Annotated in this window: 37 protein-coding genes; 19 read left to right on the forward strand and 18 right to left on the reverse strand. The window is 63.6% G+C overall.

Annotation, left to right across the window (positions count from 1 at the left end; all coding sequences use genetic code 11):
* On the reverse strand, window positions 1-664 hold a 664-nt coding region (locus F4Z81_04115; GenBank protein ID MXW04239.1), incomplete at its 3' end, for an ABC transporter permease.
* A 170-nt stretch (window positions 665-834) separates the two neighbouring features.
* Here F4Z81_04115 and F4Z81_04120 point away from each other — a divergent pair.
* Window positions 835-1842: a cobalamin-independent methionine synthase II family protein gene (locus F4Z81_04120; protein ID MXW04240.1), complete on the forward strand. Its 1008-nt coding sequence runs from the start codon at window positions 835-837 to the stop codon at window positions 1840-1842.
* A gap of 7 nt (window positions 1843-1849) precedes the next feature.
* On the opposite strand, the gene F4Z81_04125 is transcribed toward F4Z81_04120, so the two are convergent.
* The 3 genes from F4Z81_04125 to F4Z81_04135 are packed head-to-tail and all read right to left on the reverse strand — an operon-like array spanning window position 1850 to window position 5791.
* Complete coding sequence (locus tag F4Z81_04125) at window positions 1850-3613, reverse strand: FtsX-like permease family protein (protein ID MXW04241.1); 1764 nt, start codon at window positions 3611-3613, stop codon at window positions 1850-1852.
* Window positions 3614-3640: 27 nt separating this feature from the next.
* Window positions 3641-4264 (reverse strand): ABC transporter permease, encoded by a 624-nt coding sequence (locus F4Z81_04130; protein ID MXW04242.1) that lies wholly within the window; start codon window positions 4262-4264, stop codon window positions 3641-3643.
* 3 nt (window positions 4265-4267) lie between these two features.
* Window positions 4268-5791 (reverse strand): SLC13 family permease, encoded by a 1524-nt coding sequence (locus tag F4Z81_04135; protein MXW04243.1) that lies wholly within the window; start codon window positions 5789-5791, stop codon window positions 4268-4270.
* 244 nt (window positions 5792-6035) lie between these two features.
* Between F4Z81_04135 and F4Z81_04140 the strand changes: the two genes are divergently transcribed.
* Window positions 6036-6431: a rhodanese-like domain-containing protein gene (locus tag F4Z81_04140; protein ID MXW04244.1), complete on the forward strand. Its 396-nt coding sequence runs from the start codon at window positions 6036-6038 to the stop codon at window positions 6429-6431.
* Window positions 6432-6615: 184 nt separating this feature from the next.
* Here the strand turns inward: F4Z81_04140 and F4Z81_04145 are convergent, their stop codons facing one another.
* A complete protein-coding gene (locus F4Z81_04145; GenBank protein MXW04245.1) occupies window positions 6616-8211 on the reverse strand; it encodes a sodium:solute symporter family protein in 1596 nt (531 codons plus the stop codon).
* Between the two features lie 82 nt (window positions 8212-8293).
* The gene (gene purB / locus F4Z81_04150) at window positions 8294-9730 is read right to left on the reverse strand and encodes an adenylosuccinate lyase (GenBank protein MXW04246.1); all 1437 of its coding nucleotides are present in this window, start codon (window positions 9728-9730) and stop codon (window positions 8294-8296) included.
* A gap of 342 nt (window positions 9731-10072) precedes the next feature.
* On the opposite strand from purB, the gene solA reads away from it, so the two are divergent.
* Window positions 10073-11161: an N-methyl-L-tryptophan oxidase gene (solA, locus tag F4Z81_04155; GenBank protein MXW04247.1), complete on the forward strand. Its 1089-nt coding sequence runs from the start codon at window positions 10073-10075 to the stop codon at window positions 11159-11161.
* 65 nt (window positions 11162-11226) lie between these two features.
* On the opposite strand, the gene F4Z81_04160 is transcribed toward solA, so the two are convergent.
* The 4 genes from F4Z81_04160 to F4Z81_04175 all read right to left on the reverse strand — a co-directional run bounded on the left by F4Z81_04160 (window position 11227) and on the right by F4Z81_04175 (window position 15753).
* Complete coding sequence (locus tag F4Z81_04160) at window positions 11227-11649, reverse strand: PaaI family thioesterase (GenBank protein ID MXW04248.1); 423 nt, start codon at window positions 11647-11649, stop codon at window positions 11227-11229.
* A gap of 94 nt (window positions 11650-11743) precedes the next feature.
* Window positions 11744-12601, reverse strand: a complete 858-nt coding sequence (locus tag F4Z81_04165) for a radical SAM protein (GenBank protein ID MXW04249.1) — start codon at window positions 12599-12601, stop codon at window positions 11744-11746.
* A 66-nt stretch (window positions 12602-12667) separates the two neighbouring features.
* The gene (gene priA, locus F4Z81_04170) at window positions 12668-15127 is read right to left on the reverse strand and encodes a primosomal protein N' (GenBank protein ID MXW04250.1); all 2460 of its coding nucleotides are present in this window, start codon (window positions 15125-15127) and stop codon (window positions 12668-12670) included.
* A gap of 17 nt (window positions 15128-15144) precedes the next feature.
* Window positions 15145-15753 carry a GWxTD domain-containing protein gene (locus F4Z81_04175; GenBank protein ID MXW04251.1) on the reverse strand — a complete coding sequence of 203 codons (609 nt, stop codon included), beginning with the start codon at window positions 15751-15753 and terminating at the stop codon, window positions 15145-15147.
* A gap of 1059 nt (window positions 15754-16812) precedes the next feature.
* On the opposite strand from F4Z81_04175, the gene F4Z81_04180 reads away from it, so the two are divergent.
* Together F4Z81_04180 and F4Z81_04185 are read left to right on the forward strand one after the other, a co-directional pair.
* The gene (locus F4Z81_04180) at window positions 16813-17862 is read left to right on the forward strand and encodes a Gfo/Idh/MocA family oxidoreductase (protein MXW04252.1); all 1050 of its coding nucleotides are present in this window, start codon (window positions 16813-16815) and stop codon (window positions 17860-17862) included.
* A 28-nt stretch (window positions 17863-17890) separates the two neighbouring features.
* A complete protein-coding gene (locus F4Z81_04185; GenBank protein MXW04253.1) occupies window positions 17891-18712 on the forward strand; it encodes a phytanoyl-CoA dioxygenase family protein in 822 nt (273 codons plus the stop codon).
* A 12-nt stretch (window positions 18713-18724) separates the two neighbouring features.
* On the opposite strand, the gene F4Z81_04190 is transcribed toward F4Z81_04185, so the two are convergent.
* The 3 genes from F4Z81_04190 to F4Z81_04200 all read right to left on the reverse strand — a co-directional run bounded on the left by F4Z81_04190 (window position 18725) and on the right by F4Z81_04200 (window position 22387).
* Complete coding sequence (locus F4Z81_04190) at window positions 18725-19747, reverse strand: LacI family transcriptional regulator (protein ID MXW04254.1); 1023 nt, start codon at window positions 19745-19747, stop codon at window positions 18725-18727.
* 381 nt (window positions 19748-20128) lie between these two features.
* On the reverse strand, window positions 20129-21172 hold the full coding sequence (locus tag F4Z81_04195; GenBank protein ID MXW04255.1) for a LacI family transcriptional regulator: 1044 nt from the start codon (window positions 21170-21172) through the stop codon (window positions 20129-20131).
* Between the two features lie 171 nt (window positions 21173-21343).
* Complete coding sequence (locus F4Z81_04200) at window positions 21344-22387, reverse strand: LacI family transcriptional regulator (GenBank protein ID MXW04256.1); 1044 nt, start codon at window positions 22385-22387, stop codon at window positions 21344-21346.
* A gap of 287 nt (window positions 22388-22674) precedes the next feature.
* Here F4Z81_04200 and F4Z81_04205 point away from each other — a divergent pair, with 287 nt between their 5' ends.
* Window positions 22675-24072 carry an amino acid permease gene (locus F4Z81_04205; protein ID MXW04257.1) on the forward strand — a complete coding sequence of 466 codons (1398 nt, stop codon included), beginning with the start codon at window positions 22675-22677 and terminating at the stop codon, window positions 24070-24072.
* A 69-nt stretch (window positions 24073-24141) separates the two neighbouring features.
* On the opposite strand, the gene F4Z81_04210 is transcribed toward F4Z81_04205, so the two are convergent.
* The 3 genes from F4Z81_04210 to F4Z81_04220 all read right to left on the reverse strand — a co-directional run bounded on the left by F4Z81_04210 (window position 24142) and on the right by F4Z81_04220 (window position 26917).
* Complete coding sequence (locus F4Z81_04210; GenBank protein MXW04258.1) at window positions 24142-25356, reverse strand: nucleoside permease; 1215 nt, start codon at window positions 25354-25356, stop codon at window positions 24142-24144.
* A 98-nt stretch (window positions 25357-25454) separates the two neighbouring features.
* Window positions 25455-26366 (reverse strand): hypothetical protein, encoded by a 912-nt coding sequence (locus F4Z81_04215; GenBank protein MXW04259.1) that lies wholly within the window; start codon window positions 26364-26366, stop codon window positions 25455-25457.
* Window positions 26367-26677: 311 nt separating this feature from the next.
* Window positions 26678-26917: a hypothetical protein gene (locus F4Z81_04220; protein MXW04260.1), complete on the reverse strand. Its 240-nt coding sequence runs from the start codon at window positions 26915-26917 to the stop codon at window positions 26678-26680.
* Here F4Z81_04220 and F4Z81_04225 point away from each other — a divergent pair.
* From F4Z81_04225 to F4Z81_04285, 13 genes are all read left to right on the forward strand, one after another.
* Window positions 26895-27416: a peptidylprolyl isomerase gene (locus tag F4Z81_04225; protein ID MXW04261.1), complete on the forward strand. Its 522-nt coding sequence runs from the start codon at window positions 26895-26897 to the stop codon at window positions 27414-27416. The genes F4Z81_04220 and F4Z81_04225 overlap by 23 nt on opposite strands.
* 55 nt (window positions 27417-27471) lie before the next feature.
* Window positions 27472-30027 carry a peptidase M14 family protein gene (locus F4Z81_04230; protein MXW04262.1) on the forward strand — a complete coding sequence of 852 codons (2556 nt, stop codon included), beginning with the start codon at window positions 27472-27474 and terminating at the stop codon, window positions 30025-30027.
* 33 nt (window positions 30028-30060) lie between these two features.
* Window positions 30061-31044, forward strand: a complete 984-nt coding sequence (locus F4Z81_04235) for an amidohydrolase (GenBank protein MXW04263.1) — start codon at window positions 30061-30063, stop codon at window positions 31042-31044.
* Between the two features lie 61 nt (window positions 31045-31105).
* Window positions 31106-31894 carry an SDR family oxidoreductase gene (locus F4Z81_04240; protein ID MXW04264.1) on the forward strand — a complete coding sequence of 263 codons (789 nt, stop codon included), beginning with the start codon at window positions 31106-31108 and terminating at the stop codon, window positions 31892-31894.
* Between the two features lie 56 nt (window positions 31895-31950).
* Window positions 31951-32337, forward strand: coding sequence for a cupin (locus tag F4Z81_04245; GenBank protein ID MXW04265.1), 387 nt, complete (start codon window positions 31951-31953; stop codon window positions 32335-32337).
* 8 nt (window positions 32338-32345) lie between these two features.
* Complete coding sequence (locus F4Z81_04250) at window positions 32346-33233, forward strand: NAD(P)-dependent oxidoreductase (GenBank protein MXW04266.1); 888 nt, start codon at window positions 32346-32348, stop codon at window positions 33231-33233.
* Window positions 33234-33261: 28 nt separating this feature from the next.
* Complete coding sequence (locus F4Z81_04255; GenBank protein MXW04267.1) at window positions 33262-33804, forward strand: hypothetical protein; 543 nt, start codon at window positions 33262-33264, stop codon at window positions 33802-33804.
* A 222-nt stretch (window positions 33805-34026) separates the two neighbouring features.
* Entirely contained in the window at window positions 34027-34749 is a 723-nt protein-coding gene (gene rpiA, locus F4Z81_04260; GenBank protein MXW04268.1) for a ribose-5-phosphate isomerase RpiA, read from the forward strand.
* Window positions 34746-36713: a heme lyase CcmF/NrfE family subunit gene (locus tag F4Z81_04265; protein ID MXW04269.1), complete on the forward strand. Its 1968-nt coding sequence runs from the start codon at window positions 34746-34748 to the stop codon at window positions 36711-36713. Before rpiA ends, F4Z81_04265 begins: the two co-directional genes overlap by 4 nt.
* 555 nt (window positions 36714-37268) lie before the next feature.
* Window positions 37269-38948, forward strand: a complete 1680-nt coding sequence (gene rny, locus F4Z81_04270) for a ribonuclease Y (GenBank protein ID MXW04270.1) — start codon at window positions 37269-37271, stop codon at window positions 38946-38948.
* 16 nt (window positions 38949-38964) lie between these two features.
* Window positions 38965-40119 (forward strand): tRNA epoxyqueuosine(34) reductase QueG, encoded by a 1155-nt coding sequence (queG, locus tag F4Z81_04275; protein MXW04271.1) that lies wholly within the window; start codon window positions 38965-38967, stop codon window positions 40117-40119.
* A gap of 156 nt (window positions 40120-40275) precedes the next feature.
* Window positions 40276-42006, forward strand: a complete 1731-nt coding sequence (locus tag F4Z81_04280) for a LysM peptidoglycan-binding domain-containing protein (protein MXW04272.1) — start codon at window positions 40276-40278, stop codon at window positions 42004-42006.
* Between the two features lie 17 nt (window positions 42007-42023).
* On the forward strand, window positions 42024-42329 hold the full coding sequence (locus tag F4Z81_04285) for a non-heme iron oxygenase ferredoxin subunit (protein MXW04273.1): 306 nt from the start codon (window positions 42024-42026) through the stop codon (window positions 42327-42329).
* A gap of 75 nt (window positions 42330-42404) precedes the next feature.
* On the opposite strand, the gene thiL is transcribed toward F4Z81_04285, so the two are convergent.
* Together thiL and F4Z81_04295 are read right to left on the reverse strand one after the other, a co-directional pair.
* Window positions 42405-43451, reverse strand: a complete 1047-nt coding sequence (gene thiL, locus F4Z81_04290) for a thiamine-phosphate kinase (protein ID MXW04274.1) — start codon at window positions 43449-43451, stop codon at window positions 42405-42407.
* Window positions 43438-46215: a hypothetical protein gene (locus F4Z81_04295; protein MXW04275.1), complete on the reverse strand. Its 2778-nt coding sequence runs from the start codon at window positions 46213-46215 to the stop codon at window positions 43438-43440. The genes thiL and F4Z81_04295 overlap by 14 nt, the downstream gene beginning before the upstream one ends.
* Between the last annotated feature and the right edge of the window lie 57 nt (window positions 46216-46272).

A 46272-nucleotide genomic window follows, 5' to 3' on the forward strand; every position in this document is an offset into this window, starting at 1 on the left:
CCCGGGAATGACCTTCAGTCATCACGATGTAGGTGTAGAAATTGATCCACGACCAGTAACGCAGATCACTCGCCGACGACGAGGACAGCGAAATGAAGAAGTCGGCCTGAAAGTGGGTGTTTTCCGGCGTGTTTTCCATGACCCCGGTAACGGTCAGCATCATGAAACCGTTGTCGGCGTTGATCGTCTTGCCCATCGGATCTACTTCACCGAAGTATTTTCGGGCCGTATCTTCGCTGATCACCACAGAGTAGGGCGCTTCCAGGGCCGTTCGGGAGTCGCCGCGGATCAGCGGAAAGGTAAAGATGTCGAATAGCGCATTGTCGGCCCAGTAGACCCGGTTTTCATAGTAGATCTTTTCTTCGTGTTTCATGAGCCATGTACCGGTTGTCGGGAGCAGCCGGACATAACCCAGGATCTCGGGGAAATCATCCTGAAGCGCCGGGCCCACGGGCGGAGGCGTCCGGGCATCGTTGTTGACCGCCACCCTGTATATGCGATCCGCCTTCTCATGATAGCGGTCGTAACTGAGTTCGAAGCGGACATAGAGGAAGATCAGCATGGCGCAGACCATCCCGACGGCCAGACCGAGGACGTTGATGGCCGTGTAGCCTTTCTGCCTTGTCCAATGGCGGATCGCTATGGTTATGTAGCTCTTGAGCACTCGAAGACCCTGTTGACAGGGTAGTGGTTGGATGTCAATTGAGTCGGTTAATGATACCTAATTCGAGATGCACAATGTATATTCCATTTCGCCTTTGATCTATTTGATTTAATCTCGTGAACGAAATGAAGGTGTATCAGCCAATCGGCACGCAACAGGGAGTACTCGTAATGTCAGAACCCGCAATAAAGACCACCGTGGTCGGCAGCTATCCCATCCCGGACTGGCTGGCGGCCTATCCCACCACACCCAACCTGATCGACGCGGCCAAGGTGATCCTGAAGACCCAGGAACTGGCCGGGATCGACGTACTCACCGACGGGGAACTGTCCCGCTTCGACGTCGGCCACCCGGAGACCAACGGGATGATCGAGTACTTCATCCGGCCCATGTCCGGGATTACGACGGAGGTTTCGCGCGAAATCCTCGCCGATTTCCGGAAGCGGGAGGGCATGGCTTTCCGCAGCACACCCGGCGGTATCGTACGTGGCAAAATCGGGGAAGGCGCGCTCAACCTGCCGGCCGCCTGGCAGTCGATGCGATCGCTCACGGACCGCACGCTCAAGTTCACCGTCACCTCTCCCTACATGCTGGCCAAGACGCTCCTGGACGAGCACTACGGCGATCTGCGTGCCATGACGATGGACATCGCCGAGGTGCTGCGCAGGCAGGTCGCCGAAATCGACGCGCCGATCCTGCAGGTGGACGAGGCCAACCTGACCGGCCATCCCGAGGACGCGGGCTGGGCCCACGAACCCGTCAACCACGTGCTCGGCGCGGTGAAGGGCGAGAAGGGACTGCACCTCTGCTTCGGCAACTACGGCGGCCAGAGCATCCAGGCCGGCCTGTGGAACGACCTGATGGGATTCCTGAACAACCTGGACGTCGACCATCTCGTCCTGGAGTTCGCGAGGCGGGGTTACGACGAACTGCCCATGTTCAGGGATCTGCGCGCGGACATCGCGCTGGGCGTGGGCGTGGTCGACATCAAGGACAACGGCGTGGAATCGCCTGACGAGGTCGCCCGCCGCATCGAACACTCCATCGACGTGCTCGGAGCTGAGCGCGTGCGCTGGGTGCACCCCGACTGTGGCTTCTGGATGCTGCCCCGGAGCGTGGCGGACCGCAAGATGGCCAGCCTGGTGGCCGGGCGGGATCTCGTGCTGGGCCGGGCGTAGTCCGTCCTCACTCGCCCCGCAACACTTCGGCCGGATTGGCCAGCGCAGTCCGGGTCACATGGTAACCGATGGTCAGCACTGTGATCAGCAGGGCCACACCCCCGGCGGCGAGGAAGATCTCCCACCCCAGCTCGATCCGGTAGGCGAAGGACTCGAGCCAGCGGCTCATGATCAGCCAGGCGGCCGGCCAGGCAATGGCATTGGCGAGGAGCACGAGGCCCACGAACTCGGCGGACAGCAGAGCGAGCACGCGGCGCACGGAAGCGCCCAGCGCCTTGCGGATGCCGATCTCCCGCGTCCTGCGCCCGACCGTGTAGGAGACCAGCGCGAAGAGGCCCATGCAGGCGAGCAGCACCCCGACCACCGCGAAGACCGCGAAAACGTTCCCTATGCGCTGTTCGGCCCGGTACAACCTGTCGATATCCTCGTCGATGAAAGAGAAGGCAAAGGGGAAATCGGGAAAATGACGCGTCCATGCCTGTTCTATGAACGCCAGCGTTGATTTCGTATCCCCGGGTTGGATCCTGACCGCGATGAGTTGTCCACGGCCGTTAAGGATCACGAGGGGTTCGATGGGCAGGTGCAATGAACGAAGGTGATAGTCCCGCACCACGCCGATGACGGTCTGCGTCATGCCGATGCCGAACTGGACCCGTTCTCCCAGGGCCTCTTCCGGGGTATCCCAACCCAGCAGGCGCATAGCGGTCTCGTTGAGCAGGATCTTGTCGGATTCGGTCTGGCTGTCCAACGGACCGCCGAACGACCTGCCCGCCAACATTTCCAAGCCCAGTGTCTCCACGTAACCCGCCGCGACGATAACGCCCTGGAGGTCGTGCTTGACCTGGTCCGGATCTTCAACGCGCCAGGCCGTTTCGGAGGTCACCCACCCGATGTTTCCCTCCAATCCGGGCAGGTAGCCCCCCTGGCTCGCGTCCACCACTCCGCTGTGCCTGAGTAGTTCGTCCTTCCAGGACTGGTATTGGTACGCCACCGCGGCGATTGAGGGAATGGCGATCACCTGCTCCTTGTCGAATCCCAGGTGCTTGTTCTGAATGTAGCTGATCTGGCCGAACAGGACGCCCGTGCCGATGATCAACGCGATGGAAATGGCGAACTGGATAACTACGAGAACCTTCCTCGTAAGCACGCTGTCCGTTCCGGTCGACCAGCCAGGCCAGACTGGCCGGCCTGACTGACCCTCCTTCAGCCCGGGAACCGCCCCGAAGGCAGAGAGCCGGATGGCCGGATAGCCTCCGGACAACAGGCCGATGAAGACCGCTGCGGCCGGCAAGGCCACCCACCAGAGCGCATGCCCCATGAACCCCGCGGATGCCGGCATGCCCGTCAGCGCGTCGAACCACGGAGATACGAGCCAAACCGCCACCAGGGCGATGAGCAGGGCCGCAAAGGCCAGCAGGACGGACTCTCCCAGGTACTGCCGGACCAGGTGCAGGCGGGACGCACCGAGGACCTTGCGCATGCCGATCTCCCGCACCCGGTGGGCGAACTGCGCGGTGGACAGGTTCACGTAGTTGATGCATACGATCACCAGGATGAAGAGCCCCATGGCCGACAGGATATAGACATAGCTGACGTCGGTGTTGACGCCGGGTTCGTTCTCGAGATGGGAATACAGGTGAATATCGGTGACCGGCTGAAGCGAAAACGCGTAACGGCCGCCGCGCACCTGGAGCTGCTCGCCCACGTGCCGGTCCACGAACCGGGGAAACTTCACCGCCAGATCCGCCGGCGAAACGCCTTCTGCCAGCATGATGTACGTGTAGAAGAAGAACGAATCTCAGTTCTCCCGGGACCAGCGACCGTACTCCTCGTACCCCGATGCCAGCGAAATGAAGAAATCGGCCTGGAAATGGGTATTCGCCGGCATGTTTTCCAAGATCCCGGTGACCGTCAGCAGCATGAAGCCGTTGTCGGCATCGATCGTCTTGCCCATCGGATCTTCGTCGCCGAAATACCTGCGGGCCGTATCCTCGCTGATGACCACAGTGTACGGCGCTTCGAGCGCGCTTTCCGGATCGCCCTGGACCAGGGGCAGCGCGAAGAAGTCGAACAGCGAGCTTTCCGCCCAGTAAACCCCTCTTTCGTAGTAAATCCGGTCTTCGTACTTCATGACCCAGGTGCCGGTCGTGGGGTGCAAACGCAGCAGGTCCTGTACTTCAGGGAAGTCGGCCTGCAGCGCGGGCCCAACGCTGCGAGGCGTCTTGGCATTGTCGTTGAACACGACCCGGTATATCCGGTCGGCCTGCTCGTGGTAGCGGTCGTAGCTCAGTTCGTGCCCGACGTACAGGAAGATCAGGCTCGCACAGGTCATGCCGACCGCCAGGCCCAGGACGTTGACCAGGGTGTAACCCTTGTTGCGACCAAGGTGCCGCAATGCTATGGTCAAGTCACTATTGAGCATGTGTCAAACGCCCAGCATCCGCATCATCACCGTATATGCGAGCACGGTGATCAGGATCACGCCCAGCAGGTTCAGCCAGAACCCGGCCCGGATCATCTGCTGGATCGTGACGTGCCCGGACCCGAATACGATGGCGTTGGGCGGGGTGGCGACCGGCAGCATGAAGGCGCAGCTGGCTGCGATGGCGGCCGGCACGATCAGCATGAAGGGGTGCAGGTCGAATACCGGCGCCAGGGCGGCCAGGATAGGGATAAACGTGGCCGTGGTGGCCGTGTTGCTGGTCAGTTCCGTGAGGAAGATCACCAGCGCGATGACGGCCATGACCAGCAGCAAAACCGGGATGCCGGACAGGATTCCCAGTTGGTGCCCGATGTATTCCCCCACGCCGTTGATACGGATCGCCGCCGCCAGGCTGAGCCCGCCTCCGAAGAGCAGCAGGATTCCCCAGGGGAGCTTCAGGGCCGTTTCCCAGTTCATCACGAACACCCGCCGTTTCACGTCCACCGGCACCACGAAGAGGACCAGGGCCGCGACCATGGCGATGACCGGATCGGACAGGCCCGCCAGTGGGTGCATGTCTCCGATCTGGACGCGCACCAGCAGCGGCCTCGCAATCCAAGACAGGGCCGCGAGCAGGAACACCACAAGGACGACCCTTTCCCCACTCGACATCACGCCCAACTCCCGGTATGCCCTTTCCGTCACTTCCCTGCTCCCCTCAATGCGCTCACCCCGCAGGGGATAGAGGACCCGGGTCAGCATCAGCCAGGCAATCGGCAGGAAGACCGCCACCAGGGGAAGCCCCACGCCCATCCAACGGACGAAGCTGATCTCCTGGCCGAGGCTGGACTGGATAAAGGAGGCGAGGAAGACGTTGGGGGGCGTACCGATGATCGTGCCGATGCCGCCGATGGACGCCGCGTAGGCGATGCCCAGGAGGAGGCACAGGGCGAAATGAGGGCGCGCCTTTGTTCCGGGTTCCACCTGCTCCACCAGGCTGATGATGCTTAGCGCGATGGGCAGCATCATGACCGCGGTGGCCGTGTTGGACACCCACATGCTGAAAAAGGCCGTCACGCCCATGAAGCACGCCACGATGCCCGCCGGATGATCGCCGGCCGCGCGCAGCGCCCTGAGGGCAAGACGTCGATGGAGCCCCCAGCGCTGCATGGCCAGGGCAATGAGAAAGCCGCCCATGAAGAGGAAGATCAACTCGTGGGCGTAAGGCGCGGCCGCCGCACGCACCGATGCCGCGCCGGTCATGGGAAGGGCGACCAGCGGCAGGAGCGCCGTGGCGTAAAGCTCCACGGCCTCTGTCATCCACCAGACCGCCATCCACGCCGCCAGGGCCATCGTGGCCCGGCCCGCGTTCGAGAATTCGACCGTCTCGCCCGCGCTGTTCGGGTACGCGTGGGGCAGCAGGCCGTAGAGCAGGAGTGCCAGCGCGGGACCGGCGATCAGGCCGATCCACTGGATGGTGGTTTTGAGTTGGAGGGATCTCACTGGTGTATCAGCCCGCCTGCCGATGGCGAATCTGGAACTAAACTCCGGTCAGACCTATGTGTCCAAACACAAGATTAAGAAGTTACTTAAGAAAAGGGCGGCCGGGGTATTCAAGGCAACAAGAATCATCGGGGATTCGATGGTTTGGATTGCTGATCTTGCGGGATTTCCGATTGATTTCCAGGTACAAGCCCGGTATATTCACCCGACTTGCATGGAGAGCATTACAGGTACGAAACCGAGACCATCCAAACATAGTGGAGGCCCCATGAAAAACCAGATCGCACACTATGAGAACAAGCTGAAATATGAGACCGATTCCTATGACCTCTGGGAATCCATCACGCTGGGCAAGGACGTCGTCGTGGTAGACGCGCGGTCCGAGGAAGCCTACGCGGAACGCCATATCCCCGGCGCCGTCAATATCCCTCACCGGACCATGGACGCAGAAACCACGGGCCATCTGGACAAAAACACTCTTTATGTGACCTATTGCGATGGGATCGGCTGCAATGCGTCGACCAAGGGCGCGCTTAACATGGCCAGGCTTGGTTTCAACGTGAAGGAACTAATGGGCGGCCTGGACTGGTGGATGAGAGACGGCTACGAGACCGAAGGCCTGCAGGCCACCGAAGGCAAAGCACTGGTCTGCGGTTGCGGTTAAAACGAGTTACTTCGTTAACTACCAGCCTGGCGGGATGACTACACCTCCCCATCCCGCTTCCCCATCCTCCGAAACAGCGCCCTTATATCGCCCAGGGCGCCCACACTGACATACACTGCCACAACCGCAAACAGTAGCAGGCAAAGCACAAAAACCACCGCCCAGAACGTGCTCCAGAATTCCATCACGACTCCTCCCTCCGAACCGGGCGAGCCGGACGCTCCGAACGGTCCGTGCGCTCAAGACCATCCGCACGGGCCAGGCGCTCCACACGGTCCGGGAACAGTATCGACCCGGCAAACATGAGGACCAGGGCCAGCGCGGTGATGGCCAGTCCGATCTCGTCGCTTTTATACATGCCCAGTCCCAGCGCCTGGTTCACGGGTCCCAGGCCCGCCAAGGCGCCGATGCCCGCGGTGAGCGCAAGGTAGGCCCCCACGGTGCTCGCCCGCTTCCAGTACAGTCCGGCCAGCAGCAGTGTGAAGGCGCCGGTGAAGTAGATGGCGCCGCTCACGGCCATGTAGTCCCACAGGTCCTGCCCCAGGTCGTACCAGAGCCCCCATACCAACAGGAACAGTCCGATCACGAGGATGAAGACGCGCGACAGCGCCAGGCGCCAACGGGTGGTGAGCCGCTCGTTCGTGGCCGGGGCCACGACGTCGTGGGTCAGCACCGACGCCCAGCAGAGCAGGTAGCTGTCGTGGGTCGACATGAAGGCGGCGAGGAGCCCCGCGCCGACGAGCCCGATGATGCCGGTTGGCAGGATCTGGGACAGGAAGAGGGGCATGGCCTGCAGCGTCACCGTGGGGTCGGCGGTGGGCGACCCGGTTTCATCGAAGAAGAACCCGCGGAACTCGGGGTTGTTGAAGAAAAACGTGAGCGCGCAAATGCCGAGGAACTGCGGGATCATGAACCGGATCAGGAAGCCGATGGAGGACCACCGGTACAGCCTGCGCACCACTTCCACGCTTTCGGCGGCGCAGGCGCGCATGACCGAGGTCTGCCACACGGCACAGGACACGAGGCCCGCCGTGAAGATCATCCACATGATGTAGGAGGGTCCGAAGCCGCTGCCCTCCAGGAAGGGGTTAAAGCCGGACTCACCGTGAACGGCCGCCACGGTTTCGACGATGGTCGGCCAGCCGAGAGCGTACACCGCCATGCCACAGGTGAGGATCATGCCGAAGGAGAGGACCACGAACTGGATATAGTCGGTTATCACCACCGAGACCATGCCGCCCATGATGGTGTAGGCGATCACCAGCGCGAGCATGACGGTCATGACCACGGCGACAGCGTTGGGATCGGTCAGGCCCGTCAGGCCCGTCACGAACAGGGCGCCCGCTTTCAGGAACAGGCCCATGTTCAGGATGCCGGCGAAGGCGAGGAGCAAGCCGCCGAAGACGCGCACGCCGCGGCTGAACCGTTTCTCGTAGAACTCGGGGATCGTCATCACGCCGAGGCGGCGCAGGGGCACCACGATGAAGCCCGTCATGCCCACGATGAAGGTCACGACGCCGGCGATGACCGCGATGTGGAAGGCCGCGAACCCGCCCGTGAACCCCTTTTGGGCCGAGTACATGACCGTCACCAGCCCGAGCTCGCTCCCGATCATGGTCGCCACGGCCAGGCGCGACTTGAGCGACCGGCCTGCCACGATGTAGTCCCCCATGTCCCGGATGTACCGGTTCATGTACAGGCCCACGCCGACGGTGGCCGCCATGTACACGGCGACGATCAGCCAGTCCAGGGTACCAAAATTCGTGGGGAGAGACGGCATGGATTGGTGGAGCCGAGTTGGGTGCTGGATTACCTGGAGGAACCGTCTTCGCAGGCGCGCGTCACGCAGGCGCGCAACGGGATCAGGCGTCTTCCTCGTCAGCGCCCGGCGAATCCTGTTTATCTGCCGCGCCTTCCGGTCCGATGTCCTCGCCCTCCCGGGCGATGTGCCTGGCAAGTACCGGCGCGAGACCGACGTAGTCCGGGGGCGTCAGGGCGAGCAGGCGAAGCTTGTCGTCGTCCGGCAGGTCCAGGTCGCGGATCAGGTCCTCCATGATCTCCTGCGTAATGACCTGTCCCCGGGTCAGCGTCTTCATCCGCTCGTAGGGGTTCTCGTGGCCGGCCTTGCGCATGACCATCTGCACCGCTTCCGCCAGCACCTCCCAGGCCCCGTCGAGGTCGGCGCTCACCGCGTCCCGGTCCACTTCCACGCGGCCCATGCCCTGGATGGCCGAATGGATCGCCAGCAGCGAGTGGCCGATGGCCACGCCGACGTTCCGCAGGGCGGAGGAGTCGCTCAGGTCGCGCTGCTGCCGCGAGATCTGCAGCTTTCCGGCCAGGTGTTCGAGCAGTGCGTTGCTGACGCCCACGTTGGCCTCGGAATTCTCGAAATCGATGGGGTTCACCTTGTGTGGCATGACCGAGGAACCCGTCTCGGTCCCCACCACCTTCTGGCGAAAGTAGCCAAGGGAAATGTACGACCACATGTCCCGGTCGAAATCGAGCAGCACGGTATTAAACCGCATCAGCCGGTGGAAGAGCTCCGCCAGGTAGTCGTGGGGCTCGATCTGTATGGTGATCGGATTGAAGGTCAGTCCAAGGCGGTCCTCGACGAAGTGCCGGGCGACGGCCTCCCACGGCACATCGGGATACACGACGATATGGGCGTTGTAGTTGCCCACCGCCCCGTTGAACTTGCCGAGGTACTCACTGTGGGCGACCTGGTCGAGCTGGCGCCGCCAGCGGGCGACGAACACGGCGAGCTCCTTGCCGACGGTGGTGGGCGTGGCGGATTGCCCGTGGGTGTGGCTGAGCATCGGGATGTCCGCCGTTTCGCCGGCGAGGTCGGCCGCGGCGGAGATCAGGTCCTGGCTTCCAGGCAGCCACTCCTGCAGGATCCCGTCCCTGAGCATGAGGGCGTAGGCAAGGTTGTTGATGTCTTCGGAAGTACAGCAGAAATGGACCGATTCGGTGACGTCCGCCACGGAGGTCCCGGCGATGGCTTCCCGTACGTAGTACTCCACCGCCTTGACGTCATGGCGGGTCTCCTGCTCGATTTCCTTGATCCGCAGCGCCTGCGCGTCGGTGAAATCAAGGACCAGCGCCCGGAGGAAAGCGGTCTCTTCCTCGGAGAAGGCGCGCACGTGTTCGATTTCGGGCCGCTCCGCCATGGTGATCAGCCACTCGATCTCCACGTGCAGCCGGTACTTGATAAGCGCCCATTCGGAGAAATAGGAGGAAAGGCCCTGCAGCCGGTCGCCGTAACGGCCGTCCAGGGGAGATAGTGATCGCAATGACATGAGTCGCCCCGAATCCCGAATCTGCCTGTTATCGCGTTCCCTTCGCGCTCCCTTCGCGCTCCCGCGATTCCAGTATACCTTCCGACCACGGGAATCGGCAAGGTTCTTTATCCCGGCGGCAGGTGATACCGTCGTTTCGTGGACCTTGATCTGCTTGATTCGGCACGCACTGCCGTCTATATTCAGCCCCACGTTTGCGACTCCGTACGTGTATACTTTGTGACACCGCGCGTGTACTCTGGCACCTCATGTACGCTGGGCTCCGCGCATGTTCCCTGGAGCGTCTGATCCGTGAACCGTCCATCCCCCTCATACGACGTCATCGTAATCGGCGTGGGCGGCATGGGCAGCGCCTCGGCCTGGCACCTTGCCCGGCGCGGCTGCCGCGTACTGGGCCTCGAACAGTTCAACATCCCCCACGACCTCGGGTCTTCCCACGGCCAGACGCGGATCATCCGCCTGGCATATTCCGAACACCCGTCCTACGTGCCGCTGCTTCGGCGTGCGTATGCGCTGTGGCGTGAAATCGAGGAAAGGACGGGCGAACAGTTGCTGCATGTCACTGGGGCCCTCGATGCGGGCCCCGCGGACGACTGGGTCTTCCAGGGTTCGAAGACGTCCTGCGAGGAGCACGGCCTTCCCCACGAGATCCTCACGGGCGCGGAAGTGAACCGGCGGTTTCCGGGCTACCGGTTGCCCGACGACATTATGGCCGTGTTTCAAACGGACGGCGGCTATCTGTTGCCCGAGCGGTGCATCGTTGCACACGTGGAGGCGGCCCAGGAGGCGGGCGCCGAGATCCATGGATGCGAACCGGTGCTGGAGTGGACGTCCGACGGGCGCGGCATCACGGTAAAGACCACAAAATCGACATACACGGCCGGGCGGCTCGTGATCACCGCGGGCGCCTGGATCGGCAAGGTGGTGAAACCCCTGGATGGGCTGGTACAGCCGGAACGCCAGGTGCTGGGCTGGTTTCAGCCGAAGCGACTGGAACTTTTCCAGCCGGACCGGTTCCCGGTGTTCAATCTCCAGGTCGCCGAGGGCCGATACTACGGGCTTCCGGTGCACGGGGTGCCGGGGTTCAAGATCGGGCGGTACCATCACCTGGACGAGCAGATCGACATGGACCGGATAGACCGGTCCGCCTATCCCCGGGACGAGGCCGTGCTCCGGTCATTCGCCGAACGCTACTTCCCCGAAGGGTCGGGCCCCACCACGAGCCTGCAGGTCTGCGCCTTCACCAACACTTCCGACGGCCACTTCATCCTGGACGCCCATCCGGAGTATGCGAATGTATTCGTCGCCTCCCCCTGCTCCGGCCACGGGTTCAAGTTCTGCAGTGTCATCGGAGAGGTCATGGCCGACCTGGCCACCACGGGGGAAACTCCGCACGACATCGCCCTGCACGGGCTGGCCCGGTTCGCGTAAGGCGTTGGTGCCTGTCCGACGCGGCAACTGCCCCCGCGGCTCGTGGTTCAGCCGGACGGCGGTGCCTACCCCCGCGGTTGGTAGTCCAGCCTGAGATAGGTGACCGTGGCGTGGGCGACCCGGGTACCGGCGTCGTTGGTGATCACCACCTCGCCGTAAAGGACCTTGCGGCCATTCTTGATGACCCGGGCCTCGGCGTTGAGGGCTTCCTCGCTGGCGGCATAGAGGTAGGTGACCGTCAGGTTGGTGGTCACCGTGTCCCGCGTGATCCCGTTCAGCGTGGCGTGGGCCATGTACGCCATGGTATCGGCCAGGGAGGCTGTCACCCCGCCGTGCACGAGGTTGTAGGACTGGGCGAACCTGGGCTGATACGGCAGCCGGCCGCGGCAGACCCCGTCCTCCACCTCGACGATCCGCAGTCCGAGATCATGGACAAAGGGCACGCCATCTATGAAGTCCTGCAATTCGGCTACGGTTACCTTGGGCATATGAAGGTGTGGCCTGCTTTAGCTTCCTGCGGGAACCCGACGAGGTCGAAATTGCACGTCGGATGATAACCAGAACGCCCTCGCCTGTCCATCACTATATGAATCGGCCGGCGGCCCGGACAGTGCGGGCCGGCCGGTTGAACCCTTCCTTGCTGTACGCAACGCGTTCGGCGCCGAGGGAAGCCGTCAGCGCGTCCACCAGGGCGCGATGGGCGCCGAGCCGGTACCACTCCCCGTAACCGAACCGCTCGTACATCTCCCGAACCTGGAGGCGTTCGGTCCGCATGCCGCCCGATCCGTCCCCGTCGAAATAGGTATCCACGACCACGGAGTGGCAGCGGTCCCGGAGCGTTTCCACGAAGGTGTCCGGGTCGTTGGGCAGCATGGGACTGATCGTGACGCGGACCGGAAGGCCGGTTTCCATGGCGGCGTCGAGGGTCTTGATCCGGGAGGCCACGGAAGGGGCGTGGGGCGTTAGATTGCGGCGGACGGTCTCGTCGTGGGTTTCGAGCGTCAGGTTCAATTCGACCCCTTCGATGCGCTTCAGCACGTCGAAGTCCCGACGGACCATGGGGCTGCGGGTCTGCACGACCAGCCGGTCCGGTTGCAGGCCGGCGAAGACCTCCAGGCACTGGCGCGTGATCCGGTATTTCGACTCGGCGCCCTGGTAGGGGTCCGTGGCGGAACTCAGGAACACCCGCACCGGCCTGTCCCGCTTCTTCAGACGGGCCATCTCGGCCTCGAGCCGTTCGGGCGCGTTAATCTTGACGTCCACGTAGTCGCCCCACGCCCCGCCGTGGTAGAGGTGGACGGGCAGGGCCTGCACGTAGCAGTAGGGGCACCGGTACACGCAGCCGACATAGGGCTGCAGGGTATGGGTGTAGCCTTCCAGGAACCCGCCCGTGCGCGTCAGGATCGTCCTGCAGGTTATTTCACGAATACTGGTTGCCATTAGCCCTTCATCCTCCGGCGGCCGGGGCTTCCCGATATGCCAGTACTTCCCGCCGGTCCTTTCCCGTCACACCAGCCCCACGGGATCCACGTCGACTTTCAAGTGAACACGCCGACTGTCGGCGGCGCGCTCCCAGTGCAGCCGGGCTTGCCGCACGGCGTCGCGCAGGCGCCCGGAATGGCTGCTCCGCGCGATGATCTGCCAGCGGTACTGGTTGCGCACCCGTGCAATCACAGGCGGCGCAGGCCCCAGTATATGCAACCCTCCCGACTGCTTCCGCAGGAGCTCGGCGAACCGCCGCGCCTCCCGCATCACGTATTCGTCCCGTTCTCCCTGGAACAGGATCCCCACCATGCGCCCGAAGGGTGGATAGCCCAGCGCCTTGCGGTCGCTGGTTTCCCGGGCGTAAAAGGACTCGTAGTCGTGCGCCTGCGCGCTGGCGACGCTGTGATGGCCCTGCGCATAGGTCTGGACGATCACCTCGCCGCCCAGCTCTCCCCGCCCGGTCCGTCCGGCCACCTGCGTCAGCAACTGAAAGGTCCGCTCGCTGGCCCTGAAATCCGGAAGGTTGAGGGAAGTGTCGGCCGAGATGACGCCCACGAGCGTCACGTTCGGGAAGTCGAACCCCTTGGCCACCATCTGCGTACCGAGCAGGATGTCCGCTTCGCGGTTCAGCACGCGGTGGAAGATATCCTGGTGGGAACCCTTACGCGACGTCGTGTCCATGTCCATGCGGACGATCCGTGCGTCCGGAAACCGCTCCTTCAGCTCCTCCTCGACGCGCTGGGTGCCGACGCCCCGGTATCCGATCGACCTGGAACGGCACTTGGGGCAGACCTCCGGCGCCTCGTCTCTATGGTCGCAGTAGTGGCACCGCATGAACAGGCTGTCGGCGTGGTAGGTCATCGTCACGCTGCAGTGGGGACAGGACACGGACAGTCCGCAGTCGTAGCACTGGACGAAGGGAGAGAATCCGCGCCGGTTCAGGAAGAGGATGATCTGCTCCTGCCGGGCGAGGCGGTCCTTGATCCGGTCGGCCAGGGGAGCGGAGAAAATCGAAAAGCGGCCCAGCCTCCGCTCTTCCCGCATGTCCACGATCCGCACGCCCGGCAGGGGGCGCCGGTCCACCCGCTCGGTCAGGCGGCAGCATTCGAATTTGCCGGTCTGCGTATTGGCGTAGGTCTCCAGGGAAGGCGTTGCGCTGCCCATGACCGTCACGGCATTTACCGTGCGCGCCCGGACGACCGCCACGTCCCGCGCATGATAGAGCGGGGGGTCGTCGAACTGCTTGTAGGACGGTTCGTGCTCCTCGTCGATGACGATCAGGCCGAGATCGGACAGCGGCGCGAACACGGCGGACCGTGCGCCGACGACGATGCGGTAGTCCCCGGCGCGGGTCCGCCGCCAGGAGTCGTATCGCTCCCCCGGGGACAGGCCGCTGTGCAGGACGGTCACGAGATCGCCGAAATGGGTGCGGAACTGCCGCACGGCCTGCGGGGTCAGGGCGAGTTCCGGCACGAGCACGATGGCCGACCGGCCCGCTTCAAGGGTCTTTTCTATGGATTTTACGTAGACGTGCGTCTTCCCGCTGCCGGTGACGCCGTAGAGCAGCAGGGACTTGAACGCGCCCTGGCCGATGGCGCCGTGGATCGCCCGAAGTGCTTCGGCCTGCTCCGCCGTAGGATCGACCTTTACCGGGGAGGGCAGCTCGGCGTCCCGGTAGGGGTCGCGTATGGCCTCCACCTCCCGGAGCGACACCAGGCCCTTTTTCTCCAATCTCCGCACCACGGCCCGTTCGATCCGGCCCAGGTGGCGGAGCTGCTCCGTGGTCAACCGTCCGCCGTGCCGCGCCAGGAGATTGATGCAGCTGGCCTGCCGGGTCGCCCGGGGGATCAGCCTGGTCACGATCCGGTCCGCCTCTTCCTTCGGCGGGATCAGTTCGACCCAGGTCTCGTACCGGATGCCCGGACCGGTGCCGGTTTCTCCGATCGAAATCGTGACCAGGCCCTTCGCTTCGAGGCCGCGAAGGGCCGCGAAGGGTTGCCGGACGCGGGTCTTACGCCGGAGGCTCGACAGGGTGACGGCGCCCTGTTCCGGAACCTGGGCGAGCAGTTCGGCCTGCCGGGGCGCGGCGCGGCGGAGCCGGTCCATGCACTCGGGAGGACACGGTTCTTCCCGGCTGACGATCTGTTCGCTTTCCGACAACATGCCCGCGGGCAGTGCGGCCTTGATCGCTTCGCCCCACGGGCAGAGATAGTACCGGCCGATCCACTGCGTGAGGTCGAGCAGCGAGGCATCAAGCACCGCCTCGCTGTCGAGGACGTCCAACAGCGGCCGGTAACGCGGCACGGGACAGGTGTCCGAGAGCGCCGTGATAACGCCGGTCATCCTGCGGTTCGTGAAGACGACGGACACCCTGCGACCCGGCAGGGCCGTGTCGAGGAGATTGTCAGGAATGCTGTAAGAGAATACCTGGTCGACCGGTAGAGGGAGGGCTATTTCGGCAAACCGGACGGAAGCCGCCATAGGCTGTAACCGCCGTTTCAATAAACCCGGTAGAGCTGATACCTGCCATAGCCGTCGAAATCGACGAAGACGAAACTACGGCTTATGTTGTTGTAATGCCATACCTGGTACGGATGGGAGAAGGACCGGTCCCAGGTATGCCGCTCTATCTCGTCCGGCGGACCATAGACGATATAGACCCGGCCCTGGTCGCTGCGCCAGCCTTTCCGGAGTCCGTCGTCGAAGTTCTCGTTCGCGTACGCGATCCGCCGGTAATAGGTGATCATGTGCTCGTTCCGGTCCGTTCCCGGCGTGGGGTCCCGGCGTTTCCAGAACGTTTCCAGGGCGACTTTCTGTTCTCCCGCCGGCGCGTCCCTGTACTTCTTCAGCGTATCCAGCTCGTCGTTCTTGGCGATGTACCTCAACTGCTCGGTGATCTCGCTGAAGTTCTTTGCTGTCGTCAGGGGCAGCAGGAACTGCCAGGTGATGTGGAATTCCGATTCGGCTTTCGCCCGGTTTCGAACGGCGCGGTCATCGACTTCGATCTCGAGGGTGTACACCCCCTGGGGCAGGTCGCTGGTATCGAACCGGCCGCTGTACGCGCCGATATGGCCCTGCCGTTCCAGGGATTCCTCCCGTTCCAGCATCACCTTGCCCGACGGCGACTTGATCTTGTATACCACCGACAGCGGCTGTTGCGCCTCCCCGGCCGCGTCCGAGTACACCTCGTAGTAGATGTACATGTCGGTATGGTCTTCGCCGAAGGCCCGGGTCAGGTTGGGTACGATCCGGATGCCCCTGCGTTCCAGGCCGACATTGGAGGACCCTTCCAGGACCAGTCCGGCGAACTGAATGTCGCTTACGCTCAGCCGGTCCTTGTAGTAGTCGGGCACCTCGAAGGGCCTGGCCATGTCGTGCTGGCTGCCGGTATCCTGGTCGTAGAGCTTGATCTCGAGGTCGTACTTGCCCGGGGGAAGGTAGGTGGTGTACAGCTTGGCGCGGGAATGGTCCATCACCCGCATCTCGACTTCCGTATCCACCAGGACCGAGTCCCGGATGGTCTCGGCGGTAACCTGGTAATCGTCATCGTCGATCACGATCAGCGAGAGTTCGAAACGGGCGGCGTAACGGTCCCCGGCCCTGACGAAACTGAACAGTTCGTTTGAAAGGCGGTAGTAGCAGTCGACACGCGTGCTGTCCACTGTATCGCCGCGCGAGGTGACGATGTCCACCACGGCGAGACTCGGGTTGATCCTGCCCGATTGATCGGGAACGCGGTCCGCCGGAGCAGCCGGAGCAGCGAGCACTGTCATGGCCGGCACCGCGAGCAGCATCGCGAGCCCTGAGAACACCTTGATCCACCTTCCAGCGCCGATCATCGAACCTCCACTGCGGACAAAAATGGCGCGCGGCCTTGCCGGTGCGGACCTCGATTGCAAACGCCCGCCAAAGCGCCTTCCCTGGTGCCTTGATAGAGTTGTGTCGGGGTTTACATTGCAATATATTTGCATTTCGTCGACCGGCAAAAGCATTATTTGCATCCGAGCGCGTCGCGCATTCGCGTGATCGTTCCTTATAGTATTGAATACAAATCCATCGATTCAGTTCCCCGTATCGGCCTGCTCTTCGGCGAAACGGTCGTGACGGTTCATTGGTAAACGAGGTCCGCAGCATAGAGATCCGCAGCATGAAGAAAGGACGTAAGTGTGCCTAAAACGAAGGTCGGTTTCATCGGTGGGGGCGGCATCGCCCGCGAACACATGCAGCACCTGTCCGCAATGGACGACGTGGAATTGGCGGCAGTCTCCGACATCAGCGGCGCCGCCCTGGATGCCTGCCGGGAAACGTACGGCATTCCCCACTGTTTCGAGGACTACCGGGAATTGCTGGAGATGGATTCGATCGACGCGGTCACCGTGGGCACGCCGAACAGCGTCCATTGCGAACCGACCATCGACGCGCTGCGGGCCGGCAAGGACGTCCTGGTGGAGAAACCCATGGCCATCACGGCGGAGGAAGCCGCGGAAATGGTTAAGGCAAGCCGGGACACGGGCCGCATCCTGGTGATCGGTTTCCAGCACCGGTTCGCGCCCGAGGCCCGGATGCTCAAGCGCTTCATCGACCGGGGGGAGTTCGGGAAGATCCTGTACGGTCGATGCCTGGCCCTCCGCCGCCGCGGGATTCCGAACTGGGGTGTATTCGGCCGCAAAGACCTTCAGGGCGGAGGCGCGTTGATCGATATCGGTGTGCACATGATCGAAGCGGCCCACTATCTCATGGGTTCTCCCCAGCCCGTAAGCGCCTTCGGGAGCGCCTACACCTACCTGGGAGACCGGCCCAGCGACACGGTTTCCATGTGGCCCGACTGGGATCACGAAACGTACTCGGTCGAAGACCTGGCGGTGGGGATGATCCGTTTCGACAACGGCGCCACGCTCTCCGTGGAGGCTTCCTTCGCGGCACATATCGGGAAGGGAGAATGGACGTTCTCGCTGATGGGCGAAAAAGCCGGCGGCCAGTTCAGTCCGCCCCGGGTCTTCAAGGACCAGTCCGGCACCATGATCAACATCAAGCCGGACTATCTGCCCGATATGGATGGTTTCCGCTTCAAGATGGAACATTTCATCGACTGCGTGCGGACCCGGAAACCGTCCGAGGCGCCGGGTGAGCACGGCCTTCTCGTGCAACAGATCCTGAACGGCATATACCGGTCCGCCGAGACGGGCCGTGAAGTGCCCATAGCGCCCTTGATCTGAGCCTGTTGAAATACCGGGAGGATATGCGTTGTTCACCGACGATCAGTGGTCCTGCTGGGACGAAAACGGCTACGTGATCATACCCGATGCCGTACCCGCCGCTCACCTGGAAGCCACGATTTCGGCCATCGCCGCGTTCCTGGACCTGGACCCCTCCGATCCGGAGACCTGGTACGCCGATCCGCCCCGCCGGCTCGGATTCGTCGAAATGTACCATCACCAGGCCATGTGGGACAACCGGCAGCATGAGCGGGTGTACGAGGCGTTCAAGACCCTGTGGAACGAGGAGAAGCTGTGGGTAAGCATCGACCGGGCCAACATGACGCCGCCGGAACGGGAAGACTGGCCGCACGGGTTCAAAGAGTCACTGATTCACTGGGATATGGACACGTCGGTCCATTCGGAGACGTTCAAGGTCCAGGGCGTGCTGTACCTGACCGATACGGACGTCAACCAGGGCGGCTTCCAGTGCGTACCGGGGTTCCACAGGCGGATTTTCGATTGGGTGAAGACTCAGCCTCCCGACCGCGATCCCATGCGGCCGGACATGACCGGACTGGAACCGGTCGCCATCCCAGGCAAGGCCGGCGACCTGCTCATCTGGCACAGCCTGCTGCCCCACGGGAACAGCCGCAACACCTCCGAGCGGCCCCGCTGGTGCCAGTACATTTCCGCGAGCCCGAGCGCGGAGGACAACGAGAACCTCCGGCAATACCGCATCTCGCTCTGGAAGAACCGCATGAACCCGGACGCCTTCCCGGGCGATCCGCGCGGCGTCGAGCGCAGGAGCGGTCCCGCGCGCCTCACCGCGCTGGGACGAAGGCTGCTGGGCCTGGACCGCTGGGCGTAATCCGAACAGGACCTAGTCCTTGTTCCCGCCGCAGGACTCCCGGACGATGAGGCGGGAGCGGAGCGTGACCTGCTCGGTCGTATCTTCTCCGCCGATCTTGCGCAGCAGCAGATCCATCGCTGTCCCGGCTATTTCCTGGTAGGGAACGGCCATCGTGGTCAGTGCGGGCGACAGGTAGGCCGATACGTCAATATCCCCGAAACCCACCACGGCCACGTCTTCCGGTATTCGAAATCCCCCGTCGCGCAGGCCGCGGCACACGCCGATCGCCGTGTAGTCATCCCTGCAGAGCAGCGCGGTGAACCGGTCCCGCAGATTCAGTCCCTGGATATAGCCGCCTTCGCCGCGGCTGCCCAGGGGCGGGATGATCTCATGGGCCAGGTCGTTGTCCCCCATCGCCCTGCAGTAACCTCTTCCCTTGGACGAAACCGGGCTTTCGAGGTCCAGGTTCCGGCCAATGTACCCGATCCTCCGGTGGCCCAGTTCGATCAGGTGGTTCGTCGCGTGATAGAAGTCGGCCTCGAGATCCAGCACGACACCGCTGATATGCTCCGTGGGATAGTGGTACGTCACCACGGGTATGTGGTTTCGCACCATGTCCCTTATCCGATCCGACTCCCCCCGGTCGCCCCGCGTGTTGATCAAAAGCCCGTCCACGCCTCTTGAGATCAACTGCCGGATCTGCATGCCCTGGTCGTCCTGCGAAGACCGGGAAGTCCGGTTCACGGCCATGCCCATCAGCAATTGATAGTGCTCGCGCTCGGCCGCCCTGAGAATCTGTTCCGTCTGGTTTCCGTAGGTTTCAAGGGAAATCTGGTAGGTGAGCAGGCCCAGCGTGCCCGTCTTGCCCGTTACGAATCCCTGCGCCATCAGATTGGGCGTATACTGCATCTCGTCCGCGGTCTGCTTCACGAGCATCCGGGTCTTCTCGCTGACGAGATAGGCCGCGCTGCGGGACAAGGCCCGCGAGACCGTGGAGTGGGAGATCCCCAGTCTTTGCGCAATGTCCTTGATGGTGACCTGCTTGACTCTCATGGACCGATCCGATCTAACCGAGGGCCGATCTTGCACTGCCTGTAATCCCACGCCGGAACGGGCCGGCCGAAACGGGCCGTGACCGCGCAGGAAACCAGAACGGCCGGGTCAGGACGTGAACGCACGGGTTGGGATGACGAAACGCGTTTTCGAATCAGTACGATAGCGGAGAAAGACACCACCCATAAAGATAAAATGGGGCGGTTCCGTGTCAAGGACGTTGAGATTGCGGCGGGAAGGACGGTTTGCGGCAGTGGAACGGTCGGCGGGGGAAGGACGATTTGCGGCGGTACTCCAGGCTGCGGAAAAGGTTGGCCGGCGGCGGAAGGACGGGCGGCGACCGGAAGGACGGCGGCGGCGAAACCCCGGACCCCACGCGGGTCACCACGGCATCGCGGCGGGGTCCACGGCGCCGGATCCACAGGATTCCCGTACGATCAGATTGGACGCCAGCACGATCTGACACGCTACCTCCCGGCCCTCGAGAATCTTCACCATCAGTTCCATCGCCGCGCGCGCGATTCCCCTGGTGGGCGTTGACTGCGTCGTAAGCGCGGGCGTCACGAATGCCGATACGTCCGAATCACCACTGCCCACGACGGCCACGTCGTCGGGCACGCGGATCCCCGATTCGCCCAGGCCGCGGTATACGCCGATGGCCGTGTAGTCGCTGCAGCACAGGAGGGCGGTGAACCGGTCCTTTACCTCCCTGGACAGCCGATAGCCGGATTCCGTCTGCTGGCGGCCGACGGGCAGGCAAACGGGGTGGAGGCCGTGTTCGGTCATGGCCTTGAAATACCCCCTGCCCCGGGCGGCTTCATGGCCGGGGCCTTCCCAGTTCTCGCCTAGGAACCCGATGCGCCGGTGGCCCAGCGCGATCAGATGCTCCGTTGCCCGGTGGAATCCCGCCGCGAAGTCCAGCACCACGCCGGGGAAGCCCCGGGCGGGATAGTGAAAAGTCACCACGGGCACCTGGTCGTCGACTGCGGACAGGATACGTTCCGACTCTCCCTCGTCGCCCATGGTCTGGACCAGGAGTCCGTCAATACCGCTTGATATGAATTGCTCCATCTGCGCGGCCTGGCCGGTCTCCGGGGACAAGGCGCCCCATTCGGCGGACATGCCCACGAGGAGCCGGAAGTTCCGTTCGTCCGCGGCACGCAGAAAGCTTTCGATCTGCGTGCCCGCCTGCTCCTGGCAGCTTTCGCCGGCCAGCAGGCCCAGCGTACCCGTTTTTCCCGTGGCAAATCCCTTGGCCATCAGGTTGGGCCGATAGGAAAACTCCTCGGCAACCTGTTCAACTCGCCGGCGGGTTACCTCGCTCACCATGTGCGACTTGCTCCGGGACAGGGCGCGAGAGACCGTGGTGTGGGAGACGCCCAGTGTTTTCGCGATGTCCTTGATCGTCACCCGCTTCTTTCTCATCGGCCCTTCCGCACCGGTTTCCCGGACGTGTTCCGGGTAGCCGGTTACCCGACCGAAGGCCGGGACCAACGCCCGTTTTTGATAGCTTAAGCAGCGAATTACACACGTTTGCAAAACCGAATTTGGCAAGGCCTGGTGCAGGTGTCAATCAGTTTTTTCTACGGTGTGGTCTTATCCCGCGCCGCAGGATTCCCGGACGGAAAGATGGGGAGTGAAGACGCTCCGCCGCGGGCCGGGGCGGCCGCGGATCTGGTGAAGGATGTCCTGTACCGCCCGGGCGGCCATATCCTCGAACGGGATGGAAAGCGTAGTCAGGGATGGCCTGACGTAAGCCGAGACCTCGTTGTTTCCGAATCCGGTTACCGCCATGTCGCCGGGAACCCGCACGCCGGATTCGATCAGTCCCCTGCAGACGCCGAGGGCCGTGTAGTCAGAGCAACATGCAATGGCCGTATACCGTCCGTGCAGCGCCCTGCCCAGATTGTATCCGGACCGGGCGCTTCCGATTTCGACAGGAACGATACGAGGCGTCAGTCCGTGCCTGCGCATCGCGCTGCGGTAGCCCTTTACATGGGACCGAGGACCGCCCGAGCCGATCGGGTCTTCGCCCAGGAAACAGATCCGTTCATGGCCGAGCCCGATGAGATGCTCGGTGACCGCCTGCATGCCCGGGGCCGGGTTCAGGAGAACACTCGAGACATCGTTGACGGCGTATCCAAAGGCCGCGACGGGCAGTTTGCCTCCCGCGGAATGGACGATCCGGGCCGACTCGCTTTCATCGCCGAGGGCCTGGACCAGGATGCCGTCCACGTCGCGGGCCTTCAGATGCATGAACTGATCGACCTGTTCGGCCTGTGCGGACCGTTCCGCACTTTCTGTTTTCCCGGAAGACGCGGTCCGGCTCGACACCGCCGCGACCAGCACCTGGTAACCTTCTCGAACCGCGGCCTGCACCAGGTGGTCGATCTGCCTGCCGGTGAATTCCTGGCCGATCCGGTTGGTCACCAGCCCCAGGACGCCTTCCGTACCCTGCACGAAAGCCTGGGCCAGGAGATTTGGCGAATAGTCCATCTCCGCCGCGGTCCGTCTCACAAGCAGACGCGTCTGTTCCTTTACAAGGTGGGACATGCGGGGAGACAGTGCCCGGGAGACCGTGGAATACGAAATGCCCAGCCGCCTGGCGATGTCCTTGATCGTGACCGGCCTGTTCCTCACGGGTCTGGCTCCCGTGGCTGTGCGCGGCACACGACGGCGGGCTGAATCAATGCCTTGTCCATCCAGCGCACACGTGTGTATAGGCGGCCGTGACGATACGCTGGTTCATGGATAGTGTATCTCGAGTGCATTTGCGGTGATCCGGATCTTAAGGTGTGGATAAGCGGTGTGGGTATCCTGCGAAAAGTAGGTATCTGCCGGGACGCTTGTCAAGCGGCAAGGTGGGCACGCGCCCGACCGGCCGGCCCGTGGTCCGCTGGGAATAAAACTGTGGCGAACCTTTCCCGTTGGATGGTATCTTCCTTCCTGTGAAACCCGATTCATCCAGTCCTTTCCAGCTCGAAACCGAACTCAGACGCGATCTGGGCGTGGTATCCGCCACGACCATCATCGTCGGCGGCATTATCGGTTCCGGCATCTTCGGCGCGCCGGCGGGCATTGCCCAGCAACTCGGCAACCCCGGCCTGTTCCTCCTCGTATGGATCCTGGGCGGCGCGCTGGGTTTCGCCGGAGCCCTGTGCTTCGCCGAGCTCGGTACCATGATGCCGCGGAGCGGCGGGCAATTCGTCTACCTGAACGAGGCCTTCCCGCCCATCATCGCCTTCCTCTACGGATGGGTGGAGTTCGTGCTGCTCCAGAGCGCCGGCATGGCCGCCATCGGCGCCATATGCACCAGCTACATGGGGTACTTCATCCCGGCGATCTCATCTCAGATCACCGTGCTGGAACTCGGCCCCCTGAACATCTCTTCCCAGCAGGTCGCCGTCTGGGCGCTGATCCTGTTCCTCTGCTATGTCAATTACGTCGGCGTTCGTTTCGGCGGACTGGTGATGAACCTGACGACCTTCGCCAAGGTAACGGCCCTGGTCGGCCTGGCGCTGCTGGCCGCCTGGATCGGCGGAAACGGCGAACACTTCGTGCCGCTGGTGCCGCCGGACATTGACTTCAGCATCCTGGCCGTGCTCGGACCGGCGATGATCGGCGGGCTCTTCGCCTACCAGGGCTGGGTCAACACCAACATGGTCGTGGGCGAGGTGAAGGATCCCCAGCGTATCCTGCCCCGGGTGATCTTCTTCGGCCTGGGCCTTTGCACCCTCGTATACCTCGCGGTCAACTGGTCCTACCTGTACGTCCTGAGCATCGACGAAATCGCGGCCTCCGAGCGCGTGGCGGCCGACGCGGCAAGCCGGCTGATCGGCCCCGTGGGCGCGTCGCTGATCTCGGCGGCCGTCATGATTTCGACCTTCGGCACCATGAACGGCACCATGATCATCACCCCCCGGATCCCCTATGCCATGGCGAGAGCGGGCCTGTTCTTCAAGTGGTTCACCCACGTGCACCCCCGGTACCGGACGCCGTCCCGCGCCGTCGTGGCCGTGTCGATCATGGGTTTCGTGTGGACCTTCCTGGGCGGCTTCCAGGCCATCATCAACGCCTTCGTCTACATCGTCTACCTGTATTACGGTCTCAACGTCCTCGCCCTCATCGTGCTCCGTCGCAAGCATCCGGACGCTCGCAGGCCGTACAAAGTCCCCGGCTATCCCTACGTGCCGGTGCTGTTCCTGGTGGTGGTGGCGTGGGTCGTGGTGACGGTCGTCACCCAGAATTTCCTGCAGGCGCTGCCCGGACTGGGATGCCTGGGCCTGGGGGCCGTAGTTTACCTGGTCTGGTTCCGTAAAGCCTGACGCTGATCAGGACCCGGGACACCCGCGACCCGCCGCGCCCTCTTCCTTTCCCTACCCCGACGAGCACTTTTACCCCGACGGGCGCTTTTCCGCTTTGAATCCGGCCGCAAACAGGATCAGGACCAGTACGACCAGGGCGGCGGGCAGGATCCAGAAAACCTGCCAGTCCGACAGGCTGAGGCTCCCCGTCGATCCAAGAAAGGCATTGTAGACCCGGCCGGCGATCTGGGCGCCGATCAGCATGCCCAGTCCGCTGGAAACGAGGACGAACAGCCCCTGGGCCTGTCCGCGGTTCGCGGGCGTCGCCTGCTGGTCCATGTAGACGTGGGCGGTCACGAAGAAAAAGTCGTAGCAGATGCCGTGTAGGATGATCCCCGTAACGATCAGGGTCCACAGGGCGTCCGGCGCGCCGAGGGAGAACAGCCCGTACCGTATGATCCAGGCGACCATGGCGATCAGCAGCATCCGCTTCACGCCGAGCCGCCGGAAGAAGAAGGGCATGCACAGCATCAGGAACACCTCGGAAAACTGGCCCAGGGTCTGCGTGCCCGCGATGTTCGTGAATCCCGTCGCGCCGAGGTAGATCTGCGTGAAGTTGTAGTAGAAGGCCAGCGGGATGCAGAGGAGCAGGGCGCTCAGAATGAACAGGTAGAACGACCGGCTTCCCAGTTCCTGCAGGGCGTCCAGCCCGACCACAGACCGCAACGACGCCTTCCTCCCCGCGGCGGCCGGCGGCGTCCGACCGAGCGTGAAGCTGTACAGCCCCATGACCACGCCGGCTGCCCCGGTCGTGTAGAGCGGCCAGGCCGTCTCTTCGGGAATGACCCCGCCCGTGAACAGCCCAAGGACGAAGCTGATGAAGAGACCCGCGGCGATCCAGCCGACCGTGCCGAACACCCGGATCAGCGGATACTGCGCTTCCCGGTCCTCGATCCGGTGAAACGTGATGGCGTTCACCAGGCCCAGGGTCGGCATGTAGCAGATGTTGTAGGCCAGCAGGAGGAGGATGAAGAGGAGCGGCGAATCCACGGCCCCGGGAACGAGCAGCATGACGCCGCCTGCCAGAATGTGCAGCCAGCCGAGGATCCGTTCCGGCGCGAAATAGCGGTCCGCCACCAGGCCCAGGAAGAAGGGAGAGATGATCGCGGCCACCGGATTTACCGTGTAGGGCCAGTGGGTCAGGTCTCCCATCCCGTGGGCGCTCATGTAGACGGCGATCGTCGTGAACCAGGCCCCCCAGATGAAGAACTGGAGGAACATCATGAGACAAAGGGATGGGGACATGGAATCCTGGTTTTATGGGCCAGTCCGGGCCGCCTGGTTTGCCGGTGCCGCCGGTGCCGCCGGGCAGACCGGGACGCGGCCAGCGGTGGACACCGGGACTACCTGCCGACCTTGTAGCCGTAGCCTACGGCGATCCACGCCTTGACCGGCTGCTGCCGCAAGGTGGCGGGATGATACCGGGAAGCGAAGATCTTCTGGAGCAGCAAATCGTCGATCTCGGCGTATCCTGTTGATTCGATCATGGTGGCGTCCACGACCTCCCCCTCTTCATCGATCAGCAGCTCGAACCGGACGATGCTGTCCTTCACGTGGCGAAGGTTCCGCGGGATTTCCCTCCGGGAGATGCTCATGTTGAGCCGGCGCGGTATGGGCGGCGTGTCGTATTTCCACGTGCCGTCGCCGCCGTCGCCGAGGCCGCCCGTACCGCCGCTCCCGGTTCCTCCCTCGACGCCTCCCACAACGCCCGATCCCGCCATGCCGGTCTCGTCGCCGGGTTCGCTTTCGGTATCCATGGCGACGGCCACGGCTCTTTCCATCTCCTCCTGGGAAGCGATCTCGTGCTCTTCGGCGATCAGGCTGTCGTCGATCGGTTCGGGTATCCCCACGACCACGGGAACGGGCACACCCTGGCTCATGATATCGTCACCGGGATCCTCCGGCGGCTCGAGCCGTCCGGGACGGCCACCACCCTGCTCCGACGTGAGCAGCCTGGCCGGATCGATGAGGTCGATCAGGTGATCGGGATAGGGCAGGATCTCGAGCTCCACCATGGGCTCGAAGTCGATCCGGCTGTAGATGTATATGCCACCTGCGGCGAAGAAATGCAGGAAGGCGGCGAACCAGACTCCGGCGCCGAGAAACCGGCGCGAGAACCGCTTTAGCGGGTGGGGAACCAGATCCTCGACCTCGTACCGATCCAGGTACCGTCCGATCCGGTTTGCGTACTGTGCGGACCACGCGAACCATGCGGTCCGTTCGGACCGTGCTGACCGCTCAAATCGCCTGTTCATGGGAGGTCATCTCGGGGGGCGGCCACGAAGGCCCGACGGGAGAAAACTGACTGCTCGGTTTATGCCCATAAGTTCCACCGCGCCAGTCGTACTGTCAAGGTTTTTGCCCGCATCGAAGGGGTGCTGCGACCCCGCTGGATGCTGCCATAAAACGCTTGACAGGGACCCACCCCGGTTTCATCATGCCTTACGTTTTCAGGTTCGTCCCGCCTTGCCGGGTGAACCGGTATCCGCTGCGGTTTCCACGAATTCACGACGGTGTTCATCCCACGGTCATCCGGACCGGGCGTCACGGGTGGCCGTGATGCCGTTTACCGGACGGGGATCATGCTCATGAGCGTTCCGACGACTGGAATGAAACGCATCCTGGCCGGCCTGCTGCTCTGCGGTCTCTTCGGCGGACCGGGCGGACCGGGCGGACCGGGCGGACCGGGCGGACCGGGCGGACCGGGTGGCCTTGCCATCCTGGGCGTCCCCGGCGAACCAGACGGCCAGGTCCACGCCCAGGAAGAGGGAATCACCCTGGAGATGACCACGGAAGCGGGGACCATCGAAATCTTGCTCGATCCGGTCCGGGCGCCGGTTACCGTGGCGAATTTCATGCGGTACGTGGATGCCGGACAGTACAACGGCGGGGTGTTCCACCGGACGGTGACCATGGACAACCAGCCGAACAACGATGTGAAGATCGAGGTGATACAGGGCGCCGTAAACCCCGATTACCGGGACGACAGCTATCCGCCCAACAGCGGATTCGATCCGATTCCCCTCGAACGGACCTCCACGACCGGACTGAAGCACGTCGACGGGGCCATCTCCATGGCGCGCATGGGGCCCGACACGGCAACCTCCGGGTTTTTCTTCTGCATCGGCGACCAGCCCGAACTGGATTTCGGCGGCAAACGCAATCCGGACGGGCAGGGATTCGCCGCCTTCGGCCGCGTGACCCGGGGCATGGACGTGATCCGGAAGATCCAGATGTCCCCCCGCGAAAACCAGCGTCTCATGCCGCCGGTCGTGATCACCAAAGTAGAGCGAAAGACCAGGTAGGCAGCAACGACAGGATAACCACGGACGGGACAACCTCGGACAGGAGGAGCGCTTCATGGCCGATCGCGTTGAGCGGCCGGAATCCTTTTTCGGCTTCCGGCTCGGCGACGACCGCAAGATGGCCCGCTGGGACCGCATCGCGGAGTATTTCTACCTGCTGAACCAGCAGAGCGAGGACATCCGCGTGGTCAACCTGGGTCCTACCACGGAGGGCAACCCCTTCCTGATGGCCATCATCACCTCCGCGGAGAACCAGGCCAGGCTGGAGGAGCTTCGGGAGGTCAACGGGCGGATCGCCGATCCGAGGGGCCTTTCCAATATCGAAATCGACGGCCTGGTGCAGGAAGGCAAGGTCATCGTCTGCCAGTCCATGAGCCTCCACGCCAATGAAATCGCCGCGACGCAGATGGCGCCTCAGCTTGCGTACAACCTGGTGACGGGCGAAGACGAGGCCACGAAGCACATCCTGGAAAACGTGATCTTCCTGATGGTGCCCTGCTTCAATCCAGACGGGCAACTCATGGTGACCGACTGGTACAACGAGCACCTGGGCACGGACTACGAGGGATGCGACCTGCCCTGGCTGTATCACCGGTACTGCGGCCACGACAACAACCGGGACGCCTTCATGCTGAACCTGGTGGAATCGAAGTACATGGCCCGGATCATGTTCCAGGACTGGCATCCCCACGTATTCCAGGACCACCACGAAATGGGCGGCTATCAGCCCCGCCTGTTCGTCTGCCCCTATTGCGAACCCATTCATCCCCACGCCGACCCGCTCGTATGGCGCGAGATCAACTGGTACGGGGCCCACATGGTCTACAAGCTGGAGGAAGCGGGCCACCAGGGCGTCATCAGCGGCGCCATGTTCCCGGCCTGGTACCATATGGGGTTTCACTGGCTCGGCAACTACCACAACATCGCGAGCCTGCTTTCCGAAACGGCCCAGGCGAAACTGGCCAGTCCCCTCTACGTGCATCCCCATCAGCTCAGGGGCGAGGACGGAAACACCCTGCACACGCTGCCCCATTACAAGCCGCAGACCAATTTCCCGAATCCATGGCCGGGGGGCTGGTGGCGGTTGCGCGACATGGTGGACCAGCAGCTCGTCGCCGCCACCGGAATCATGGATATCGCGGCACGGTGCCGGGAAACGGTGCTGCGGAACGCCGTGCAGAAGGCCCTGCATCAGACCCAGAGGGGCCGGGAAGACGATTCCGCGGGTTTCTTCATCCGCCCTGACCAGCACGATCCGGCGGTCGTGACCCTCCTCGTGAACGCCCTGCTTCGCCAGGGCATCGACGTGCAGCGAACCCGGACCCGGGCGACGGTGGGAAGCCGGGTCTATCCCGCCGGTACCTGGTTCATTCCCAATGCCCAGCCCAAGCGCGGCGTGGTCAAGACGCTGCTGGAGCGGACCTTCTGGCCGGACGACGCCTGGGCGCGCAAGGCCGACGGCTCCCCCACCAGGATCTTCGACACGACGACGGACACGCTGGCGGAGATGATGGGCGTCCGCGCAGAACCCGCGGATGTGCCCCACGCAGCCCTGGACGTGGAAGCCCTGAACCTGGATGCCGTGACCGAACCGGCGCCGGCGAACGGTGCGGTGACCGGCGACGGCGCGCACGGCATGGCCATCGACCCCCGTTTTAACGCCGCCTTCGCCGCAGTCAACGCGGCGCTCGTTGCGGGCGCGGATGTCTGCCGTGCCACCGGCCCCGTGTCCGTGGGCGGCCAAGGCATGTCGCCCATGCCGCCCGGCGCCTTTATCGTCAGCGGGATCGACCAGGCGAGGTCCGAGGAGATCGTCCGGGATGCCGGCGCCGCGGGCTACCGCCTCGAAGATCCGGTGGAAGGCGAACCCGTCGGGCCGCCGCGCATCGCCATGTACCAGCGGTACTGGGGCGGCAACATGCCCGAAGGCTGGACCCGCATGACGCTGGAGCAGTCGGGTTTTTCCTACCGCTCCGTACGGGACGCCGATATCCGGGACGGCCTCAGCAACCTCTGCGACGCGTTCATCCTGCCCGACGACACGATGGACATGATGGCCGGCACGGAACAGGAGATCGAAAGACGCCTGAAGACCGTGCCCCAGCCCGAAAAGTACCGCAGCGCCCTGGGCGAATCGGAAATCGAGGCCATCGGCGCCTTCGTGGAGAAAGGCGGCACGCTCGTGGCCGTCGGCCGCGCGTGCCAGTTTCCCATCGAGAAGTTCGGCCTCCACATCACCGACGTAACGGCCGGACTGCCGGAAAGCGCGTTCTTCTGCCCCGGTTCCACACTGCGGATCCGGGTCGACAACACCCACCGGCTGGGATACGGCATGCCGGAGCGGGCCCTGGCCATGCACCGCGGCAGTCCCGTGTATTCAATCAACCCATCGCACTTCAACGACCGGTACGAGGTGGTTGCCGCCTATCCCGAGAAAGACGTGCTCGAGAGCGGGTGGCTGATCGGCGAGGAACACATCGCCGGCAAGCCCGCCATGATCAGCGTGCGCCACGGAGAAGGCCGCATCGTACTCTACGGGTTCCAGGTCAATTTCCGCAACCAGACCCACGGCACCTTCAAGCTGCTCTTCAACGCGTTGTACGGGAGCTGACGCGCAAGCGAGCGGAGAGGACAGGCCCACCCCATGCCCATCGTCGATTTTCACAACCACGTCTATCCGCCCCGGTACGTCGAGGAGATCCGGAAGGGTCCCAGCGCGTACACCGTGACCGATGACGAAGACGGCAACCCGGTCCTGCACTCTCCCGGCGACTACAACATCCTGGTGCCCGGCCACCGGCTCATGGACGTGCGCCTGGAGGTCATGGACGCGGCCGGCGTAGACACGCACGTCATCACCTTCACGGCGCCCGGTACGCTCATCGAGACGCCGGACCGGTCCGCCGAACTCAGCAGCAGGGTCAATGATCTTTTCGCCGAGATTCAGCAGGCCCATCCGGACCGTCTGCCGGCCCTGGCCACGCTTCCGCTGAACAAGCCGGAGGCCTGCGCCGCCGAACTGGAACGGGCCGTCGGTTCGCTGGGCCTCAAAGGGGCGTGCGTGTACAGCAACGCCAACGGCGTGGCGCTCAGCGATCCGTGCTTCTGGCCCATGTACGAGATCGCGGACGATCGTGAAATGGCCGTCATGATCCACCCCACCTTCCCGCTGGGCGTGGAGGCCATGAAGGACTACATGCTCATGCCCGCCGTGGGATTCCTCATGGATACGACCCTGGCTACGGCCAGCTTGCTCTTCAGCGGCGTAGTGGAACGCTTTCCGAACATACGCTGGGTGCTGGGCCACCTGGGCGGCGCCGTGCCCTACCTCGCCGAGCGCTTCGACCGGTGCTACGAGGCCTTTCCGCAGTGCCGCGCCAACCTGGAGCACCATCCCACCGTCTACCTGAAGAACCAGTTCTACTACGACACGGTCAATTTCGACGTAGACGCGCTGCATTTCGCCCTGGGCTTCGCCGGCACCGGGCGGATCCTGGCCGGGAGCGACTATCCCCACCAGATCGGCAGCATGCCGAAGATGATCGAGAGCATCAACGCGATGGACCTGACCGAAGAAGACCGCACCGCTATCCTGGGAGGGAACGCCGTCCGCCTGCTGGGGTTGTGATCGATCCGCCGCCGGACGAACCGCGCGCGGCAGCGACTCTATCAGTTCGGAAACGGAAATCATGGACCTGAAAATCCGCGGTAAAAGAGCGATCGTCACCGGCGCCAGCCGGGGCATAGGACGTTGCTGCGCGCTGGCTCTGGCCCGGGAGGGCGCCCGCGTGTGCGTCACGGCCCGAAACCGGGACCTGCTGGATGAGGTGGTCCGGGAAATCGAATCGGCGGGCGGTGAAGGGCACGCGGTCACCGCGGACCTGACCTCGCTGGACGGCTGCCGCAGGGTGGTCCTTGAAGCCGCCGACGCCTTCGGCGGTATCGACATCCTCGTCAATTGCGCCGGGGCGGCCCGGGGAGGCGACATCCTGGAGCTTCCCACGGAACAGATCGACGAGGGGTTGGCGCTCAAGGCTCACGGATACCTGCGGATGTCACAACTGGTGATCCCGCATATGCAGGAGAACTGTTGGGGCCGCATCGTCCATATCGCCGGCAACGCGGGAACGAGCCCCGGCCGCGGCAACATACCTCTGAGCGTGGCCAACATCGCCGTCCTCAACAGTACGCGGGCCCTGTCGGACGCGGTATCGGGAGACGGCATCCTGGTCAATGCCATATGTCCCGGAATGACGAACACCAAGCGGGCCCGGGACCTGCAGCAGGTGGAGGCCGACCGGCAGGGGCGCGACGTCGAAGACCTGCTTCGCGAAGCCGGCGAGCGGCTTCCCGCCGGCCGCATCGCGGAACCGGAGGAGATCGCTGCCGTGGCGACTTTCCTCGCGTCCGAACCCTGTTCGTATGTCTTCGGAACCGCCGTCTACATGGATGGAGGGGAGCGCCGGGGCACGCCTTGATACCGGCACACGACCTGTCGTCAATAGCTGTCGTTTCCAATAAAAGGAGAACCATCATGGCTGAGAACACTTCCAAGTCTTTCGCGGCGCATGCGGACGGCGCGGACTGGGTCAAGGGGCTGCGTCCCTATTTCGTGTACCGCGACCTGGGCATGAAGTCCGCCACCGAAGGGCGTGTGATGGCCCACGTCATCCGGGCCGCCCAGTCCTGCGACGGCCCCATGGGCTATCATTCCCACGAACTCGAGTTCCAGATGAACTACCTGCTCAAGGGCTGGGCGCGCATCGACCTGGCGGACGTGGGCGAGATCGAGGTGACCGCGGGCGACGCGTGGTACCAGGCGCCCGGCGTCGCCCATGAGTTGATGGAGTACTCTGACGATTTCGAAGTCATCGAGATCACCATACCGGGTGACTTCCCGACCATCGACGAAACGCGTTAGGACCGGCCATGAACGTGGGATTCATCGGGCTGGGCAACATGGGCAACCCCATGGCCGCCAGCCTCCTGCGGGCCGGACACGCCCTGCGCGTCCACGACCTTGAACAGGACAAGGCCGCTAACCTGCTGGAGGCCGGGGCTGCCTGGGCTTCTTCCCCCCGCGAGGCGGCCTCGGGCGCCGACGCGGTCCTTACCTCGCTCCCCGGTCCCGCCGCGGTAGAGCCGGTCGTCCTGGGCGAGGAAGGCGTGTTCGAAGGGCTCGCGCGCGGAACCATCTATATCGACACCAGCACCGGCGAACCTGAACTCATCCGGCGCATCGCCCGGGAAGGCGCGGCACGGGGGATCGACGTGCTCGACGCGCCTATCAGCGGCGGTGTATTCGGCGCCAGGGACGCTACCCTGACCGTGTTTGTCGGTGGCCCGCAGGCGGTGTTCGACCGGTACGAACCCCTTCTGCGCGGCGTGGGCGAAACGGTCGTCCGCATGGGGGATACCGGCAGCGGCGTCGCGACCAAGCTGGTGAACAATCTCATGATGTTCATCAATTTCATCGGCGCCTGCGAAGGGATGGCCATCGGCGCGCGGGCGGGCATCGATCCGCGTAAGTTAATCGAAGCCATCCGGCCGAGCATGGGCCAGAGCCGGATGATGGAACGGTGCCTTACGCGCTTCCTGGACGACCAGTTACTGTATTCTGCCGTCGACCTGGGGGTAAAGGATATGCACCTGGGCGTAGAGCTCGGCAGGTCGCAAGACGTCCCGTTGGAAATTGCCCCGATGGTCGAGGACCTCCTGAGGCGTTACCAGGACCGGGGGAACGCACAGGCCGACCTCCTGGAGTACGTAGGAGACTACCTGAAGCGGGCGGGCGTCGACCCGTCCGGAAAACCGTGAGGAAAACATGCGCGGAAAAACATCTTCCATGCTGACCGTATTTCTGGTACCGGGCGCCGTCATGCTGGGCGCCCTTCTACCCGAAGCAGCCGTTCCGGACGCCGCCGCAGCGGCCGCCAGCCCGGTTTCGACGGCCGCGAGCACGATCGACGACGCGGCCGCCAGCCCGCAATCCGAGGCCGGGTCGCTCGATATCCAGGGCGCCTGGAAACCGGAATCGTACCGGCTCAAATCCGGACCGGTCCACGAGGTGACCGGCCTGATCGCCTTCACCGAGAAGGACTGGTCGGTCCTCTTCTTCATCGTGACCGACGAGGGCCCGCGGAGGGGATCCGGCGAGGGCGGCACCTACACGCTGGAAGGGGACAAGCTGACTTTCCGCCACCTGTACAACCTCTCCGGCGGCCACGCCGTCGACGGTTTCGAGGCCAGCGAGCTTTCGATGAGGGTGAGGCCGGCGGACGCCGATGACGCGCCTGCCGAGCCCTGCACCATCACGATAGAGGAAGATCTCCTGACCATCTTCTTCCCCAGCGGAAACGAGATGACCTTCCGCCGCAGTTCCCGTTGAAGTGGGGGCCGTCCCACGCCGGCGGGCGAATCCTGCTGCCGGACCGTTCCACGATCTGCGCCAGCCGTCCCACGCTCCGGTCCCACATGTGCCCAACTCTCGCGGCCCGCGCAGACTTCCGGATACGTGCGCTTAAGGACCGGAATCAGTTGACTTGATCGGGTGATCCGGCTTATCTTTGGACGCTGTCATAGAGCCGGATCGATACCCGGAAACCAGTACATGCCATCCGAAGACCTCACCCGAGACATGAAGAGAACCGTCGGCATCGAGGCCGCCCGTATGGTCGGCCCGGGCAACGTGGTCGGGCTGGGCACCGGATCGACGGCGGAGTTTATGATCGAGGAGCTGGGTCGCCGCGTGCGGGAGGAGCGGCTGGACATCGTCGGCATCCCCACCTCCTTCGACGCGTCGGTGTTGGCCCGCGGGAACGGCATCCCGGCGGGCACGCTGGACGACGTGGACCGGGTCGACATCGCCGTGGACGGCGCGGACGAGGTCGATCCCGCGATGAACCTGATCAAGGGCCGGGGTGCCGCCCACCTGCGGGAAAAGATCGTGGACGGCATGGCCGAACGGTTCATCGTCATCGTGGACGAATCGAAACTGGTCGAACGGTTGGGTACGAAAAGCCCCGTGCCGCTGGAGGTCCTGCCCATGGCCGTCCGGCCCGTCATGCGCGCGGTCGAAGCCCTGGGCGGGGAACCCGTGCTCCGGATGGCGGTCCACAAGGACGGACCGGTCATCACGGACCAGGGGAACATGGTGGTGGACGCCCGTTTCGACGGGATCGACGACCCCGGTGAGATGGAACGCGCGCTCAATAACGTACCCGGCATCCTGGAGAACGGCCTCTTCGTCGGACTGGCGACCGAGGTCCTCGTCGGGAGGATATCCGGCGAAGGCAACATCGAAGTGGAAAGAAGAACACGAGCCCGTAAATGAACGATATCGGATACTTCAGCCTCCTGCTCGCCTTCATGACGGCGGCCTACGGCGGCGTGACCAGCGTAGTCGGCGCCCGGGCGCGGAACCCGCAGATGATCGCCAGCGGGGCCCACGGCGTCCTCGCCACCTTCGGCCTGCTGACCCTGTCGTCCATCGTGCTGGTATACCACCTGTACACGGGCAACTTCCAGGTGGAGTACGTCGCCTCCTACACCAGCAGCACCCTGCCCGATTTCTACCGCGTCACCGCGCTGTGGGCCGGACAGAAGGGCTCCCTGCTCCTGTGGGTATGGACCCTGGCCCTCTTCGCGCTGGTGGTGCACCTGACGAACCGGGACCGGAACCAGACGCTGATCCCCTATGTCCACGCGGTGATGATGTCGGTGGTCCTCTTCTTCATCGCCCTGCTCGTCTTCGTGGCCGATCCCTTCGAGCTGCTGCCCTTCGTGCCCGCCGAGGGCCGCGGCCTGAACCCGGTGCTGCAGATGCCGCTCATGATCATCCACCCGCCCATCCTCTACCAGGGCTACGTGGGGACCGTGGTCCCCTTCGCCTTCGCCATGGCCGCGCTGATCACAGGGGAACTGGGCGACACCTGGATACGCACGATCCGCCGATGGACCCTCTACGCCTGGTTCTTCCTCGGTTTCGGCCTGATGCTGGGCGGCCGGTGGGCCTACGTCGAGCTGGGATGGGGCGGCTACTGGGCCTGGGACCCGGTGGAAAACGCGGCGCTCATGCCCTGGCTGACCATCACGGCCTTTCTCCATTCCGTGATGATCCAGGAGAAGAAGGGCATGCTGAAGATCTGGAACTTCATCCTGATCATCCTGACCTTCGGCCTGGTCTACTTCGGCACCTTTCTCACGCGAAGCGGGGTCGTCTCATCGGTGCATTCCTTCACCACTTCGGGCATCGGCCCCTTGTTCCTGGGTTTCGTCGTCGTCTCGATGGTGTTGTCCTTCGGACTCCTGATCAGCCGGCGCCGCGCCCTGAAGGCCCGCAGCGAACTCGACTCCTTCGTCTCGAGGGAAAGCAGCTTCCTGCTGAACAACCTGGCCCTCGTCGGCGTGTGCTTCGCCATCCTGTGGGGGACCATATTCCCCGTGCTTTCCGAGGCGGTCAGCGGGGAAAAGATCACAGTGAGCGCGCCGTACTTCAACCAGATCAACGTGCCTTTGGGCATATTCCTGCTCTTCCTCACGGGCGCGGGTCCGCTCTTCGCCTGGCGAAAGACGTCCGTGCAGAGCCTGAAGCGGCATTTCTCCATACCCATAGCCTGCTTCCTCGCCGCCGCCGCCATCCTGCTCGCCTTCGGCATCCGGCACGTCTACGCCGTGCTTTCCTTCAGCATGTGCGCCTTCGTGGCCGGCGCCATCGGTCTGGAGTTCTACCGCGGAGCCCGCGCGCGCCGGTCGACGAACGAAGAATCCTGGCCCGCGGCCTTCTACCGCCTGGTCATGAGCTACAAGCGCCGGTACGGCGGGTACGTCGTCCACATCGCCATCGTGCTCCTCTTCGTGGGCTTCACGGGGTCGGCATTCAACCGGGAGGAGAATTTCGCGGTCCGGGAGGGCGAGTCGTTCCAGATCAAGAACTACACGCTGGACTTCGATTCCCTCACCGAGACCAACATGGGCGAGTACGTGTCCTACGCCGGCATGCTCCGCCTTTCCGTGGACGGCGAGCCCGTCGTGATGATGGCCCCGGAGAAGCGTCTCTACCCCATACAGGACCAGGTGACTTCGGAAGTTTCCATCTGGTCGACGGTGAATGAGGACCTGTACGTCGTCCTGGCGGAACTGAACGAAACGCTTGACGTAGCTACATTTAAGGTCTACATTAATCCATTAGTAAACTGGGTCTGGATCGGTACGGCGCTGCTTATGCTGGGGACGATCATCCTCTTCCTGCCGGATCGATTCGGACGTAAACCAGGCACACGCGAGCGGCCCGCATAGCCGCGTCGCAGTTTGAGATACGACAACCCGGATGATGCACCGGTAGCTATATATTGTAATACCAGATTGGGTAACTCGATAAGCAGGATGGGGGCGCTCGGGAGGAAGAACGGGCGCATTGGAACACGGATTTCACAAGCAAAACGCATGACCGACACCGTTCCTGGCGAACAGGTGGAATCAGAATCAGTTCAACTTCAGATTTTACTTTGATGAATTATGCACGCACTTTCCCGGCGCCGAAAGGCGAAGGAACTTTCTGAGCGGATATCACTGCAAACGCTTGACGGCAGATCGTCGGGAATACGCGCATAAACGCCCCTTCGGTGGAACGGTTCGAAAGATGCGGGTGCCATCCCTTCCTCGCCCGTAAGCAGAACGCCCCTGCCGGCGAAAGCCGACCCGGTCACCATCCGGTCCGGCGGCCAGCTTATCGACATTAATCCCGGGCTCGACGCCACTGCTCGACGCCACCGCGCTCGACGCCACCGCGCTCGACGCCACCGCGCTCGACGCCACTAAAGGGATAAGCTGCTCTATCGCAGGGGGTGTTGTATGGAATTCCCATTGGAAAACCTGAACGGGTTATTGCTGCCCCTGGCCGCGCTGACCGTGTTTTCCGCTCTCGTCGGGCTGGTCATCGGCATGCTCTGGCGGCGCAGCAAAGCCGGCGAAATGGAGGAAAAGGCCCAGAAGCGCGCCCAGCGCCTTTTCAAGGAAATGGAAGTTCAGCGCCGGGCGGAGATGCTGGAGGAGAAGAGAAAGTGGCACGACGCGCGGGAGGCCCAGGAGGCGGAAATCAACAGTAGGCAGTCCGCCCTGGTGAGCCAGGAGCAGGATATGATGGACCGGGAGAAAGAGTGCGAGCAGCGGTATGACAACCTGAAGGACCGCGAAGATCAGACCAGCCTGCGGGAAGACGAACTGGAAAAGTCGGAAGAGAGGCTGAACGCGCAGGAAGTCCGCCTGAAGGAATCGGCCTCGGAATACCGAAACCGGCTGGAATCCCTGGCCCGGCTGACCTCCGAGGAAGCCAAGCAGCAGCTCCACGGCGAACTCATCCGCGACGTGAAGCAGGAAGCCGAGCACCAGGTAAGGGACATACTGAAAACCGCGCAGACCAATGCCAACCGGGAAGCGAGACAGATCGTCACGCTGGCGATCAGCCGGTGCGCGGTGGATCAGTCCACGCAGACCAGCGTCGCGGTGGTTCCCCTGCCCAACGACCAGATAAAGGCTCGTATCATCGGTAAAGACGGCCGCAACATCCGGACTTTCGAGGCGGCCAGCGAAGTCAAGGTAATGGTGGACGATACGCCTGAAGCCGTGGTTATCTCCTGTTTCGACCCGATTCGCCGGGAAATCGCCCGGACGGCCATGGCGGATCTCGTATCCAACGGGAAGATCACCCAGAGCCGCATCGAGGAAATCATCGGGCGGGCACGGGAACAGATCGACAGCCGCCTGCTCTCGGAAGGACAACAGGCCGTCAACGAGCTCAAACTGAAATCGATGCATCCCGAGATGATGAAACTGGTCGGCCGGCTGCGGTTCCGGTCCAGTTACGGCCAGAATGCCCTGGATCACTCGAAGGAGGTGGCGTTCCTCACCGGGATGATGGCCGTCGAGATCGGCCTGGACGAACTGCTCGCCCGGCGCTGTGGACTCCTGCATGACGTCGGCAAGGCCCTGGACCACGAGATGGAGGGATCCCATCCGGAAATCGGCCTGGCCTTCGCGGAAAAGTACGGCGAACCCGAGGAAGTCAAGAACGCGATCATCGCCCATCACAACGACGAGAACGAGGAAATCACCTCGCCGATCACTTTTCTGGTCGCCGCCGCGGACGCCATTTCGGGCGCCCGTCCCGGCGCCCGAAGGAATGATCCCGAAGATTATGTCCGCAGGGTGGTGGAACTGGAAGAACTCGCCCGGTCCTTCGACGGGGTGGCTGACGCCTACGCCATCAACGCCGGCCGCGAGATCCGGGTCATGGTCCGGCCGGACCAGGTGGACGACGACCAGACGCACACGCTGGCTTCCGAAATCTCCCAGAAGATCCGCAACGACCTGACCTATCCCGGGCACATCAAGGTGACCGTCATCCGGGAGAAGATCGCCCACAGGATGACGAACAAGCGGGACGACCAGCAGCACGGCGGACGTCGAAGGTCGTACGGACGAAACCGGAACCGGCGTCAGGCTCCGGCGTCCAGCGGACAGGCGGCGGGATAACCACGCCGCGCAGCGGATTCCCGTGTCTCTTACCGAAGAAATCAAGGCGCATGCCGCGTCGCTCGGATTCGATCTTGCCGGCGTAACGACGGCCGATCCACCCCGCCACGGGGATTACTACGCCGAATGGGTCGAGCAGGGTCTGGGCGGCGAGATGGCCTACCTGAAACGCCAGATCGAGAAACGCCAGGATCCACGGAAAATCCTGCCGAACGCCCGGTCCCTCGTTGTGGTCGCCATGAATTACCGGTGTCCGGACCCGGATCCCGGCTCCGGCATGCAGGCCGGCACGCCAGAAAGCACCCCCCGCGGAAGAATCGCCCGGTACGCCCGGGGCGACGATTACCATGACGTGATAAAAGAGAAGCTGCTGGCGCTGCTTCGGTTCGTGCAGGACCGGGCCGGCCGGCCCGTGGAAGGCAAGGTATACGTGGACACGGGGCCCGTGCTGGAACGCGAGTTCGCCGTCCGCGCCGGCCTGGGATGGTTCGGGAAACACACCAACCTCATCCACAAGCGCGTGGGTTCGTGGCTCCTGATCGGGGAGATCCTCCTCGACATCGAACTGAATCCGGACGGGCCTGCGGCCGATCACTGCGGCACGTGCACCCTGTGCCTCGAAGCCTGTCCCACGGACGCCATCGTCGAACCCTACGTGGTCGATTCGCGCCGCTGCATTTCCTACCACACCATAGAATTGAAGGGGGCCATTCCCCTGGAGTACCGCGCGGCGATGGGAGACCGCGTGTTCGGGTGCGACGACTGCCAGGATGTCTGTCCCTGGAACCGCAGCGCGCCCGAAACCGGCGATCCGGCCTTCGTAGCCCGTCCCTGGAACGAAATGCCGGACCTCATCGAAATGCTGGGGTTGACGCCGGAGGCGTTCAGGACCCGGTTCAAGGGCAGTCCCGTTAAACGGACGAAGCGGCGCGGCCTGCTGCGGAACACCGCCGTAGCCCTGGGCAACACGAAGGATCCCAGGGTGGTTCCCGCCCTCGCCGATTCGCTGGGCGACGACGAACCGCTGGTCCGGGGCCATGCGGCCTGGGCGCTGGGAAACGTCGGCGGCGAAAAGGCGCTGGCGGAACTGGAGAAGGCGCGGATGACCGAGGAAGATCCGTGGGTTGTCGAGGAAATTGACCGGGCGCTCGCCGAGTGCGAGGCGTCATGAACGCGTCATGAACGCACGCTGGCGGTGCATACTTTTTTCTAAAAGCCCTTGCCTCCCCGGAGGTTGACCATATATTTCAGGTGGCTTTGGAGGCAGTTGCCGGGCGGTAGATCGACGTCCGGCGGCTTATTCGGTATCTGAATCACCGGCACGGATATGATTAGACACCTCCCGCTCATAGGCCTTGTATTACTCATCGGTTGCGCCGCCCCCCGGACCCTTGAACCGGGTGCGCGCACCGCGCCTCCGACCGAGACGGCGGATATCGCCGGCAATACCGTAGCGGTGGAGGAACCGACCGACCCGGATCTTACCCTCGATCATGTCGCCCCGGCCGATTCCCTGGCGATGAAGGACCCGGCCAGCCTGCTTGCCGACGCCAGGATGCGTTATGACGCGGCCCTCACGGCGCTGGAGCGATCAGATACCACGGCCGCACGCGCCGCGGTCGATGAAGTGCTTGAACTGCTCGTCCTGCTGAGCGACGACCAGAAGCACGCGGCCACCCCCGCGCAGGCCGACCTCCTCAGGAAACTGGGACCGCTGGTGGACCGTATTCAGGCAAGGCGCCGCGCCGCCGCCGAAATCCGGGGTTCGATCCCCAGGGTACTCAACCGTCGCGTCACGCAACAGATCAATCTGTTTCTCAAAGACCGAAGCCTGAACATACTCAAGACCGCGTACCAGCGGTCCGGGCGCTACACCCCGATGATCCGCGAAGAACTGTCCGCCAGGGGAATGCCGCCGGAGCTTCAATGGCTTCCCATCGTCGAAAGCGGCTTCAAGCCCAGGGCCTTCTCGTGGGCGTCCGCGGCGGGCATGTGGCAGTTCATCTACGATACGGGGAAACGGTACGGACTCCAGCGGTCCGGCTGGGTAGACGACCGCTTTGACCCCCACAAGGCCACCCCGGCGGCTCTCGCCTACCTGGGTGACCTGTACACCATGTTCGACGACTGGTTTCTCGCCATGGCGGCGTACAACTGTGGTGAGTACCGGGTGCTCCGCGAGATCAACCGGACGGGAAACCGGGATTACTGGAAAATGCGGCTGCCCAGGGAGACCCGGAATTACGTACCCAAGTTCCTCGCGGTGCTGCATATCATCGAGAACCCGGAGAAATACGGCGTCGAATTGCCGGACACCCACGACCCCTACCTCTTCGAAGAAGTGCGCATCGACAAGTCGGTCGCGCTGCAGCATGTCGCCGATCTGCTCGCCATGCCGCAGGACGATCTCAAGGCGCTGAACACCGACATCCGGTACGGCGTGACGCCGCCCACCGGATTTTCGCTGCGCGTACCCCTGGGCGCGGGTTCGACCCTGCTCGGCAGTCTCGACGAGCTTCCTGAATCGAATTTCAAGCCCCCTCCCGAGGTTCGCAGGTACCGCGTGCGGCGGGGTGATACACTGGGCCACATCGCCGTTAGATTCCGGACCTCGGTCAGCAGACTGCGGAGCATGAACCGGATCCGGGGCAGCCTGATCCGCGTCGGCCAGCTCCTCCGCGTACCCGGAAGGAACTACGGTGGACAGCAATGGGCAGGGCAGACGGCTTCTTACGGTACGCCGAGGGACGCCGCTACACACACCGTGCGGCGTGGCGACTCGCTGACCCGCATCGCCCGGTATTACGGGACTTCCGTCGTGGCGCTGAAGCTGGCCAACGGATTACGTGGAGACCTCATCCACCCAGGCCAGGTGCTTCGCCTGTCGGGAAACGGAAGCGGAACAAGCGGTGCGGTGACCTACAACATCCGGTCGGGGGATACGCTGGCGCGGATCGCCCGGGCCTTTAAGGTTACCCTCGCTGCCCTCATGCGGGCGAACCCCGATGTGCAGGCCAGGCGACTGCAAATCGGTCAACGGATCGTCATACCGGGCTGACCAAGGAGCAAGCGTACATGGGATACGTCAAGGCGGCGGAACTGGATGAGCTGAGTCCGGGCCAGATGAAGATGGTCTCGATCAGCGGGAAGGAGATCGTCCTCTGCAACGTGGACGGGAAGTACTATGCCGCCGACAATTTCTGCCCCCACATGGGCGCGCCCCTGAGCGAAGGGGAACTGGACGGCACCGACCTCTGGTGTCCGTTCCACGGCGCGTCTTTCGATGTGACCACCGGCGACGTCCTGTCGCCTCCTGCCTACGAAAACCTCACCTGCTTCCCGGTCCGGGTGACCGAAGAAGCCGTGGAAATAGACATCTAGCTGCCGTTCGACGGGAGGTGGCGCAACATACCGGTCCAGGTGACCGGCGACGCCGTGGAAATAGAAACCTGGCCGTCAATCGCTGAAATGTTCGTACCCCTTCGGGCGCAGGGGCCGGGGTCCGGTCCGGTCCGTGATGGTGTACCCCCGGTCGGCGGACACGCATTCGCCAATGGGGGTCAGCGGCGTTCCGGTACGCTCCGCAAGTTCTGCTGCCAGGCGCGCCACTCCCTCCGGCGCAACGGCGTACAGCAACTCGAATTCCTCGCCGCTCTCCAGGGCCGTCCCGACGGGATCGATCCGAAGTTCCTCCATGGCCCGCCTGGTTTCCTCCGCCATGGGCAGGGCGTTTCCATCCAGGTTCAACCCTACCCCGCTGTCCCGACCCACGTGCAGGGCGTCTGAACTGAGCCCGTCGCTCACGTCGATCATGGCGTGGACCCACCCGCTTTCAGCCAGCAGAACGCCTTCACGGACCCTGGGAACGGGGGTGCGGTGACGGCACAACACGCCTTCGAACCGGTCCGTTGCCGGGCTCCCCGCGGCCGGCCGCTCCCGTGCCGCACGAAGCAGGCGAAGGCCGGTCTCGCTCGCGCCCAGGTGTCCGGTCACGCACAGGATATCTCCCGCCCGGGCGCCGCTGCGCCGCGTGATGTGTTCCACTGCGGCTTCTCCGCTTACCGTGATGGAGATGACGGTCGGCCCGTCCGTCGAACTCAGATCACCGCCGACGATGGACACGGGATGGCCCGCATGCCCGGCCAGTTCGTGAATCCCCGCGTACAGCGCCTCCACGTCTTCCATGGAGCGATGGGCCGGAAGGCAGAGGGTCGTCAGCGCGTGCCGGGGCACGCCGCCCATGGCCGCGATGTCGCTGAAATTGGCGGCCATGCACTTCCATCCGATCTGCCGCCAGGACGAGAAGTCCAGGTCGAAGTCCACGCCTTCCACGAAGGTGTCGGTCGTCAGCAAGGTCGTCATGCCGGGCGCGGGAGTTATGGCCGCGGCGTCATCGCCGACCCCCAACAGGACGCTCGGGTCCGACTCGGGCAGCGCGTGCCCGATCCGCCGGATCACCTCGAATTCGCCGGGAAGACCCGCGCCTTTTTTACGATGCTCCACGGTTCATCCCCTTGCCGAACCGCCCTTCGACACGCTCCCTCGAGCGCGTGAAGATCTCGATCCCGGCCGTAACGCCCCCACCGAAGAGCAGTCCCTCCAGCGCGCCCAGGGCGACCTGGGTGGTGCGGCCGAACTCGCCTTCTCCGAAGATCGTCGCGATGGTTTCGAGCCGTATCTGCGACGCGTCGAAGGACTGCCGCAGGGTTTCCAGGCTGGCCGTGAACATGTTGCCGCCCATCACGGTCAGGACGATGCTGGCGATCATGCCGCCCAGCGCGCCGAAGACGATGTAGAGCAGGCTTCGCCACTGCCCGGGCCGCCTTGCCAGATAGTACGTTACGACCGGTCCGAGGGCCACGCCCGCGCCAATGAAGGCGCCTTCGAGACCGCCGGTCAAACCCGCGGGTTGCCGGCCGAACAGGGTCTGAATGGTATCGGCACTGTACAGGCTGAACGCCGCGCCCACCATGCCACCGCCGAGCGCGCCGCCCGGAACGCCAAGCCACCGGCCGTATTTCCCGGATACGCGCCACATCGCGACCATTCCGAAGGACACGCCCGCACCTCCGAATGCCCCGCCGAACAAGCCCAGGCCGGCCAGGACGAAAATGGGCGTAAGCGCCTCCGCCGACAGGCCGGAACTAACGGCGGCCAGGGCGGTTCCGAGGAGAAGTCCGCCGAACAGGCCGGACACGGCGCCACCGAAGGTACCGCCGATGCCTTGCTGCATGATGTCGATCCCACCCTGTTGCAGACGCATCAATACGAAACCGACCATCACCATGACCCGGTACAGCCGGGAGAGCTTGACCGACCGGTTCTGTTCCCGCAGGAAGGCCAGGCTGACCGCGCGCTGGAGGCGGCTTACGGACTCGTTGCCCGTGGGTCGGGTAAGTATCGATTCCACGGCCGAACCGAACCAGTCCGCCAATTCGATACTGGCCGCCCGGCGCACGCTCAGCATGGGATCCCGCAACGCGAGGTTCCGGAGCCGGTTGTTCAGCGCCGCGCAACGCACGGGCCGGGATGACTCCACCGCCCGCTTGCGGACTTCCCGGCGATCGTTGTACATGGCCTCCAGAATCACGTTCACCGCATCCGGGACCTTTTCAACCAGCCAGGCCGGCACGGGCCGGTCCCGGTTGAGCAGGCTGATGCAGAGCAGGTACGCTTCGTCGCCGGAGACGCCGATTTCCTCCAGGTACGGCGCGAGCAGGTCCAGGCTTTCGCGGTCCATGATGAGCTGGTAGGTCCTGTAATTCTCCACCGACCGTTCGAGCAGGCTCCGTGCCTGCTTCGCTTCGTAAACGCTGCCGGTCAGCCAGCGGGACACCTCCGGAATCATGCATTCGTGGGCGAGTTCCAGCCACCCTTCCCCTTCCTGGTTTCTGCGCCGGACGATACGGGCGTCGACCAGTTCCCCGAGCAGCGTTCCGAGGGTGTCGGCGTCGTACCGGTCGCCGGCCTGGATCCGCGCAGCCAGTTCGGCCTCCCGCACGACGATGAGCCGCTCCTCTGCAGAGATGAGCGCCAGCAGCACCTGCTGCACCACGGACAGGTCGGCCGCCGAAAACCGGCGGAGGACCCTTGCGAGATAGTCGGCCAGGATCTGCGAAGCGCCGCCCAGCTGGTCGTAGGCCGATTCCGTGATCAGGTTTTTCGTATTGCGTTGATCGTACAGCGTATCGCACACGATCTGCAGGTGTGGCGGATCGACGGAGTTCTCATCGGAGAGATCCTCCAGCAGGCGGTCGACGAGTGCGTCTTCGAACCGGCAGCCGACCCGCCAGGCGGGACCCGTGATGGCCTGTGCGGCCTGATCGGAGGTCAATCGGCTGAGCCGGTATTCATGATGGAAGATCTCCGGGACCGCCGGTTTGAGCCGGCTCATCTCCGCGAGCATGTCTTCCCGCATCACGAAGACGAACTGCAGGGGCAGCGCATCGTCTTCCATGATCACGGCGAGTTCTTCGACGAACGCTTCCCGGCCCGGTTCATCGAGCAGGAGAAAGAACTCTTCGAACTGGTCCAGCATGACGACGATCCGGGACGCGGAGCCGGGCCAGTTCCGGCGCAGCAGTTCCTGCAGAGAAACACCGTCCTCATCAAAGCCGCCCGCTCCGTTGTCCGTTACGAGCCGCCGGACCATCCGCTGCATGTGCTGCAGTGGATCGGTGAAACTCCGGATGATACACGTCAGGTGGCCCTGGTCATGCAACCGGGGGATGACACCGGCCCGGAGGATCGAACTCTTGCCGACGCCGGAACGGCCGTAGAGGAGAAACGAGCGCCGGGCAAGGATGCGGGAGCAGATGTTCTCGATCTCCTCCTCGCGTCCGAAAAAGAGGCCCTGGTCGTTTTCGGTGTAGTAGTCGAGGAACTTGTACGGACGGGTCGGCTTGTCTTTGGCCGCCTGCGGGGACGGTTCATCCACGATCTCCACCGCTTCGCCGATGAAGACGTACCCATGCTTCGGCACCGTCTTGACGTAACGGGGATTCGATGCGTCATCCTCCAGCTGTTTCCGGATCGACTTTATACACTGGGTCAGCGCCGTATCGCTGACGATCACGTCTTCCCAGACTTCGTCGAAGATGCGGTTCTTCTCCACCAGTTGCCCCGCATTGGATACCAGCAGCACCAGTACGTCGAAATACCTGGAACTCAAAGGCAGCACGGCGTGTTTCCGGCGGACCTGGCGGTTCTTGATGTCCAGCACGAAGTCGTCGAAACGGAAGCCGTTGGCGGCGGTCTGTTGGGTCATTCGGGGCTCAATGGGCGGATTCCAAAGAAAAAAATGGACAATTCATACGTTCCTCAC

The sequence above is a fragment of the Gemmatimonadota bacterium genome (assembly GCA_009835325.1).
GTDB lineage: Bacteria > JAAXHH01 > JAAXHH01 > JAAXHH01 > JAAXHH01 > JAAXHH01.

Bases quoted from the DNA above. Each gene is read 5' to 3' on its own strand.
- F4Z81_04245 (MXW04265.1), top strand. From the start codon at position 31,951: ATGGCTGAGAACACTTCCAAGTCTTTCGCGGCGCATGCGGACGGCGCG.
- purB (MXW04246.1), bottom strand. From the start codon at position 9,730: ATGTCATTGCGATCACTATCTCCCCTGGACGGCCGTTACGGCGACCGG.
- F4Z81_04235 (MXW04263.1), top strand. From the start codon at position 30,061: ATGCCCATCGTCGATTTTCACAACCACGTCTATCCGCCCCGGTACGTC.
- F4Z81_04140 (MXW04244.1), top strand. From the start codon at position 6,036: ATGAAAAACCAGATCGCACACTATGAGAACAAGCTGAAATATGAGACC.
- F4Z81_04145 (MXW04245.1), bottom strand. From the start codon at position 8,211: ATGCCGTCTCTCCCCACGAATTTTGGTACCCTGGACTGGCTGATCGTC.
- F4Z81_04165 (MXW04249.1), bottom strand. From the start codon at position 12,601: ATGGCAACCAGTATTCGTGAAATAACCTGCAGGACGATCCTGACGCGC.
- F4Z81_04285 (MXW04273.1), top strand. From the start codon at position 42,024: ATGGGATACGTCAAGGCGGCGGAACTGGATGAGCTGAGTCCGGGCCAG.
- F4Z81_04295 (MXW04275.1), bottom strand. From the start codon at position 46,215: ATGACCCAACAGACCGCCGCCAACGGCTTCCGTTTCGACGACTTCGTG.
- F4Z81_04215 (MXW04259.1), bottom strand. From the start codon at position 26,366: ATGAACAGGCGATTTGAGCGGTCAGCACGGTCCGAACGGACCGCATGG.
- F4Z81_04265 (MXW04269.1), top strand. From the start codon at position 34,746: ATGAACGATATCGGATACTTCAGCCTCCTGCTCGCCTTCATGACGGCG.
- F4Z81_04210 (MXW04258.1), bottom strand. From the start codon at position 25,356: ATGTCCCCATCCCTTTGTCTCATGATGTTCCTCCAGTTCTTCATCTGG.
- F4Z81_04195 (MXW04255.1), bottom strand. From the start codon at position 21,172: ATGAGAAAGAAGCGGGTGACGATCAAGGACATCGCGAAAACACTGGGC.
- F4Z81_04220 (MXW04260.1), bottom strand. From the start codon at position 26,917: ATGGTCCCCGCTTCCGTGGTCATCTCCAGGGTGATTCCCTCTTCCTGG.
- F4Z81_04230 (MXW04262.1), top strand. From the start codon at position 27,472: ATGGCCGATCGCGTTGAGCGGCCGGAATCCTTTTTCGGCTTCCGGCTC.
- F4Z81_04250 (MXW04266.1), top strand. From the start codon at position 32,346: ATGAACGTGGGATTCATCGGGCTGGGCAACATGGGCAACCCCATGGCC.
- solA (MXW04247.1), top strand. From the start codon at position 10,073: ATGGGCAGCGCCTCGGCCTGGCACCTTGCCCGGCGCGGCTGCCGCGTA.
- priA (MXW04250.1), bottom strand. From the start codon at position 15,127: ATGGCGGCTTCCGTCCGGTTTGCCGAAATAGCCCTCCCTCTACCGGTC.
- F4Z81_04280 (MXW04272.1), top strand. From the start codon at position 40,276: ATGATTAGACACCTCCCGCTCATAGGCCTTGTATTACTCATCGGTTGC.
- F4Z81_04240 (MXW04264.1), top strand. From the start codon at position 31,106: ATGGACCTGAAAATCCGCGGTAAAAGAGCGATCGTCACCGGCGCCAGC.
- F4Z81_04255 (MXW04267.1), top strand. From the start codon at position 33,262: ATGCTGACCGTATTTCTGGTACCGGGCGCCGTCATGCTGGGCGCCCTT.
- F4Z81_04120 (MXW04240.1), top strand. From the start codon at position 835: ATGTCAGAACCCGCAATAAAGACCACCGTGGTCGGCAGCTATCCCATC.
- rny (MXW04270.1), top strand. From the start codon at position 37,269: ATGGAATTCCCATTGGAAAACCTGAACGGGTTATTGCTGCCCCTGGCC.
- F4Z81_04130 (MXW04242.1), bottom strand. From the start codon at position 4,264: ATGCTCAATAGTGACTTGACCATAGCATTGCGGCACCTTGGTCGCAAC.
- F4Z81_04225 (MXW04261.1), top strand. From the start codon at position 26,895: ATGACCACGGAAGCGGGGACCATCGAAATCTTGCTCGATCCGGTCCGG.
- F4Z81_04125 (MXW04241.1), bottom strand. From the start codon at position 3,613: ATGCTGGCAGAAGGCGTTTCGCCGGCGGATCTGGCGGTGAAGTTTCCC.
- F4Z81_04190 (MXW04254.1), bottom strand. From the start codon at position 19,747: ATGAGAGTCAAGCAGGTCACCATCAAGGACATTGCGCAAAGACTGGGG.
- rpiA (MXW04268.1), top strand. From the start codon at position 34,027: ATGCCATCCGAAGACCTCACCCGAGACATGAAGAGAACCGTCGGCATC.
- F4Z81_04175 (MXW04251.1), bottom strand. From the start codon at position 15,753: ATGCTGGAACGGGAGGAATCCCTGGAACGGCAGGGCCATATCGGCGCG.
- F4Z81_04160 (MXW04248.1), bottom strand. From the start codon at position 11,649: ATGCCCAAGGTAACCGTAGCCGAATTGCAGGACTTCATAGATGGCGTG.